General features: G+C 67.3%; 55 protein-coding genes (1 of these 55 only partly in view). 23 read left to right on the top strand and 32 right to left on the bottom strand.

What is annotated here, in order from left to right; genetic code table 11:
- Positions 1-105 precede the first annotated feature (105 nt).
- The 3 genes from NMD1_RS04470 to NMD1_RS04480 all read right to left on the bottom strand — a co-directional run bounded on the left by NMD1_RS04470 (position 106) and on the right by NMD1_RS04480 (position 1886).
- Positions 106-354: an accessory factor UbiK family protein gene (locus NMD1_RS04470; RefSeq protein ID WP_124810049.1), complete on the bottom strand. Its 249-nt coding sequence runs from the start codon at positions 352-354 to the stop codon at positions 106-108.
- 67 nt (positions 355-421) lie between these two features.
- Positions 422-982 carry a TspO/MBR family protein gene (locus NMD1_RS04475; protein ID WP_125953878.1) on the bottom strand — a complete coding sequence of 187 codons (561 nt, stop codon included), beginning with the start codon at positions 980-982 and terminating at the stop codon, positions 422-424.
- 112 nt (positions 983-1094) lie between these two features.
- Entirely contained in the window at positions 1095-1886 is a 792-nt protein-coding gene (locus NMD1_RS04480; RefSeq protein WP_125953879.1) for a TlyA family RNA methyltransferase, read from the bottom strand.
- A gap of 25 nt (positions 1887-1911) precedes the next feature.
- Between NMD1_RS04480 and NMD1_RS04485 the strand changes: the two genes are divergently transcribed.
- Together NMD1_RS04485 and NMD1_RS04490 are read left to right on the top strand one after the other, a co-directional pair.
- Positions 1912-2508, top strand: coding sequence for a hypothetical protein (locus NMD1_RS04485; protein WP_125953880.1), 597 nt, complete (start codon positions 1912-1914; stop codon positions 2506-2508).
- A 435-nt stretch (positions 2509-2943) separates the two neighbouring features.
- Positions 2944-4044 carry a branched-chain amino acid aminotransferase gene (locus NMD1_RS04490; RefSeq protein ID WP_125953881.1) on the top strand — a complete coding sequence of 367 codons (1101 nt, stop codon included), beginning with the start codon at positions 2944-2946 and terminating at the stop codon, positions 4042-4044.
- A gap of 154 nt (positions 4045-4198) precedes the next feature.
- Here NMD1_RS04490 and NMD1_RS04495 read toward each other — a convergent pair whose 3' ends face one another.
- The gene (locus NMD1_RS04495) at positions 4199-5656 is read right to left on the bottom strand and encodes a porin (protein ID WP_125953882.1); all 1458 of its coding nucleotides are present in this window, start codon (positions 5654-5656) and stop codon (positions 4199-4201) included.
- A gap of 294 nt (positions 5657-5950) precedes the next feature.
- On the opposite strand from NMD1_RS04495, the gene NMD1_RS04500 reads away from it, so the two are divergent.
- Positions 5951-6859: an SDR family NAD(P)-dependent oxidoreductase gene (locus NMD1_RS04500; RefSeq protein WP_124810043.1), complete on the top strand. Its 909-nt coding sequence runs from the start codon at positions 5951-5953 to the stop codon at positions 6857-6859.
- A 107-nt stretch (positions 6860-6966) separates the two neighbouring features.
- On the top strand, positions 6967-7578 hold the full coding sequence (locus tag NMD1_RS04505; RefSeq protein ID WP_125953883.1) for a DUF4328 domain-containing protein: 612 nt from the start codon (positions 6967-6969) through the stop codon (positions 7576-7578).
- Here the strand turns inward: NMD1_RS04505 and NMD1_RS04510 are convergent.
- The 5 genes from NMD1_RS04510 to NMD1_RS04530 form a co-directional block, all read right to left on the bottom strand.
- A complete protein-coding gene (locus NMD1_RS04510) occupies positions 7532-7975 on the bottom strand; it encodes a hypothetical protein (RefSeq protein ID WP_125953884.1) in 444 nt (147 codons plus the stop codon). The genes NMD1_RS04505 and NMD1_RS04510 overlap by 47 nt on opposite strands.
- Positions 7932-8228, bottom strand: a complete 297-nt coding sequence (locus NMD1_RS04515; RefSeq protein WP_124810067.1) for a DUF2794 domain-containing protein — start codon at positions 8226-8228, stop codon at positions 7932-7934. Before NMD1_RS04515 ends, NMD1_RS04510 begins: the two co-directional genes overlap by 44 nt.
- An 83-nt stretch (positions 8229-8311) precedes the next feature.
- Positions 8312-9034 (bottom strand): serine O-acetyltransferase EpsC, encoded by a 723-nt coding sequence (epsC, locus tag NMD1_RS04520; protein WP_124810040.1) that lies wholly within the window; start codon positions 9032-9034, stop codon positions 8312-8314.
- 26 nt (positions 9035-9060) lie between these two features.
- A complete protein-coding gene (locus NMD1_RS04525) occupies positions 9061-9693 on the bottom strand; it encodes an ATPase (RefSeq protein WP_124810039.1) in 633 nt (210 codons plus the stop codon).
- 54 nt (positions 9694-9747) lie between these two features.
- Positions 9748-11007: a heavy-metal-associated domain-containing protein gene (locus NMD1_RS04530; RefSeq protein WP_233497356.1), complete on the bottom strand. Its 1260-nt coding sequence runs from the start codon at positions 11005-11007 to the stop codon at positions 9748-9750.
- A 136-nt stretch (positions 11008-11143) separates the two neighbouring features.
- Here NMD1_RS04530 and purM point away from each other — a divergent pair, with 136 nt between their 5' ends.
- The 3 genes from purM (at position 11144) to cls (ending at position 14705) form a co-directional block, all read left to right on the top strand.
- Complete coding sequence (gene purM, locus NMD1_RS04535) at positions 11144-12253, top strand: phosphoribosylformylglycinamidine cyclo-ligase (RefSeq protein WP_125953885.1); 1110 nt, start codon at positions 11144-11146, stop codon at positions 12251-12253.
- On the top strand, positions 12246-13187 hold the full coding sequence (gene purN, locus NMD1_RS04540) for a phosphoribosylglycinamide formyltransferase (RefSeq protein WP_125953886.1): 942 nt from the start codon (positions 12246-12248) through the stop codon (positions 13185-13187). Before purM ends, purN begins: the two co-directional genes overlap by 8 nt.
- Before the next feature lie 69 nt (positions 13188-13256).
- A complete protein-coding gene (gene cls, locus NMD1_RS04545) occupies positions 13257-14705 on the top strand; it encodes a cardiolipin synthase (RefSeq protein ID WP_125953887.1) in 1449 nt (482 codons plus the stop codon).
- A 3-nt stretch (positions 14706-14708) separates the two neighbouring features.
- Here the strand turns inward: cls and NMD1_RS04550 are convergent, their stop codons facing one another.
- The 4 genes from NMD1_RS04550 to NMD1_RS04565 form a co-directional block, all read right to left on the bottom strand.
- Positions 14709-14948, bottom strand: a complete 240-nt coding sequence (locus NMD1_RS04550; protein ID WP_124810035.1) for a hypothetical protein — start codon at positions 14946-14948, stop codon at positions 14709-14711.
- Between the two features lie 104 nt (positions 14949-15052).
- On the bottom strand, positions 15053-15475 hold the full coding sequence (gene ndk / locus NMD1_RS04555; protein ID WP_124810034.1) for a nucleoside-diphosphate kinase: 423 nt from the start codon (positions 15473-15475) through the stop codon (positions 15053-15055).
- A gap of 101 nt (positions 15476-15576) precedes the next feature.
- Positions 15577-16023, bottom strand: coding sequence for a DNA polymerase III subunit chi (locus NMD1_RS04560; RefSeq protein ID WP_125953888.1), 447 nt, complete (start codon positions 16021-16023; stop codon positions 15577-15579).
- A gap of 39 nt (positions 16024-16062) precedes the next feature.
- A complete protein-coding gene (locus NMD1_RS04565; RefSeq protein WP_125953889.1) occupies positions 16063-17520 on the bottom strand; it encodes a leucyl aminopeptidase in 1458 nt (485 codons plus the stop codon).
- A gap of 159 nt (positions 17521-17679) precedes the next feature.
- Between NMD1_RS04565 and NMD1_RS04570 the strand changes: the two genes are divergently transcribed.
- The 4 genes from NMD1_RS04570 (at position 17680) to rsmA (ending at position 23431) form a co-directional block, all read left to right on the top strand.
- Positions 17680-19956: an LPS-assembly protein LptD gene (locus tag NMD1_RS04570; RefSeq protein ID WP_233497357.1), complete on the top strand. Its 2277-nt coding sequence runs from the start codon at positions 17680-17682 to the stop codon at positions 19954-19956.
- 181 nt (positions 19957-20137) lie between these two features.
- Entirely contained in the window at positions 20138-21526 is a 1389-nt protein-coding gene (locus NMD1_RS04575) for a peptidylprolyl isomerase (RefSeq protein ID WP_124810030.1), read from the top strand.
- Between the two features lie 67 nt (positions 21527-21593).
- Entirely contained in the window at positions 21594-22601 is a 1008-nt protein-coding gene (gene pdxA, locus NMD1_RS04580) for a 4-hydroxythreonine-4-phosphate dehydrogenase PdxA (protein WP_125953891.1), read from the top strand.
- The gene (gene rsmA / locus NMD1_RS04585; protein ID WP_125953892.1) at positions 22598-23431 is read left to right on the top strand and encodes a 16S rRNA (adenine(1518)-N(6)/adenine(1519)-N(6))-dimethyltransferase RsmA; all 834 of its coding nucleotides are present in this window, start codon (positions 22598-22600) and stop codon (positions 23429-23431) included. The genes pdxA and rsmA overlap by 4 nt, the downstream gene beginning before the upstream one ends.
- 8 nt (positions 23432-23439) lie before the next feature.
- Here rsmA and NMD1_RS04590 read toward each other — a convergent pair whose 3' ends face one another.
- Positions 23440-23652, bottom strand: a complete 213-nt coding sequence (locus NMD1_RS04590; protein WP_125953893.1) for a DUF4287 domain-containing protein — start codon at positions 23650-23652, stop codon at positions 23440-23442.
- 56 nt (positions 23653-23708) lie between these two features.
- Positions 23709-25811: a malate synthase G gene (locus NMD1_RS04595; RefSeq protein ID WP_125953894.1), complete on the bottom strand. Its 2103-nt coding sequence runs from the start codon at positions 25809-25811 to the stop codon at positions 23709-23711.
- A gap of 104 nt (positions 25812-25915) precedes the next feature.
- Here NMD1_RS04595 and NMD1_RS04600 point away from each other — a divergent pair, with 104 nt between their 5' ends.
- Entirely contained in the window at positions 25916-26812 is an 897-nt protein-coding gene (locus tag NMD1_RS04600) for a LysR family transcriptional regulator (RefSeq protein ID WP_125953895.1), read from the top strand.
- Between the two features lie 13 nt (positions 26813-26825).
- On the opposite strand, the gene NMD1_RS04605 is transcribed toward NMD1_RS04600, so the two are convergent.
- Positions 26826-28361 (bottom strand): acetyl-CoA hydrolase/transferase family protein, encoded by a 1536-nt coding sequence (locus NMD1_RS04605; protein ID WP_125953896.1) that lies wholly within the window; start codon positions 28359-28361, stop codon positions 26826-26828.
- A gap of 213 nt (positions 28362-28574) precedes the next feature.
- Positions 28575-29030 carry a peptidylprolyl isomerase gene (locus NMD1_RS04610; protein ID WP_124810023.1) on the bottom strand — a complete coding sequence of 152 codons (456 nt, stop codon included), beginning with the start codon at positions 29028-29030 and terminating at the stop codon, positions 28575-28577.
- A 113-nt stretch (positions 29031-29143) separates the two neighbouring features.
- Here NMD1_RS04610 and mgtE point away from each other — a divergent pair, with 113 nt between their 5' ends.
- Together mgtE and NMD1_RS04620 are read left to right on the top strand one after the other, a co-directional pair.
- Positions 29144-30604, top strand: a complete 1461-nt coding sequence (gene mgtE, locus NMD1_RS04615; RefSeq protein ID WP_125953897.1) for a magnesium transporter — start codon at positions 29144-29146, stop codon at positions 30602-30604.
- Positions 30605-30620: 16 nt separating this feature from the next.
- A complete protein-coding gene (locus tag NMD1_RS04620) occupies positions 30621-31046 on the top strand; it encodes a DUF1489 family protein (protein WP_223806692.1) in 426 nt (141 codons plus the stop codon).
- A 45-nt stretch (positions 31047-31091) separates the two neighbouring features.
- Here the strand turns inward: NMD1_RS04620 and dnaA are convergent, their stop codons facing one another.
- From dnaA to NMD1_RS04645, 5 genes are all read right to left on the bottom strand, one after another.
- Positions 31092-32489, bottom strand: a complete 1398-nt coding sequence (gene dnaA, locus NMD1_RS04625) for a chromosomal replication initiator protein DnaA (protein WP_124810064.1) — start codon at positions 32487-32489, stop codon at positions 31092-31094.
- Between the two features lie 563 nt (positions 32490-33052).
- On the bottom strand, positions 33053-33313 hold the full coding sequence (rpsT, locus tag NMD1_RS04630) for a 30S ribosomal protein S20 (protein ID WP_124810021.1): 261 nt from the start codon (positions 33311-33313) through the stop codon (positions 33053-33055).
- Between the two features lie 182 nt (positions 33314-33495).
- The gene (gene hemH / locus NMD1_RS04635) at positions 33496-34548 is read right to left on the bottom strand and encodes a ferrochelatase (RefSeq protein WP_125953898.1); all 1053 of its coding nucleotides are present in this window, start codon (positions 34546-34548) and stop codon (positions 33496-33498) included.
- A 5-nt stretch (positions 34549-34553) separates the two neighbouring features.
- Positions 34554-36881 carry a molybdopterin cofactor-binding domain-containing protein gene (locus tag NMD1_RS04640; protein ID WP_233497358.1) on the bottom strand — a complete coding sequence of 776 codons (2328 nt, stop codon included), beginning with the start codon at positions 36879-36881 and terminating at the stop codon, positions 34554-34556.
- A 4-nt stretch (positions 36882-36885) separates the two neighbouring features.
- Entirely contained in the window at positions 36886-37653 is a 768-nt protein-coding gene (locus tag NMD1_RS04645; protein WP_233497363.1) for an Mrp/NBP35 family ATP-binding protein, read from the bottom strand.
- Between the two features lie 303 nt (positions 37654-37956).
- On the opposite strand from NMD1_RS04645, the gene hflK reads away from it, so the two are divergent.
- The 3 genes from hflK to NMD1_RS04660 all read left to right on the top strand — a co-directional run bounded on the left by hflK (position 37957) and on the right by NMD1_RS04660 (position 41653).
- Complete coding sequence (gene hflK, locus NMD1_RS04650; protein ID WP_233497359.1) at positions 37957-39147, top strand: protease modulator HflK; 1191 nt, start codon at positions 37957-37959, stop codon at positions 39145-39147.
- 1 nt (position 39148) lies between these two features.
- Positions 39149-40003, top strand: a complete 855-nt coding sequence (gene hflC / locus NMD1_RS04655) for a protease modulator HflC (protein WP_125953900.1) — start codon at positions 39149-39151, stop codon at positions 40001-40003.
- Between the two features lie 108 nt (positions 40004-40111).
- Complete coding sequence (locus tag NMD1_RS04660; RefSeq protein ID WP_190287280.1) at positions 40112-41653, top strand: Do family serine endopeptidase; 1542 nt, start codon at positions 40112-40114, stop codon at positions 41651-41653.
- A gap of 266 nt (positions 41654-41919) precedes the next feature.
- Here NMD1_RS04660 and NMD1_RS04665 read toward each other — a convergent pair whose 3' ends face one another.
- The 6 genes from NMD1_RS04665 to NMD1_RS04690 form a co-directional block, all read right to left on the bottom strand.
- Positions 41920-44145 (bottom strand): transglycosylase domain-containing protein, encoded by a 2226-nt coding sequence (locus NMD1_RS04665; RefSeq protein ID WP_125953901.1) that lies wholly within the window; start codon positions 44143-44145, stop codon positions 41920-41922.
- 161 nt (positions 44146-44306) lie between these two features.
- Complete coding sequence (gene msrB / locus NMD1_RS04670) at positions 44307-44705, bottom strand: peptide-methionine (R)-S-oxide reductase MsrB (RefSeq protein WP_125953902.1); 399 nt, start codon at positions 44703-44705, stop codon at positions 44307-44309.
- Between the two features lie 29 nt (positions 44706-44734).
- Positions 44735-45175: an NfeD family protein gene (locus tag NMD1_RS04675; RefSeq protein ID WP_125953903.1), complete on the bottom strand. Its 441-nt coding sequence runs from the start codon at positions 45173-45175 to the stop codon at positions 44735-44737.
- Positions 45168-46133: an SPFH domain-containing protein gene (locus NMD1_RS04680; protein WP_125953928.1), complete on the bottom strand. Its 966-nt coding sequence runs from the start codon at positions 46131-46133 to the stop codon at positions 45168-45170. Before NMD1_RS04680 ends, NMD1_RS04675 begins: the two co-directional genes overlap by 8 nt.
- Before the next feature lie 94 nt (positions 46134-46227).
- A complete protein-coding gene (locus tag NMD1_RS04685) occupies positions 46228-46947 on the bottom strand; it encodes a hypothetical protein (protein WP_125953904.1) in 720 nt (239 codons plus the stop codon).
- A gap of 166 nt (positions 46948-47113) precedes the next feature.
- The gene (locus tag NMD1_RS04690; protein ID WP_233497360.1) at positions 47114-47458 is read right to left on the bottom strand and encodes a hypothetical protein; all 345 of its coding nucleotides are present in this window, start codon (positions 47456-47458) and stop codon (positions 47114-47116) included.
- Positions 47459-47604: 146 nt separating this feature from the next.
- Here NMD1_RS04690 and NMD1_RS04695 point away from each other — a divergent pair, with 146 nt between their 5' ends.
- The gene (locus NMD1_RS04695; protein WP_124810013.1) at positions 47605-48117 is read left to right on the top strand and encodes a helix-turn-helix domain-containing protein; all 513 of its coding nucleotides are present in this window, start codon (positions 47605-47607) and stop codon (positions 48115-48117) included.
- A 69-nt stretch (positions 48118-48186) separates the two neighbouring features.
- Here the strand turns inward: NMD1_RS04695 and NMD1_RS21195 are convergent, their stop codons facing one another.
- Positions 48187-48489 carry a UrcA family protein gene (locus tag NMD1_RS21195; protein ID WP_158453910.1) on the bottom strand — a complete coding sequence of 101 codons (303 nt, stop codon included), beginning with the start codon at positions 48487-48489 and terminating at the stop codon, positions 48187-48189.
- 267 nt (positions 48490-48756) lie between these two features.
- On the opposite strand from NMD1_RS21195, the gene NMD1_RS04705 reads away from it, so the two are divergent.
- The 4 genes from NMD1_RS04705 to gltX are packed head-to-tail and all read left to right on the top strand — an operon-like array spanning position 48757 to position 52160.
- On the top strand, positions 48757-49023 hold the full coding sequence (locus tag NMD1_RS04705; protein ID WP_125953906.1) for a hypothetical protein: 267 nt from the start codon (positions 48757-48759) through the stop codon (positions 49021-49023).
- Between the two features lie 43 nt (positions 49024-49066).
- Positions 49067-49921: a diacylglycerol kinase family protein gene (locus tag NMD1_RS04710; protein WP_125953907.1), complete on the top strand. Its 855-nt coding sequence runs from the start codon at positions 49067-49069 to the stop codon at positions 49919-49921.
- A complete protein-coding gene (locus NMD1_RS04715; protein ID WP_125953908.1) occupies positions 49914-50777 on the top strand; it encodes a metallophosphoesterase in 864 nt (287 codons plus the stop codon). Before NMD1_RS04710 ends, NMD1_RS04715 begins: the two co-directional genes overlap by 8 nt.
- A 30-nt stretch (positions 50778-50807) precedes the next feature.
- Positions 50808-52160 carry a glutamate--tRNA ligase gene (gltX, locus tag NMD1_RS04720; protein ID WP_125953909.1) on the top strand — a complete coding sequence of 451 codons (1353 nt, stop codon included), beginning with the start codon at positions 50808-50810 and terminating at the stop codon, positions 52158-52160.
- Between the two features lie 12 nt (positions 52161-52172).
- Here the strand turns inward: gltX and NMD1_RS04725 are convergent, their stop codons facing one another.
- On the bottom strand, positions 52173-52733 hold the full coding sequence (locus NMD1_RS04725) for a YqgE/AlgH family protein (protein ID WP_124810007.1): 561 nt from the start codon (positions 52731-52733) through the stop codon (positions 52173-52175).
- A 207-nt stretch (positions 52734-52940) separates the two neighbouring features.
- On the opposite strand from NMD1_RS04725, the gene NMD1_RS04730 reads away from it, so the two are divergent.
- Positions 52941-53129 (top strand): hypothetical protein, encoded by a 189-nt coding sequence (locus tag NMD1_RS04730; protein ID WP_124810006.1) that lies wholly within the window; start codon positions 52941-52943, stop codon positions 53127-53129.
- A 17-nt stretch (positions 53130-53146) separates the two neighbouring features.
- On the opposite strand, the gene NMD1_RS04735 is transcribed toward NMD1_RS04730, so the two are convergent.
- Both NMD1_RS04735 and NMD1_RS04740 read right to left on the bottom strand, forming a co-directional pair.
- Entirely contained in the window at positions 53147-55891 is a 2745-nt protein-coding gene (locus NMD1_RS04735; protein WP_124810005.1) for a [protein-PII] uridylyltransferase, read from the bottom strand.
- An 87-nt stretch (positions 55892-55978) separates the two neighbouring features.
- Positions 55979-56304, bottom strand: the 3' end of a protein-coding gene (locus NMD1_RS04740; RefSeq protein WP_125953910.1) for a class I adenylate-forming enzyme family protein. It continues 1384 nt past the right edge of the window; only the last 326 of its 1710 coding nucleotides appear in the window; its start codon lies off the right edge, out of view; it ends in the stop codon at positions 55979-55981.

The following is a 56304-nucleotide window of genomic DNA, read 5'->3' on the forward strand; positions in this document are numbered from 1 at the left end:
GCTGGACTATGCGCAGGAAGGCTTGCTGTGGCGGCTGGACTGCGACGCGGACGTCGCCCGCAATCTCGCTTCAACCTGATCGCGCGCGCCGGCCGACCTGCCCGATCAATCCGTTTTCGCGCCTTCCAGCGCGGCGAGCCGTGCCTTGAGCGTTTCCACTTCCTCGCGCGCGGCGGCGGCCATGTCCTTCACCGCGTCGAATTCCTCACGGCTGACGAAATCGAGGCCACCGAACACCTCGCGCACCTTCTCGCGCGCGGTCTCGCCCGCTTCGCGGCCCACGCCGGCAAGCGTTCCGGCAGCGCTGTTCATCAGCTTGACGAAATCGGCGATCAGCGGGTTTTCGCTTTGCATGGCAATCTGTCCTGAAACTGGTGATGCCGCCTAGATGGGGCCGATTACCGCCGGCCGCAAGGTGCGATCAGTGCCCGAGTTGCACCCGCACCGTCGCCCCCGCAGGTGCAGCCCCGTCGGCATGCGGATTGAGCGTCAGCAGCTGCCAGTTGAGCAGCGATGCAAAGCAGACCCACGCGAGATAAGGGAGCAGCAGCCCCGCCGCCAGCGGACGCACGCGCCAGAACAGCGCGATGGTAACCGCCAGCGCCAGCGCCAGCGCCCCGATGATCCCCAGCGCGAGCGCGATCCGGTGCAGGCCGAAGAACACGGGGCTCCACGCCAGGTTGAGCGCGAGTTGCACGACGAACGCGGCCACCGCCAGCCCCCGCCCCCGCGCGCCCCGCGCCGAAAGCACCATGGCCAGCGCAACGCCCATCAGCACGTAAAGCACCGTCCACACGATCCCGAACGTGGCGGGCGGCGGATAGAGGCCGGGCTTGGTCAGCGTCGCGAACCAGGGGTTGTCAGGCCCGCTACCCGCGCTTCTTCCCGAAAGGAAGCCCAGCGCGAGGACGAGCGGAACCGTGAAAAGCGACCAGCGCAACAGGCTGGCCCGAAGCTGTGCGGGCGAAGCGAGGTATCTCATGGCACCTTACTGCGGGCAGAGTCCGGAGAAGCCGGCGCCCTTCGTGATTCGCCCGGGATATTGGCGGGCCGATGCCGGCCGCGCAATGTCACAAACGCGCACAATGCGCGGTTCAGGCGCGAAAAGCCGCGATCAGGAATTCCACATTGCCCTCCGGGCCGGTGATCGGGCTTTCCACGATCCCATCCACCTCCCAGCCCTCGCCCTCAAGCCAGACCCGGACCTCGGCACAGACGCGCGCGTGCAGCGCCGGATCGCGCACCACGCCGCCCTTGCCCACTTCCGCCCGGCCGACCTCGAACTGCGGCTTGATCAGGGCGACCAGCCGCGTCGGCCGCGCGGCCAGCGCCAGCGGCACCTCCAGCACCTTGCGCAGCGCGATGAAGCTGGCGTCGCACACCACCCAGTTCGCCGACCTGTCGATGTGCGCAGGCGTGAGCACGCGGGCGCTGGTCTGTTCCAGCACGGTGACGCGAGGGTCCTGCCGCAGCTTCCACGCCAGCTGGTTGGTGCCCGAATCGACCGCGAAAACGTGATCGGCCCCATTCTGGAGCAGAACGTCGGTGAAACCGCCGGTGGAACTGCCGATGTCCATCGCGGTCACGCCGCGCGGGTCCAGCGCGAAATGCGCGATCGCGTGGGCCAGCTTGATTCCGCCGCGCGAAACCCACGGGTGGTCGCGCCCGCGCACGTCGAGCGCGACGTCCGCGGGCACCGTTTGCCCGGCCTTGGCGATCTTCGCCTCGCCGGCATAGACCAGCCCCGCCAGGATCAGCGCCTGCGCCCGCGCGCGGCTTTCGACCAGCCCGCGTTCGACCAGCAACTGGTCCACGCGGACCTTCGCGGCCGGCTTGGCAGGTCGGGTGGGCTTCACCGAAGCGGAAGGAGGCGGGGTTGAGGTCACCTCCCGTTCCTTTCATACAACGGGCATGAAGATCAACCACAGCGCGCGACACCGTCGCCCCCGCGTCGCGATTTCCGCCCCGGCCAATTCCGCCCTGGCCGTGCTGGCGGCTACGCTGGCGCTTGCCGGCTGCGTCGCCGCACCGGCGCCGCCCCCGGCGCCACAGCCCACCCCACGGGTGGCGCCGGCACCCCCAGCTACGCAGACAACAGCGCCGCCGCCCGCCTTTCGCGACTGGCGCGATGCCCCGCAGACGGTGGGATCGTGGTTCTATCACGCAACGCCAAACGGCGGCGTCGCGCAGTTTTCCAATCCGCCGAGCGCCACAGCACTGCTCAGCCTGCGCTGCGACCGCGCGGCCCGCACGGTGACGATCGCGCGGGCCGGCGCGGCGCCGGGGCCGCTGCCGATGTCGATCACCACCAGTACGCAGACACGCCCGCTCAGCGCAGCCCCTTCGCGCGCGCAGACACTTGAGGTCGTTCTGCCTGCGGGAGACCGTCTGCTGGACGCCATGGCGTTCAGCCGGGGCCGCTTCGCGGTGGAGGTGAACGGCCTTCCCACGCTCTATCTGCCGGCGTGGTCGGAAGTGGGCCGCGTGATCGAGGATTGCCGGGGCTAGCGGGCCTTGCGACCGGGCTTTCCGACGCGCCATTTTGCACACGCGAAGTCTCGATACTGACGCCAAAAAAGTTGAATGCAAGTCTTGTTGTTCGCGCCCGAATGACTCACATTCTGGTCAAGGCCGGAGGGCCTCAGACGCTCCCGGTCCAGCCGCTCGCAAGGCGGCGATCTTTGGCTCAACAGCGCGAAAGGAGGTGATCCGATGTCTCATGGTTCAGCAGAGAGGTCGGTACAGTCCCGCGCGAGGCATTATCGCTGAGTTTCGATTAAGCGATAAAGGCTTCGTGGGCGGCACTTCCGGCCGCTGACCATGCGAAGGGCTGCTTCCGGGTTACCGGGGCGGCCCTTCACATTTATTACAAACTGCTTGCGTTTCGCGTAATAATAGTTCACGGCGCTTTCCTTGCCGATTCCTGCGGAAGGACTGACTGCCATGGCGACGCTCGCCGAATCCGAAATGACCTTCGCCCACCTGCCCCACCCCGCCCCGCTGGCGGCGGATGCGCGCGCGGCGGTGCTGGCCGATCCGGGCTTCGGCAAGGTCTTTTCCGATCACATGGTATCGATCGACTGGGACGAGGAACGCGGCTGGCATAACGCCTCCGTCATTCCCTATGGCCCGATCCCGATCGACCCGGCCGCTGCGGTGCTGCACTATGCCCAGGAAATCTTCGAGGGGCTGAAGGCCTATCGCCTCGCCGATGGCGGCATCGCCCTGTTCCGCCCGGAAGCCAACGCGGCGCGCTTCAACGCTTCCGCCCGCCGGCTGGCGATGCCCGAACTGCCCGAAGCGCTGTTCGTGCAGGCGGTGAAGGAAATGGTGCTGGCCGACCGGGACTGGTTCCCGACCGTGGAGGGCGGGTCGCTGTACCTGCGCCCGTTCATGTTCGCATCGGAAGCCTTCCTCGGCGTGCGCCCGTCGAAGCAGTACAAGTTCCTGGTGATCGCCTCGCCAGCCGGCAACTACTTCAAGTCGGGCGCGCCGGCTGTGTCGATCTGGGTGAGCGACTTTACGCGCGCCGCACCGGGCGGCACCGGCGCGGCCAAGTGCGGTGGCAACTACGCCGCCAGCCTCGTCCCCACCGCCGAAGCCTTCGAACGCGGCCATGACCAGGTGCTGTTCCTCGATGCGGTCGAGCGCAAGTGGGTGGAGGAACTGGGCGGCATGAACCTGTTCTTCGTGTTCGATGACGGTTCGATCCTCACGCCCGAACTGACCGGCACGATCCTGCCCGGCATCACCCGCGAAAGCCTGATCCGGCTGGCGCAGGAAGAAGGCCTCACCGTGCGCGAAGGACGCTACAGCCTGGACCAGTGGAAGGCCGACGCCGCTTCGGGCAGGCTCGTCGAAACCTTCGCCTGCGGCACGGCGGCGGTGGTTACCCCGGTCGGCCGCGTTTCCAGCCACGATGGCGCATTCACGATCGGATCGGGCGGCCCGGGCCAGCTCACGCAGAAGCTGCGCCAGAAGCTGGTGGCGATCCAGCGCGGCGACGCGCCGGACACGCACGGCTGGGTCAAGCGGATCGCCTGACCGGCACCGGAGGGCGATCTGGAGCCGGATGTCCATCGTCCCGCATCGTCATTGCGAGGGGCGTAGCCCCGCGGCAATCCAGAGTTACATGGCGCGGCTCTGGATTGCTTCGCTACGCTCGCAATGACGAAGCGGGTCAAAGGCAAGTCATACTCTAGTAGTTCCACTGCAACTGGCTACGGATGACGCTGCCCTCGGCCCGGCCGAGGCGGCGTTCATCGGCTTCGTTGCGCTTCATCCGAGCATAGGCCAGCGTCAGCTCGATCGCCTTGATCGGCTGCCATTCCACGCCCAGTTCCACCTCGTCGGTTTCCAGGCGCGGCGCGTTGATCGCCGCCTTGTAGCCGCCGCGATACCGCTGCCAGCGCGCATAGGGCATGAACGGTCCGATCGGGGATTCCTCGACCCGGTACATCGTCTGCACATAGCCGCCGTCCAGCTTCTTCGCGCGGATGGCCTGCGCCGCGACATCGAATTCCGGCCCGCGCCCCCAGTTCCATTCAGCCTGAATCCCGAACGGCTGGGGATAGAGGATGGCGTGCAGGCCCACGCGGTTGTCATCGAACGCCACCGGGCTCACCCCGCCGGTGCGGATATCGGGCTGCACCTTGTTGCGCATCAGCGACGCGCCCAGTTCCAGCACCTGCCCTTCGAACGCATCGCCCAGTCCGTCGAGCCGGAACGGCCATGTGCCTATGGCGGTGAGCATCAGCGTCTTGTTCTGTTCGGACCGGGCAATCCCCTGCCCGTTGAACGCACCCAGCGAAAACGCACCATAGCTGCCGAACAGCTTCTGCCCCTTCCTGCCCAGATCGTCCCAGATCCGCTGCACGCGCGCCGGCGTATAGAACGCGATCACGCCCAGATCGCGCTCGCCCGGAACCGCGCTGTTGATGGCATCGGAACGGTCGAGCGGGAGCCGGTTGGACGACGATTGCAGGTTTTCCCAGCCATAGGGCACTTTCGATTGCCCGAAGCGCAGCTTGAAGCGCTTGGCCCGGTCCAGCGCGACATCGACATAGGCATCGCGCAATTGTCCGAACGTCTCGCGCCGTTCGCCGACCGACTGGTTGGCGACGGCGGTGGCGAAATCGTGCTGGAGATAGAACGAGATCCGGTCGGTCAGGTCGCCCTGGAAGACGAGCCGCACCCGCCGGAGCGAAAAATTGCCGGCATCGTTCAGCCCGCTGTCCGAAACGGAGCGCAGGCGCGAACGGTTTCCCGGGGCGGTGGCATCGCCGGAGATGATGCTGTTGAAGCGCAACTGGGTATAGCCGCGCATCTGGATGCGTTCGTACCACGCTTTCGCACGCGGGGGAGTGCCGGACGAAGCGACCGGCAAGGGCGTGGCAGGTGCTGGCGCCGCCGATGCAAGCGCCACGGGCGCCGGTGCGGGTGTGGGTTCTGGTGCTGCGGAAGCCGCCACCTGTCCGCTCGCCGCGCCCGCCGGTGCCGCCTTCGTCGCGGCGAGCGCCGCCGTCAGCGTTTGCACGGCCGCTTTCAGTTCATCGATCTGGCGCTGCAGTTCCTGCACGCTCTGCGCCCGCGCGGCTGCCGGAGGCAGCGCAACCATGGCCGCTATGATCAGCGCTGACGCGCCGCGTCCCTTCATCAGTCGCCCCTTCCGCCGAAACCCTGTGCCGTTGCGGCACGCGAATCCGGCTGCGGGGCACGCCCCGCGATTGTCCCCGAAGCAGGCGATGCGAAATGCGGTGCCCCTTCCCTGGCAGGGGCATTATGACGCTTGTGTTACACTTTTTTGACGTTCAATTGACCAAACTTCGGTCATACGCGCGCGCCCGGAAAAAGCGCGGTGTTGCACCCCGGCCCCGGCCATGGCATCCCGCGCCATCGCTTAACCGCGCGATTAGGGCGCGCGGCTGAAACGCAGCTGGAGAGAACAGGCATGTCGATTTCGTTCAAGGACCGGGTCGCTATCGTTACCGGCGCCGGCGGTGGGCTGGGCCGCGCCTATGCGCTCGAACTGGGACGGCGCGGCGCCAAAGTCGTGGTCAACGATCTGGGTGGATCGCGCGACGGCACCGGGGCTTCGGACGCGGCGCAGAAGGTCGTCGAGGAAATTCTTGCCGGCGGCGGCGAAGCCATCGCCAACGGCGGGTCGGTGACCGAATACGAGCAGATGGCCGAGATGGTCGCACGCGCCAAGGAAAAGTGGGGCGGCGTCCACGTCCTGATCAACAACGCCGGCATCCTGCGCGACAAGAGCTTCACCAAGATGGAGCCCGCCGATTTCGAACTGGTGGTGAAGGTCCACCTGATCGGCTCCGCCTTCGCCACCAAGGCGTGCTGGGATCTGATGCGCGAACAGAACTACGGCCGCATCCTGATGACCGCTTCGTCCACCGGGCTGTTCGGCAACTTCGGGCAGGCGAACTATGGCGCGGCCAAGCTCGGCCTCGCCGGACTTACCAAGACGCTGTACCTCGAAGGCGCGAAATACAACGTGAAGGTCAACACGCTTGCCCCCGTCGCGGCAACGCGCATGACCGAGGACATCCTGCCCGAGGAAGCCTTCAAGCTGTTCGGCCCGGAGAACGTCGTCCCGGCAGCGCTGTTCCTCGTTTCGGAAGACGCCCCCAGCAACGCCATCGTCGGCGCGGGCGCGGGCGCCTACCATTCGGCATGGGTCACGATGAACAAGGGCGTGGTCCTGCCGCCCGCGGAACGCACCGTGGAAGGCTTCGCCGCGGCGTGGGACCGCATTTCCGACCGCACCGGCGATTTCGTGCCGGCATCGGGATCGGAACAGAGCCAGGTCATCATCGGCCAATTGCAGGCCGCGATGAAAGGCTGATCGGCAGGAAGAATGGCCAGCCGCAATCATGACACCACAATAGCGATGATTGCGGCTGACTTTCCCGACCGGCGCGCTAGGATTCCGCAGCGAACCGGGAGAGCGCGATGACAATCGAGGATGGCAGGCGGATACTGGCCGGCCGCGCCAAGGCCCTTTCCATCGTGCTGCTGCTGTTCGTGGTGGCCGATCTGGCGCTCTCCGTCATCACCGCCCTGGGCCTGCTCGATCAGGCCGCCACCGACCCGATGGCCGCCCGCATCGCGATCGCGGCGGGTCTGGCCCAGTTCGGGTGCCTTGTCGCCAGTGCGGTCACCACATCGATGTGGCTCTATCGCGCCAACGACAACCTGCGCCAGACGGGCGCCACGCTGACCTATGGCCCCAGCGGCGCCTGGGCGTGGTATCTGGTGCCGGTGGCCAATCTGTTCAAACCGTTCCAGGCCATGCAGGAAATCTGGGACGCCAGCCTTGGGGCGTCATCGGAAGCGGCAAGCAATGGCCAGGCGTTGCTACGCCTGTGGTGGGGATGCTGGATCGGCGGCAATATCCTCGCCACCCTGGCCCAGCGCCTGGAAGACGTGAACCATGCCGTCGCCACCGTGCTCGGCTTCGGCGCAACCGCCAGCCTCGCCGGGTCCGCGTGGTTCCTCTATCGCATCGTGGGCGAGATCACCGAAGCGCAGCAGGCGCGGGAGACAGCGGCGGTGTTTGCCTGACCGGCCCCCGGACCGGCGCGGGCGCAGGCGCGCAATCGCCCCGCTCGGCCCCGATCATTTGCATGGACCGGACCCGCGCCAGTGCCTCCGCCCGGCCGACAGGGTGCGCAACGCCGCTGGTGGCATCGATCACCAGCGGCTCCAGGCAATCGGGTGCCAGCCGCGCTTGCGGCGTGTCTTTCGCGCGGTAGGGCACCAGCAGCAGCCAGTGGTCGGAACGGAACAGCACGCGGATCAGCGGACCGTTCTGCGCTTCGGCGCGGTTCTGGCGCTTGCGTGCGGGCGCCGCGTCGGAACAGGCGGAAAGCAGCAGGAGCGACAGCAGCAGGCCGGCGCGTGCGCAGCCGTTTCTCCTAATCGTCCACCACCTTGAGCAGCTTGCGTTCGAGCGGGACAAGAACGCCGGCCAATTCATGCCCGCGCTTGAGCACTTGTCCCGCCTCGCCATAAAGCGCCCACATACCCTGCCGGGTCCGCAAGGCCGGGCATTTCTCGATCCGGGCGCTGGGCCGCTCGGCAGTGCGCCGAAAGGCCGAGAAGCTGGCTGCATCGCGCCCGAAATCCATCGCATAGTCCCGCCAGATGCCAGCCGCGACCATGCGCCCGTAGAGATCGAGAATCCGCATGAGTTCGTCACGCGCGAACGCCACCTGCGGCACGGCGCGTGCATGGGGAAAGGGAATGACCGTGCCGGCGGGAGCCCCGCCCGACGCGTCCGCTCCGCCCGGCCCGCTCAGGTCCGCGACCTCCGCCGCGTGGGCGACGGCGCGGTTCCGTCACCATCGGCGGTTTCGAGCTGAGCCGCCACGAGCGCGGCCACCTGCGCCTTGAGCGCGGCGACTTCCGCCTCCAGTTCATCGACCCGGGTGCCACCCGCCGGCTCGCACGGCTCCTTGCAGGGCGTGCCATAGGGGATGAAGTCCTTGAGCCAGGTTTCGACCGGGACCAGCGTGGAGCGGGCCTTGAGGCCGATCATCGTGGCGCCTTCGGGCACATCCTCGGTCACCACCGCGTTGGCCCCCACGCGGGCGCGCTGGCCCACCGTGATCGGGCCGAGAATCTGCGCGCCCGATCCGATGATCGCGTTGTCCTGCAACGTGGGGTGGCGCTTGCCGGGCACGCCGTTGGCGGGGTTGGTGCCGCCCAGCGTCACGCACTGGTAGATCGTGACGTTGTCGCCGATCTCGGCCGTTTCCCCAATCACGGTAAAGCCGTGGTCGATAAACAGGTGCCGGCCGATCTTCGCGCCGGGATGGATGTCGATTCCGGTCATGAAGCGGGAAAAGTGATTCACCGCGCGGGCCAGGAAATAGAGCTTCCCCTGGAACAGCCAGTGCGCCACGCGGTGCAGCGCCACCGCCCACAGTCCGGGATAGAGCAGGATTTCCCAACGCGAACGCGGCGCGGGATCGCGCGCCTGGATCGAATCCAGATAGTCGATCAGTTTCGCGAACATGGGCCGATTCTCCCTCTTTTCACGGCTCAAGGCAAGCGCGGCGGTTGCCGGCCCGTGCGCTCGCCGCCCTCGCCCCCTGAAACGGCGAGCGCATCGCGCAGCAGCGATATGGTGACGGATGCCTTGCGCTCAAGGCTCAGCCTGTCGATTGTTTCGACAAGCCGTTCCGCCGCCGCATGGGTCCGCTCGATGCGTGGCAGCAGATAGGCCAGCGCGCCATCGCCCAGCACCAGCCCGCGCCGCGCCGCGTGCGCTTCGATCAAGGCCTCCAGCAGGGCATCATCCGGCGCGCCGATTTCCAGCGGCAGCGCCGCGCCCAGCCGGGAAGCGAGATCGGGCAGGGTCACCTTCCATTCGCCCGGGGCGGCGTTGCTGACGATCAGCAGCGGCCGGCCTTCCGCCTGGGCGCGGTTCCAGCGGTGGAACAGCTCGTCCTGCGGCAGGCTGTCGGCATCGTCCACCACGTCCCCCACCCCGCTTTCGGCAAACCAGCGCGCCAGCAGGCTCTTGCCCGAACGCGGCGGCCCGGACAGGATCGCGGTACGGAACGGCCAGTCCGGCGCGGCGCGCAAGCCATCGATCACCGGCTGCAGCGACGGCCCGATGGCAATCGTCTCCGCCCCCACGGCGGTCACCAGCGGCAAGGCGATCTGCGACATGCGATTCATCGACCGGAACGCGCGCGCGCCCGCCGGTCATATACGGATCGCCGGTTACTTGCGGATAGAAAGCGCATTGGCGCCCTGCGTGACTTTCCAGCCCTGCGCGCGCAAAGCCGCCGCCAGCGCTTCAAGATCGCCGGCAAACGTCACGCGCATCACCGAAGTGCCGCCGATCGCGATGCTGGTCGTCGCCACGCCCTGCACCCCCACTGCCGCGCGAACGCCGGCCAGCCCCGAATCCACCGCCGCGCCATCGGGCGTGGCGAATTGCACGATGAAGGTCGTGGCGGGCGCCGCTGTGGTCGATGCTGCGGCCGCGGGGATGCCATCGGGTCCTGCGGCCGGACCGGCGGCGGGCGCCGGACCGAGCTGGCCCAGCGCCTGCTCGATCAGCTTGGGATCGATCTTGGTGGCCATGTTGATCGTGGGGTCAGGGGTCAACTGGCCGTTGGCCAGCGCGCCCGCATAGATGCCATCGATCCGGCGCACCGCATCCGCCAGCATCGCCGGCAGCTTGTCCTCGCTCTCGGCGGTCAGCTGAAAGCTGCCCAGGAAGCGGTTATCCGGGCCATAGCGCGCGGTAAAGGTGCCGCGAATCGGCCCGCCCGGCCATTGCCGTTCCAGCCGCGCGATCGGTACGACCACATCCGCCGCGCCAAATTCATCGAGGATCAGCCGCCACCAGTTGCGGCTGCGGCGCGAAACCTGCCCGGCCGTGAGCAGCAGCGAATCGGCGCCGCCACCGTTGGGGCGCACATAGTCGATCACGCTTTCGCCGGTGCGGAAATCGGCCCAGGCCTTCTGCCAGGGCGTGCGCGTTTCGAACACCGAACCCGCACCGCCCTGATAGAGTACGGGAATCACCAGCATCGGCGCGGACTTGGCGTGCGCGCCCTGCAAGCCAAGATATTGCGACGTCCGGGCGCGATCGAAGATCAGGCCCAGCCGCGCGATATAGCGGTGCGGGCCGATTTCCTCCTTTTCGACCACCACCGCCGACACCAGCGAATCGATCGTGCCGTCATCCAGCGCCGGTGCGCCGCCGCTGCCCAGATGGTTGTGTTCCCACAACTTTTCCCAGCCCTTGCGCTGCGCTTCGCGCCAGCCCTTCATGCGCGCGTCCTCGGCATTGTCGCCCGAGACGTTCACCTCGATGCCGCCAACCTCGAAATCGCCGTTGCTGGCGATCGGCGCGATGCCGCGATCGCCCTCGATCTGCGCAAGCAGCGCGGGGCCGGCAAAAACCAGCGCAAGCGCCGACGCACCGCCGATTCCCGCGGCGATCCAGGCCTTCCGGCTCAACTTCGGCATCTGCATTGCGCGCGGAACGGCCAAGGGAACTCCCGTAGAATGGCCGCCGGACCCTGTTGTTCGCGACCTCTTCGCGGGCGCTTTTGCCGAAAGGCAAGTGGAAATCCAAGCAGGAAAGCGCTAGGCGGCGGCGATCATGGCAACCGACAACACTCCTTCGCCCCAAAGCTACAGCTACGAACAGGCTGGCGTTTCCATCGCCGCAGGCAATGCGCTGGTCAAGGCGATAGGCCCTTTGGCCCGTGCCACCGCCCGCCCCGGAGCGGACGCGGAACTCGGCGGATTCGGTGGCTTTTTCGACCTGCGCGCCGCCGGCTACAAGGACCCGCTGCTGGTGGCCGGGAACGATGGCGTGGGCACCAAGGTCAAGCTGGCCATCGACCACGACCGACACGAACACATCGGTATCGATCTTGTCGCGATGTGCGTGAACGACCTGATCGTACAGGGCGCGGAGCCGCTGTTCTTCCTCGACTACTTCGCCACCGGCAAGCTGGATAACGGCGTGGCGGAGCGGGTCGTCGCCGGCATCGCAGAAGGCTGCAAGATCGCCGGCTGCGCGCTGATCGGTGGCGAAACGGCGGAAATGCCGGGCATGTACGGCCCCGGCGACTACGACCTTGCCGGCTTCTGCGTGGGCGCGGTGGAACGTGGCGAACAACTGACCGGCGATCGCGTGGCGGAAGGCGACGTGCTGCTGGGGCTGGCTTCGTCGGGCGTCCATTCCAACGGCTATTCGCTGGTGCGCCGCCTCGCCGCCGACAAGGGCTGGAAACTCGAACGCCCGGCCCTGTTCGACAACGAACGCCTGCTGATCGATTACCTGATCGAACCGACGCGGATCTACGTGAAAAGCCTGCTGCCCGTGGTTCGTTCGGGCCGGGTCCATGCGCTGGCGCATATCACGGGGGGCGGCCTGCTTGAGAACGTGCCGCGCGTGCTGCCCGCCGGGCTTCATGCGCGGATCGATGCCGACGCGTGGGAACAGCCGCGCCTGATGGCGTTCCTGCAGGCGCAGGGCAACATCGAGCCGCAGGAAATGGCGCGCACCTTCAACTGCGGCGTGGGCATGGTGCTGGCCGTCGCGCCGGCGGACGTCGCGTCGGTGACCGCCGAGCTTGAAACGGCGGGCGAAACCGTGTTCCGCGTCGGCGAAATCGTGCAGGGCGAGAAGGGCTGCACCGTGACCGGCAGCGCCGAAATCTGGTCCGCGCGCGCCGCATGGGAAGCGACGCACCTTGGCTGACCGCGCGCCCGTCGCCGTCTTCATCTCGGGCAGCGGCACCAACATGGCCGCGCTGCTCTATGCCAGCCGGGCGGAAAACTGCCCGTACCGCATCGTCCTCGTGCTTTCGAACAATCCGGACGCATCGGGGCTGAAGCTGGCCGAAGCCGAAGGTGTGGCGACGTTCTGCCTGCCGCACAAGGGCATCGCGCGCGCCGACCATGACGCGGCCATGGAAGCGGAAGTCGTCCGCGCCGGCGCGCGCTTCATCGCGCTGGCGGGATACATGCGCATCCTTTCCCCCGCATTCGTCGGCCGCTGGGAAGGCCGGATGCTGAACATCCACCCCTCGCTGCTGCCGAAATACAAGGGCCTGCACACGCACGATCGCGCGATTGAGGCGGGCGACAGCCACGGCGGCTGCTCGGTCCATCTCGTCACCGCCGAACTCGACGACGGCCCGATCCTGGGCCAGACGCCGGTGGCGATCCTGCCAGGCGATACCGGCGACACCCTGGCCGCGCGCGTGCTGATCGCGGAACACCAGCTCTATTCGCGCGTGCTGGCCGACTTCGTGACGCGCGAAACCGCGCCGGACTACCTTGTCGCGCAAGTGCGCGAACGCGCCATGGCTCTGCCCGAGGCGGACGAAGTCACCAGCCACGGCATGCCTTGCTTCGGCGTAACGAAGGGCAAGAAGTTCGCCTATGTCTCGATCGACCACCACGGCGACGGCCGGACGGCGCTGCTGGTCAAGATCAGCGGGCTGGACGAACAGGAACAGCTGATCGAAAGCGATCCGGCGCGCTATTACCGGCCGGCCTATTTCGGCGATGGCTGGATCGCGATCCGGCTCGACCTGGGCGATACCGACTGGGACGGCATCGCTGACTGGCTGCGCCGAAGCTGGGCCGCCATCGCCCCCAAGCGCCTGGCCGCAATGATGGACTTCTGACGGGCGCTTTCCGCGTTCCTCGCTGCCTGACCCTTTACAGGCGCCCGCGCGCGTGGGACGCAGAGGGCGATGACGCTTTACCAGCTTGAAGTTACCGGCGCGCTCCTTCTCGTCGCGGCGGAAATATGGGCGCTGTTGCGCGCCATGCTGCGGCCGCACCGCGAACCCGAATCGCGCGTCGCCTGGCTGGTGGTCATCCTCATGTTCCCGGTCGTCGGCGTGCTGGGCTACCTGCTGCTGGGTGAAACGCTGCTCAGCCGCGACCGGCGGCGGCGCGGCGCGGAGATCGATGCCGCGCTGCCCCGCCCGCCCGGCGACATGGCCGCGCATTGCCAGGTGAGCCAGAGCCCCTATGCCGCGCCGTTCGCGCTGGCGAGCACGGTGAACGCGCTGGAGCCGGGCGGTGGCAACGCCGCCCGCCTGTTCACCGACAGCAATGCCGCGATCGACGGCATGATCGCGGACATCGAGGCGGCACGGGACACGGTCCACCTGTGCTTCTACATCTGGTTGCCCGACAACAACGGCACGCGGCTGGCCGAAACCATGGCCCGCGCCGCCCGGCGCGGGGTGCGCGTGCGCGTGCTGGCCGATGCGCTGGGATCGCGCCTGATGACATCGTCGCCGCTGTGGCGGATGATGCGTGAGGCGGGCGTGGAAGCCCTGCCCGCGCTGCCGGTGGGCAATGTACTGTGGACGATGCTGCGCGGCCGCGTGGACCTGCGCAACCACCGCAAGGTGCTGGTGATAGACAACCGCATCGCCTGGTGCGGCAGCCAGAACGCCGCCGACCCCGAATTCCGCATCAAGCCCCGCTTCGCGCCGTGGGTGGACATCATGACCCGCTGGGAAGGACCGGTAACGCGGCAATGCCAGTTCCTGTTCGCGTCCGACTGGATGGCCGAAGGCGGGGACGACGTATCACCGTTGCTGATCGACGCTTGCGAGGAGACGGACGAACGGCCGGGCGACATAATCGCGCAGGTCATCGGCACCGGCCCCACGCTGACGTATGCGGCGATGACCGCCTGCTTCGCCGAACTCATCCATTCCGCGCGGCGCGAACTGGTGATCAGCACGCCCTATTTCGTGCCAGACGAACAACTGCTCTACGCGCTGCTGTCCACTGCGCGGCGAGGCGTGGACACGGTGCTGATCGTGCCCGCGCGCAACGACAGCCGCTTCGTCGCGGCCGCCTGCCGCAGCTATTACCATGCGCTGCTGGAAGCCGGGGTAAAGATCCACGAATACCGGCCCGGCCTGCTCCACGCCAAGACCATGGCCGTCGACGGGCAGGTGACGATGATCGGTTCGGCCAATCTCGACCGCCGCAGCTTCGAGCTGAACTACGAGAACAACATCCTGTTTCTCGATCCGGCGCTGACGAGCGCGATCCGGGCCACGCAGGACCACTGGATCGCGCAGTCCGTGCCCATCACCGCCGCAATCGTGGCCGGATACAGCCTGCCCCGCCGCCTGTGGCAGAACCTTGCCGCGATGATGAGCCCGCTGCTCTGAGAGTCAGATTTCGGCGTAATCGACCTGCGGCCGGCTTTCGCGCGTGCCGCGATAGCGGCAGGAGGGATCGTTGGCGTCGCCCGCGATCACCACGTGATCGTCATGCACTTCCAGCAGGGTGCCCACGAAAGGCATGCCTTCGAAACTGCCGTTGACGCGGTAGCTGACGGTATCGCCGACCTTGAACGTCGCGGCGTCGAAATTGAACTCGAAAGGGCAATCGCCCGAACCCATGCCATGCATCGCCTGTCTCCCGCGCCAGACATAGCTGGTCGGCAGCGGCAGGCAAAGCAAAAGGGCCGGAGCGCTTGCCCCGGCCCTTCATGCTTTCCGTTCGGTGCGAACGATTAGCCGACGATTTCTTCCGGCTTGAAGAAGAACGCGATCTCGATCGCGGCGTTCTCTTCGGAATCCGAACCGTGGACCGAGTTGGCTTCGATCGATTCGGCAAAGAGCTTGCGGATCGTGCCTTCGGCGGCGTCCTTGGGGTTGGTGGCGCCCATGATGTCGCGGTTGCGCTTCACGGCGTCTTCGCCTTCGAGCACCTGCACCACGACCGGACCGGAGATCATGAATTCAACGAGTTCGCCGAAGAAGGGGCGTTCCTTGTGCACTGCGTAGAAGCCTTCGGCCTGTTCGCGGCTCATGTGGATGCGCTTGGAGGCAACGACGCGCAGGCCCGCTTCCTCGAGCTTCGCCGTGACGGCGCCCGTCAGGTTGCGACGGGTGGCGTCGGGCTTGATGATCGAAAACGTGCGGGTAACCGCCATGGAATGTTCCTTCGCGAAATTGGGGATTTGTTGCGCGCGCCCCTAGCCGGGATTGTGCTGCGCCGCAAGACGCGCAAAAATCGGGGAGCGCGGTCGGGCTGCTACGGCCCTTCGCGCCACTTGCCGCCTTCCTGCCGCCAATAGCGCCGATCCACGCCTTCGCGCTGGCCCAGCATTCGCCAGCAATCGCGCGCGCTATGGATGCGATCGGGCGGGAACAGCAGGAACACGCGCTCGAAATCCTCCGCGCCTTCCGCCGCATCGCGCCACAGGCCATCCGCCAGCGCCAGGAAGCGCGCGCCGTTGGCGGGGTTCACCGTGTCGGACAGAAGAATGGGCTGGCGGCTGTCGTGCGCGCCGCCCGCCCGTCCGTGCGCAAGAAAGCTGTCAGGCAGGCGCGTCCACAGCGCCTCGCCGATGCGGCCGAGCTGCGCCTCGTCCTGTGACACCACCAGCAGCCGGGCGCCCGCCCCCAGCGTGTTGCGCGCGATCAGCGGCAGCACGCCTTCGGCGGGATCGCGACTCAACTGGTAGAAGTCGACGCGCACGGAAATCCTTTTCAGCTTGGCCGAGGCGGTGCCGGCCCGCTACGCTTCCAGCACGTCGCGCACGTAGCGGTCGAGCAGGCGCACGCCGAAACCGGTCGCGCCCTTGTCCCAGGTCGCGCCGGGCTTGTCCGCCCAGACCGTGCCGGCGATGTCGAGATGCGCCCAGGCCACGCCCTTGTCGACGAAGCGCTGGATGAACTGCGCGGCGGTGATCGACCCGCCATAGCGCGGCCCCACGTTCTTCATGTCGGCGATGGGACTGTCGATCAGCTTGTCGTAAGCCGGGCCGATCGGGAAGCGCCACAGCTTGTCGCCGCTGGCCTTGCCCGCCGCATCGAGCTGGCTGGCGAGCAGATCGTCGTTGGCGAAGAGGCCGGCGTGTTCATGGCCGAGCGAGATGATCATCGCGCCGGTCAGCGTGGCAAGGTCAACGATCGTGGCGGGGGCATATTCCTTCTGCACCCAGGTCAGCGCATCGCACAGCACGAGGCGGCCTTCGGCATCGGTGTTGATCACCTCGATCGTCTGCCCCGACATCGAGGTGACGACATCACCGGGGCGCTGCGCGTTGCCGTCCGGCATGTTCTCGACCAGACCGCACACGCCGATCACGTCGGCTTCGGCCTTGCGCTTTGCCAGGGCGAGCATGGTGCCGGCAACGGCAGCGGCCCCACCCATGTCCCACTTCATGTCTTCCATGCCGGCGGCCGGCTTGATCGAGATGCCGCCGGTGTCGAACGTCACGCCCTTGCCCACGAACGCGGTCGGCTTGGTTCCGGCCTTGCCCTTCCAGCGCATCGCCAGGATGCGCGGTTCGCGGACCGAACCCTGCGCCACGCCGAGCAGCGCGCCCATGCCCAGTTCGGTCATCTCCGCCTTGTCGAGCACGCGGATTTCCACGCCGAGGCCGGCCAGCCGCTCCTGCGCGCGGGCGACGAAGCTTTCGGGATAGATCACGTTCGCCGGCTCGGTCACCAGTTCGCGGGTGAAGGCCACGCCTTCGGCCAGCGCGGCTTCCGCCTGCCACGCGGCTTCGGTGCCATCAGGCGCGCCGATCGCGACGATTTCGGCCAGCGAGGGCTTCTGTTCGTCGGTCAGCCTGGTGCGATAGACATCGAGGCGCCAGCCGCGCAGCAGCGCGCCGAACAGCACCGCCACCGCTTCCGCGGCGGACAGCCCGCTGCCGGTGAAATCGATGCCCAGCGCGGTTTCGCCCGAGGTCAGGTATTTCGCGGTCAGAGCCGCGCCGGCGCGTTCCAGCGCCGAAAGGCGATCCGCCGCACTCCCATCGCCGATTCCGGCGAAAGCGAGACGCTGGAGACCGTCCGGCCCTTGCGCGAAGGCTTCGAACACCTGCCCGGTCTTGCCGGTGAAGCGCGCGGCAGCGGCGCCATCGCGCACGACGGCATCGGCCTGCGCCGGGAAGGCACCCTGCGGCACCAGCGTGGCCACCAGACGGGGACGGGCTTGGGCGGCCGGGCGGAAAACAACGTTCATCGGGTGCTCCTGTCGGAAAGCGGCCACAGCCCGGCGCAGTCGTGTCCGGGCTGAAATTGTGGATTTGCAGTTAGGGCGCGCTGGTGCGATAGGCAAGCCATGCAACCCGCCAAGCGGCCGCAGCCGCAAGCCCTTTACCGACGCTTGCGTCCGCGCCGCATGACCGCAGGCGTGGCGCTGATCCCGTTTTCGCGCGAGCTGGCGCGCAGTCTGGCGCTGGGCCTGATGCTCGGCACGGCCTGGCCCGCGCTGGCGCAGACGGCCATTCCGGCCTCTCCGCCCGCCCCTGCGCCATCCGCCACGCCCGCCGCCGCCGATTCGGATGATGACACCCCCGTCCAGTTCGCGGCGGACAAGGTCGAATACGCGAACGACTCCGATGTCGTCACCGCCCGGGGCAATGTCGTGCTGCGGCGCGAGGAACAGTCGGTCCGCGCCGATACGATCACCTGGAACCGCAAGACCGGCGCGATCCAGGCGCAAGGCAACGTCCGCATGGTCGATGACGTGGGCAACATCGTCTATACCGACAAGGCCGACCTGACCGAGGAACTGAAGGCCGGCGCGATGGACGACCTGCTGGTCGTGATGCGCGAAGGCGGGCGGCTAGCGGCGAAAAGCGGCGAGCGCGAGGACAATGGCGACATCATCCTGCACGATGCCGCCTATTCGGGTTGCGCGATCGAGGACATCGAAGGCTGCGCCAAGAAGCCGAGCTGGGAAATCACCGCCGTCCGCGTCCACTACGACGACAAGCAGAAGCGGGTGCGCTACAAGGGCGCGGTTCTGCACGTGTTCGGCGTGCCGCTGCTGCCGCTGCCCGGCCTTGCCCACACATCGGACTTCCGCGCCGTCAGCGGGTTGCTGATCCCGGACTTCCGGCTGGGCGCGTCGAACGGCGCCGAACTGGGCCTGACCTGGTACTGGCGCATCGCCCAGAACAAGGACCTGGCGGTAACCGGCAACTTCTACACCGGCTCGCTGCCGATGGTGAAGACCCGCTACCGCCAGTTGACCGAAAGCGGCGCCTTCCAGATCACGGGCTACCTCACGCGCAGCTCGGTGATCTCGGTCTCGGGCAATACGGGCGCGCAGAACCAGCAGTTCCGTGGCTATTTCGAAGGCAACGGCCGCTTCCAGCTTTCGGACAACTGGAGCATTTCGGGCTACGGCCGCATCGCCAGCGACCGCACCTTCCTGCGCCGCTATGACCTGGGCCGCGACGACCGGCTGCGCTCCTCGATCAATCTCGAACGCATCGACGACAACAGCTATTTCAGCCTGGCCGGCTGGGCGGTGCAGACGCTGCGCGTCGGCTACGCCCAGGGGCAGGTGCCGATCGCGATCCCGGCGATCGACTATCGCCGCCGGCTCGATATGCCGGGCGTGGGCGGCAAACTGGAACTGCAGGCCAACACGCTGGCGATCACGCGCACCGGCGGGCAGGATACGCAGCGCGCCTTCGCCCGCGCGCAGTGGGACCTGCGAACCGTGACCGGCATGGGCCAGGTGATCACGCTGACCGGGCTGCTGCGCGGCGACGTCTATCACAGCGACCAGAACGCCCTGACGCCAACCGTGCTCTATCGCGGCAATCCCGGCTGGCAGGCGCGCGGCATCGCCACCGCCGCGATCGACGTGCGCTGGCCCTTCGTGGGCGAATTCCTGGGCGGTACGCAGGTGCTGACCCCGCGCTTCCAGATCGTCGCCACGCCGCACGTGCGCAACCTGTCGATCCCCAACGAGGATTCGCGTTCGGTCGATCTCGACGATGCCAACCTGTTCTCGCTGAACCGGTTTCCCGGATACGACCGGATCGAGGACGGCGTCCGCTTCACCTACGGCCTCGACTGGAGCCTGACCCGGCCCGGCTGGCGCATTTCCAGCACGGTGGGGCAAAGCTACCGCCTGTCCAACGACATGACCCTGCTGCCCGACGGCACCGGCCTGACCACCCGCGCGTCCGACATCGTTGGCAGGACCGACCTGCGCTTTGGCGATATCGTCAAGTTCACGCACCGGTTCCGGCTGGATCACAACGATTTCGTGCTGCGCCGCAACGAATTCGACGCGACCATCGGCGGACACAAGTCCTACTTCGAAGTAGGCTACCTCCGCCTCAACCGCGATATCGCCTCCACCTTCGAGGACCTGCGCGACCGGCAGGAGCTGCGCTTCACCGGGCGCGTGGCCTTCGCGAAATACTGGTCGGTGTTCGGATCGGGCGTGGTCAACCTGACGCCGCGCGCCGAGGACCCGACGAACACCGCTTCCGACGGGTTCCAGATGCTGCGGCATCGGCTGGGCTTCGCCTATACCGACGATTGCCTCGACCTGTCCTTCACCTGGGTGCGCGACTACGTGACGACGGGCGACGCGAAGCAGGGTAACGGCTTCTCGTTCTCGCTGTCGCTGCGCAGCCTGGGCGGGCGTTGACCGGCGCTTGGGGATGTCCGGCACCCCGGCCGTTCGGGGTTTTCCCCGCTTTCGCTTCCCTCGCCGTTGCAATACGGCTATCGCCGCGCCACTCAGCTTGGGTTAAGCCCGGCGATACCATTTGCCGGGAAATGCGCAGAAGGATGCCGGTGCGCCGGTTCGACAGGATATTCAGATTGCCATGACGCGTACCGTCCGCCTTCCTTCCCCGATCCGTCGTCCCCTGATCGGCCAGAGCGCGCTGGTTCTGGGCCTTGCCGCCATGGTCGCCGGGCCGATCGCCTCGAGCGCGAGCGCGCAGGCCGTGCGGGAAAGCGCCGACGCCAACGGCGCCCTGAACATCCCGGCCAACCCCACCCTGTTCGGCAAGAGCGATCCCAACGTGCGCCGTGCCACGGCGATCGTGAACGGCGAGATCGTGACCGGCACCGACGTGGAACAGCGCCTGGCGCTGATCGTCAACGCCAACGGCAACAAGGTGGGGCCGGAGGAAATGGACCGCCTGCGCCTGCAGGTGCTGCGCAACCTGATCGACGAAACGCTGCAGATCCAGGAAGCCAAGGCCGCCGACATCCAGATCGGCGACGACGAGGTGAACCAGACGTTCGAGCGCGTGGCCACGCAGAACTTCGGCCAGTCGGTGCCGGCGCTGGAAAAGTACCTCGCCTCGATCGGCTCGTCGGCCGCCTCGCTCAAGCGCCAGATCAAGGGCGAGCTTTCGTGGCAGCGCCTGCTGCGCCGTAACGTCCAGCCGTTCATCAACATCTCGGACGGCGAAGTGCGCGAGATGATGGAGCGGCTTCAGGCGTCGAAGGGCACCGAGGAATACCGCATCGGCGAAATCTTCCTGTCGGCGACGGACGAAACCCAGCAGCAGGTCCGCGCCAACGCCGAAAAGATCGTCGAGCAGATCAAGCAGGGCGGCAGCTTCGTTGCCTATGCGCGCCAGTTCTCCGAAGCCTCGACGGCGGCGGTCGGCGGCGATCTCGGCTGGATCCGCCTCGGCCAGTTGCCCAACGAACTGGCCGCGGCCGCGACCGGCATGGCCCCGGGCCAGCTTGCCGGCCCGATCCCGATTCCCGGCGGCTTCTCGATTCTCTACCTGATCGACAAGCGCCAGGTGCTGACCGCCGACCCGCGCGATGCCGTGCTCAGCCTCAAGCAAATCTCGATCGCGTTCCCCAAGGGCACCACGGAAAAGCAGGCTGCCGACAAGGCCGCCGACTTCGCCAGCATGGTGAAGTCGATCCACGGCTGCGGCGAGGCGGAAAAGGCCGCTGCGACGATCGGCGCATCGGTGGTCGCCAACGACCAGATCAAGGCGCGCGACCTGCCGGGTGCGCTGCAGGAAACGCTGCTCAAGCTCTCGGTCGGCGAGGCGACCCCGCCGTTCGGATCGATCGAGGACGGCGTGCGCGTGCTGCTGCTGTGCGGGCGTGACGATCCCAAGGTGGATTCCGGCCCCAGTTTCGACGAGTTGCAGCAGCAGATGGAAGACGATCGCGTCAACAAGCGCGCGCAGACCTATCTGCGCGATCTGCGGCGCGATGCGGTGATCGAATACAACTGACGCTGACCCCGCCGCGTCTTTGCGAATCCGCAAGGACCGGCGGCCCGGCGCATGACAGGGAACCGCTATGACGCTTTCCCTTCCCCTCGCCGCCAGCATCGGCGATCCCGCCGGTGTCGGCCCCGAACTGTTCTGCGCAGCCTGGGCGCTGAGCGGCGCCGAAGCCCTGCCCCCGTTCTTCGTAGTAGGCAGCCGGGCGCTGCTCGAACAGGCGGCGCATCGGCGCGGTATCGAGGTTCCGGTGCGCGCCATCGCCGGGCCGGACGAAGCGCTGGAGGTCTATGATACCGCGCTACCGGTCATAGACCTGGGCGACCTCCCTTATACCCCCGGCCAGCCCGACGAAGCCGGCGCCGCGCTGGCGCTGCGCGCGCTGGAAACGGCAACCGGCCTTGCCCGGTCTGGCACGGCGGCGGGCATCGTCACCGGCCCCATCGCCAAGAGCCGCCTTGCCGCGATCGGCTTCCGCCAGCCGGGGCAGACCGAATTCGTCGCCGAAGCCTGCGGCGTCACCCCCCGGAACGCGGTGATGATGCTGGCGGGGCCAAGCCTGCGCGTGGTGCCCGTTACCGTCCACGTCCCGCTGCGCGCCGTACCCGAGCTGCTGACTGCCGAGCTTATCCGCACGCGCACCGCGATCACGGCGGCGGCGCTGGCGCGCGATTTCGGCGTCGCGCACCCCCGGCTGGCCATCGCCGGGCTGAACCCGCACGCGGGCGAGGACGGCCGCATGGGGCACGAGGATGCCGATGTGGTGGCGCCCGCCGTCGCCGCGCTGCGCGCCGCCGGAATCGACGCGCGCGGGCCTTTGCCGGCGGACACGATGTTCCACGCCGAAGCGCGCGAAACCTATGACGCGGCGATCTGCATGTACCACGATCAGGCTCTGATCCCGCTTAAGGCGCTGGATTTCGACGCTGGCGTCAACGTCACGCTGGGGTTGCCGATCGTGCGCACCTCGCCCGACCATGGCACGGCCTTCGCTATTGCCGGAACGGGCACGGCGCGCGCGGGCGCGACCGTCGCCGCAATCCGCATGGCCGGGGAATGCGCGGTGCGCAGGCTTTCCGCATGACCGACCTACCGCCCCAATTGCCGCCATTGCGCGAGGTGGTGAACCGCCACGGTCTGTTCGCCAGCAAGGCGCTGGGCCAGAACTTCCTGTTCGACGAACAGTTGCTGGACCGGATCGCCAAGGTGCCCGGCAGCCTGCGCGGGGCGAACGTGCTGGAAGTCGGCCCCGGTCCCGGCGGGCTGACCCGCGCGCTGCTGCGCGCCGGGGCGAACGTGACCGCGATAGAGATGGACAAGCGCTGCCTGCCGGCGCTTGCGGAACTGTCGGATGCCTTCCCCGGCCAGTTGACCGTGATCGAGGGCGACGCGACGCGGATCGATCCCGTCACGCTGTTCGACGGGCCGTGGCACGTGGCCGCCAACCTGCCCTACAACGTGGGCACGCTGCTGTTCACCGGCTGGCTTTCCGGCCAGGAATGGCCGCCGCGCTGGCAATCGCTGACGCTGATGTTCCAGCTGGAAGTGGCCGAGCGCATCGTCGCCCGGCCCGGCACCGATGCCTATGGCCGGCTCGCCGTGCTGGCGCAGTGGCGCGCCAGCCCCGTCATCGCGATGAAAGTGCACCGCAGCGCGTTCACCCCGCCGCCCAAGGTCATGTCGGCGATCGTGCATGTCGAGCCGGCGGCGATGCCCGCGGGCGTCTCCGCGCGGATGCTGGAACGGGTGACCGAGGCCGCCTTCGGCCAGCGCCGCAAGATGTTGCGCCAGTCGCTCAAGGGCCTGCCCGGCGCGCTGGAAGTGCTGGAGCCACTGGGCATCGACCCCCAGCGTCGTGCCGAAACATTGGATGTCGCGGAATTCGTCGCGATCGCGCGCGCCCTGACGCCGTAAACGCCGGGCTACCCGTCCGCCTCGGCCAGCGTGTGCGCCACGATGGCATTGGCGTGGCCATGGCCCATGCCGTGCTGATTCTTCAGCATCGCCACCAGCTCCATATGCTTCGCCGGAAGCGCGGCGCGGACCAGCGCCTTCCATTCGGCGATCGGCTTGCCGTACTTTTTCTCGATCGACGGGAAGTACGATGCGGGTCCGGTGGCTTTGGGCTCGGTCATGGCCGCGAAGCAACCATGCCGAGCCCTGCCCTGTCGATGCGCCCTGTCAATGCGGATCAGGCCGGCTCCGCCACCTTGGCGATCGCCGCCTTCTTCTTCTGCCGCCAGGCGTGCAGCAGCGGTTCGGTATAGCCGTTGGGCTGCTCCACGCCCTTGAACACCAGATCGCAGGCCGCGCGGAACGCGAAGCTGGTATCCCAGTTGCCCGCCATCGGCTCGTAGAGCGGATCGCCCGCGTTCTGCGCGTCCACCTTGGCGGCCATGCGGTGCAGCGAATCCAGGACCTGCTCCTTCGAGCAGACGCCGTGCAGCAGCCAGTTGGCGATGTGCTGGCTGGAAATGCGCAGCGTGGCGCGGTCTTCCATCAGGCCCACGTCGTTGAGGTCGGGCACCTTGGAGCAGCCGACGCCCTGATCGATCCAGCGCACGACATAGCCCAGCAGCCCTTGCGCGTTGTTGTCCAGTTCCGCGCGCACTTCGTCTTCCGACCAGTTCGCGCCCGCCGCCAGCGGCACGGCCAGCAGCGCGTCCAGCCCGGGCGTTTCCTCCTTCGCCACGTCCTTCTGGACGGCGAAGACATCGACCTGGTGATAGTGCGTGGCGTGCAGCGTCGCGGCCGTGGGCGAAGGCACCCAGGCGGTGTTGGCGCCGGTCTTCGGATGGCCGATCTTCTGGTCCATCATGTCGCGCATCATGTCCGGCGCGGCCCACATGCCCTTGCCGATCTGCGCCTTGCCGGAAAGGCCGTGGTGTAGGCCGATGCAGACGTTGCGCTTTTCGTAGGCGGCGATCCAGCCGGAGGCCTTCATCGCGCCCTTGCGGATCATCGCGCCGGCCTGCATCGAGGTGTGGATCTCGTCGCCCGTGCGATCGAGGAAGCCGGTGTTGATGAACACGATGCGGTCCTTCACCGCCGCGATGCAGGCGGCAAGATTGGCGCTGGTGCGGCGTTCCTCGTCCATCACGCCGACCTTGACGGTGTGGCGCGGCAGCCCGAGCAGGTCTTCCACCGCATCGAACAGGGTGTTGGTGAAAGCCACTTCCTCCGGCCCGTGCATCTTGGGCTTGACGATATAGATGCTGCCGGTGCGGCTGTTGCGGAAGCGACCCAGGCCCTTCACGTCGTGCGTGCTGATCGCCGAGGTGATGACCGCGTCCAGGATGCCTTCGGGAATTTCCGATCCATCGGCCAGCAGGATCGCCGGATTGGTCATCAGATGGCCGACATTGCGCACGAACAGCAGGCTGCGCCCCGGCAGGCTGAACGCCGATCCCGAAGGCGCGTGCCAGGTGCGGTCTTCCGCCAGCGTGCGGGTGATGGTCTGGCCACCCTTCTCGAACGTATCGGCCAGATCGCCCCGGATCACGCCCAGCCAGTTGGCGTAGGCCGCCAGCTTGTCCTCGGCATCGACCGCGGCGACCGAATCCTCCAGATCGACGATCGTGGTCAGCGCGGCTTCGAGCACGATGTCGGCAATGCCCAGCGGATCGCCCTTGCCCACCGGGTGATTGCGATCGATCACCAGCTCGATGTGTAATCCGTTGTGCTTGAACATCACCCCGCCATCGCGCGTGGCGTAAGGATGCGGGCATTCGCCGCCGGTCAGCGCAGCTTCCCAGCCGGGCAGCGCGCCATCGAGGAACAGCCGCCCGGCAGCGATCACCGCCGCGCCGCGCGCCTCGTCATACCCGCCGGGGCGCGCCGGCGGCGCATCGAGCGCGTCGGTGCCGTAGAACGCGTCATAGAGGCTGCCCCAGCGCGCGTTGGCGGCGTTGAGCAGGAAGCGCGCGTTGAGCACGGGAACGACAAGCTGCGGCCCGGCCATCGTGGCGATTTCCTCGTCCACGTTCTGCGTGCCGATGAGGAAGTCCTCCGGTTCGGGCACCAGATAGCCGATCTCGGTCAGGAACGCGCGATAGGCGTCGGCGTCGATCGGCTGGCCCTTGCGCGCGAGATGCCAGGCGTCGATCTGCGCCTGCAGCGCATCGCGCTTGGCCAGCAGCGCGCGGTTCTGCGGCACGAGGCGATCGCACAGCGCGGAAAAGCCCTGCCAGAAGGCGGCGGCCTCCTGCCCGATCGGCGCCAGCACGCGCTGTTCGAGGAAAACGGCAAGCTGGCCATCGACCTTCAGACCGCTGCGTTCAACCCGTTCACTCATCGCTTGCTCCCATGCGCATCCATTCCGATGCGCGCATTCTAGCCTTCGGCCTTCTCGTTCGGTAGAGTGATTAAAGTTACGACACTCATTCCTTAAGAGAACCAATGGACGGCGACCGGGACTATCGGCTTTTCGCGCAGATCGTGGCCAGCGGCAGCTTAGCCGGCGCGGCGCGCGCGCTGCGGCTTTCCCCGCCGATGGTGTCGAAGCGGCTGGCGCGGATGGAGGAGCGGCTGGGTGCCGAACTGATCCGGCGCACGACACGGCGGCTGGAACTGACCGAACAGGGCGCGCGCTTCCATGCCGATGTGCTGGCGATCCTGGCGAGCATCGACGATGCCGAGGCGCGCGTCGCCGGGCGCACGCTGGCGCCGAAGGGTCCGCTGCGCATCGCCGCCCCCACCTCGTTCGGGCGCATGTTCATCGCCCCGCTGCTGCCCTCGTTCCTCGAACGCTTCCCCGAGGTGCGGATCGAGATCGAGCTGAGCGACGGCTTCACCGATCTGCTGGCGGAGCGCATCGACCTGGCCGTCCGCATCACCGCGCAGGTCGAACGTGGGCTGGAGGCGGTGCGGCTCGCGCCAAGCCGCCGCATCCTCTGCGCGTCTCCCGCCTATCTCGCCACGCACGGCACGCCGGCATCGATTCGCGACCTGGCCGGGCACCGTCTGCTCGCCGCGCGTGGCCAGTTGCCATGGCGACTCAGCGCCAACGGCCGGCCGGTGACGATCGACGCGGAGAGTGTGGTCGCCACCAATTCGAGCGAGGTCGTGCGCGAACTGACGCTGGGGGGCGTGGGCATCGCGCTGCGTTCGCTGTGGGACATCCGGCCGGACCTGGCCGAAGGGCGCGTGGTGCGCGTGCTGCCCGATCACCAGGGCAGCGACGACGTGGCGATCTATGCAATCCGGCCGGCGGGCCAGCACATGGCGGCCAGCGTCGGCGCGTTCACCGAACACCTGCGCCGCCATTTCAGCCCGGTGCCGCCGTGGGAGCGATAAGCCGCCCGCCCCGTCAGCCGGCTGGCGCCAACATCGAACCGGTATCGATATAGCGCTGGTGCCATGCCAGCGCCTCGGTCAGCAGCGTCGGCGAATGCTTGCCCCAGGAATCGCGCAAGGCACGCGCATAATAATCGGCCAGCATATCCCGGTATGCGGGATGCACGCAGTTGCCGATCACCAGTTCGGCGCGGCTGCGCGGCGGCAGCCCGCGCAGATCCGCCAGGCCCTGTTCGGTCACGATGATCTGCACGTCTTGGTCGATGTGATCGACGTGGCTGACCTGCGGCACGATCGTCGAAATCTGGCCGCCCTTCGCGGTCGATGGGGCCATGAAGATCGAGATATAGGCGTTGCGCGCGAAATCGCCCGACCCGCCGATGCCGTTCTGGATGCGCGATCCCATCAGGTGCGTGGAATTGACGTTGCCGTAGATGTCGGCCTCGACCATCCCGTTCATCGCGAGGCAGCCGAGCCGGCGGATCAGTTCGGGATGGTTGCTGATCTCCTGCGGGCGCAGCACCAGCCGGTCGCGATAGCGCGCCATATCGGCGTTGATCGTCTCGGCCGCTTCGGGGCTGAGCGAGAAGGCCGTGGCCGACGCCATGCGCAGCTTGCCGGTGGAGAGCAGGTCAAGCATCCCGTCCTGCAGCACTTCGGTATAGGCGGTCAGGTTCTCGAACGGGCTGTCCATCAGCCCCGACAGCACGGCGTTGGCGATGTTGCCCACGCCCGACTGGATCGGCAGCAGCGAGGACGGCAGGCGCCCCATCTTCACTTCGTGCGCGAAGAATTCCATCAGGTGCCCGGCGATGGCGCGGGCGTTGGCGTCCGGCGCCTTGAACGGCTGGTTGCGATCGGGCGAATCCGTTTCGACCACGGCGATCACCTTGGCGGGATCGCACCGGAAGGTCGTCTGGCCGATGCGGTCTTCGGGGCGGATCAGAGGGATCGGCACCCGGTGCGGGGGCAGAGCGGTGCCGTAATAGACGTCGTGCATCCCGTGCAGCGCCTCGCTTTGCCAGCGGTTCACTTCGAGGATCACCTTGTCGGCGCGATCGAGCCAGGTCTTGTTGTTGCCGATCGACGAGGACGGCACCAGCGATCCGTCGGGCAGGATCGCGGTCACTTCGATCAGCGCGATGTCGAGCGGGCCAAGGAAGCCCTGCCACGCCATCGGCGCGACTTGCGACAAGTGCATGTCGAAGTAGTTCATCTCGCCGCGGTTGATCTGTTCGCGCGCGATCGGGTCCGAATTATAAGGCAGGCGGAAATCGATGCCCTTCGCCTTGGCCAGCGCGCCATCGAGTTCCGGGCCGGTCGAGGCCCCGGTCCAGACCTTGATGCGGAACGGATCGCCCGCCGCATGGGCCGCCTCGATCCGCTTGGCCAACGCCAGCGGCACCGCCTTGGGATAGCCCGCACCGGTAAAGCCGCTCATGCCGACGGTGGAGCCGGGGGGTATCAGCGCGGCGGCGCTATCGGCATCGGTCACGCGCGCCTGAAGGGCCGGATGGGCGATGCGCTGCGAAAGGGAGGACTGAGACATGGGACTCTCCGCTGTTTGGCCGCGCGTAGACCCGTGGCGAGTGGTTGATAACCACTACTTCCGTCGTAGCAATTCCTTATATTCCCACGCAAAAGTGTAATTGCGCATAATGCAATCACCGGAATTTGGCGATTTATAGCGCATTTGCCCGGACATGAAAAAAGGGAACCGACGGGGTCGGTTCCCTTTTTGCAATCGAGCCGTGCCGGTCGATCAGGCCGAGACGATGCTCGCCTTGCGGATCACGCCGGGGTTTGCCGGCGGCTCGCCCTTGGGCAGCGCATCGACGTGTTCCATGCCGCTCTCGACCTGGCCCCAGACGGTGTACTGCTTGTCGAGGAAGCGCGCATCGTCGAAGCAGATGAAGAACTGGCTGTTCGCCGAATGCGGATAGCTCGTCCGCGCCATCGAGCAGACGCCGCGCACGTGCGGTTCGCTGTTGAATTCCGCCTGCAGGTCGGGCTTGTCCGAGCCACCCATGCCGGTGCCCTGCGGGCAGCCGCCCTGCGCCATGAAGCCCGGAATCACGCGGTGGAACTTCACGCCGTCGTAGAAGCCTTCGCCGACCAGTTCCTTGATCCGCGCCACATGATTGGGTGCAAGATCGGGGCGCAGCTTGATCACGACATCGCCGGAATCGAGCGAGAAGACGAGTTTCTCTTCAGCCATCTGTCACAAAATCCTTCCTTGTCTGCCGCCGATATAGGGTCTTCCCCGACAAAGTCACGCCATGCTCTTTTCGGGCGTTGCTTTTGGCTTGCGACCGCCTATCCCGGCCCTTGATGGAGCGCGAAGACGACCGGATCGACCTGGCCATCGACTTGGCCCTTGCCGACGGCGGCGATGCATCGCCGGCCGAGGAAAGCGCGCGCCATGCGGAGAGTCTGGACGAAGAACACAACACGCTGAAGCCGGCGTTCATCCGCAAGGTCTGCGATGCGCTGGACGAAGGCGACCGCGACGCCGTCTATGACCTTGTCGAACCGCTGCACCCCGCTGACATCGCCGACCTGTTCGAGCTGATCGACCCCGAGGAACGCCCCCGGCTGGCCCGCGCCATCAACGACCTGATGGGCGGCGAAGTGCTCGCCGAGCTCAACGACCACGTCCGCGAATCGCTGATCGAGCAGCTCGACCCCGACGAGGTGGCCGAGCTGGCCGAGCAGATGGAGACCGACGACGCGGTCGCCCTGATCGAGGACCTCGACGAGGAGGACAAGGAAGCCGTCCTCGCCGAGCTCGATCCGGAAGACCGCGCCGCGATCGAAAGCGCGCTGTCCTATCCGGAAGAGACCGCCGGCCGCCTTATGAGCCGCGATCTGATCGCGGTGCCCGAACATCTCACCGTCGGCAATCTCATCGACTATCTGCGCGAAAACCAGGACCTCGCCACCGAGTTCTGGGAAGTGTTCATCGTCGATCACAAGCACCGCCCGATCGGCACCTGCGTGCTTTCGTGGATTCTGCGCACGCCGCGCGACGTGGCACTGGCGGACGTGATGAAGCGCGACCAGACGCTGATTCCGGTCACGATGGATCAGGAGGAAGTGGCGCTCCGCTTCCAGAAGTATGCGCTGATCTCCGCCGCGGTGGTCGACGAGGACGGGCGGCTGGTCGGCCAGATCACCGTCGATGACGTGGTCCACATCATCCAGGAAGAAGCGGGCGAGGACGCGCTGCTGCTGTCCGGTGCCGGCGATGGCGACATCAACGAACCGCTGCACCTCACCGTGCGCACGCGCCTGCTGTGGCTGCTGGTCAATCTGCCGACGGCCATGCTGGCCGCCAGCGTGGTCAGCCTGTTCGATGCCGAGATCGCGCGCTACGCGGTGCTGGCGACGCTGATGGGCATCGTCACCGGGATGGGCGGAAACGCCGGCACGCAGACGCTGGCGGTGATCGTCCGCGCCATCGCCACCAACCAGCTGACCAGCAGCAACACCCTGCGCGTGCTGAGCCGCGAGTTCCGCATCGCGGCCACCAACGGGGTTTCGCTCGGGACGCTGATCGGGATCGGCTCGTTCTTCATCTGGCACAGCGTGCCGCTCGCGCTGGTCTTCGCCGCCGCGATCTTCATCAACAACATGGTCGCCGGGCTGGCCGGGGTGTTCGTGCCCGTCACGCTCGATCGCATGAACATCGATCCGGCCACCTCGTCCGCGGTGTTCGTGACGATGTGCACCGATTGCATGGGCTTCCTGAGCTTCCTGGGGCTGGCGACACTGGCGGGAATCGGCGCCTGACGATGGACGATGTCTGATGGACGATGAAGGCCTGATGGACGATGAAGCCCCGCGTCTGCACATGACCAAGGTCGCCTATGGCGCGCAGTCGCTGGCCGAGGTCCACGCCTGGTTCGCGCAGCGCGGACCGGAAGCGCGGCTGACCACGCGCTACCTGCCCAAGCGCCACGCCGAAATGGTCGGCGGATCGCTGTTCTGGGTGTTGAAGCACCAGCTCGTCGCCCGCTCGCCGATCCTGGGCTTCGAGGAAGCCGAGGGCGGCAAGACGCACATCGTCATCTCCACCCAGTTGATCGACGTCCACCCCGTGCCGCGCCGGGCGCACCAGGGATGGCGCTATCTGGAAGACAAGGACGCGCCGCGCGATCTGGCCATGGGGGAAGCGGGCGAAGCCTTGCCCGCCGGGCTGGCCGGCGAGCTGGCAAAGCTGGGTCTGGTCTGAAGCAATCGACAGGCGCGGGGCGTGTCAGGCCCGCCCCGTTTCCCGTCAGTCTTCGAGCTGGCGCAGCAGCGTGCGCACGTCACCGTCCATGTCGGCATCGCGCGTGCGCAGTTCCTCGATCAGCCGCACCGCGTGAATCACGGTGGAGTGATCGCGCCCGCCGAACTTGCGGCCGATTTCCGGATAGCTGCGCGGCGTCAGCACCTTGGCGAGATACATCGCCACCTGGCGCGGGCGGACCACCGCGCGGGCGCGGCGCTTGGACGCCATTTCCGTGCGGTCCACGCGGTAGAACTGGCAGACCGTGCGCTGGATCTCGTCGATCGTGATGCGCCGGCGGTTGGCCGAGAGAATGTCGGTGAGCTGTTCCTCGGCCAGTTGCAACGAGACCGGCTGGCCTGTGAGCTGGGCGAAGGCGATCAGCTTGTTGAGGCCGCCGACCAGTTCCCGGATATTGCGGTTGATCGTGCGCGCGAGGAATTCGATCACGTCGGACGGAACCTGCGTGCTGGTGAAGCGCGACAGGCGGTGTTCGAGGATCTTGCGGCGCAGTTCGATGTCGGCCGGCTGAATATCGGCCACCAGCCCCATCGACAGGCGCGACAGCAGCCGCTGTTCGACCCCATCGAGCGCCTGCGGCGCACGATCCGCCGCGACGACCAGCCGCTTGCCGGCGGCCAGCAGCGCGTCGATCGTGTGCAGGAATTCCTCCTGCGTGCTCGCCTTGCCGATGATGAACTGGATATCGTCGACCAGCAGCAGATCGAACCCGCGCAGGCGCGCCTTGAACTCGATCATCTCGTTCTGGCGCATGGCCTGGACGAATTCGATCATGAAGCGCTCGGCCGAGCAGTAGAAGATGCGCGCGCCGGGCCGGTTCGCGGCATAGGCGTGGCCGATCGCGTGCAGCAGGTGGGTCTTGCCCTGCCCGGTCGAGGCCTTGAGATAGAGCGGCGAGAACTGGGGCGTCTCCAGCGCGGCCATGCGCTGCGCCGCGTTGACCGCCAGAACGTTGGCCGAACCGCTCACGAATTCGGCGAAGATCAGCGAGGGATCGAGGCCCGAAACCAGCGAATCCGACATGCCGATCGAAGCCGGGGTACGCACGGTGGCCGACGCCGCCGGCACCGGTGCATCGCCGCCGATGCGCAGTTCGGGCATGGCGCGGCGGCGCGGATGCACCGTGATGCGCACCTGACGCACTTCCGACCGCGCGATCTTCCACGCCAGCGACAGGCGATCGGCGAAGCGATCCGCCACCCAGTTCGCGGAGAACTCGGTCGGCAGGAACAGGTCCAGCGTGCCGGTTTCCTTGCAGAAGCTGCCAAGCTGGATCGGCTTGATCCACTGCCCGTGCAGCTGCGATCCCAGATCCTTTTTCAGACCCTGGCTGATGTCGGCCCAGTCCGCTGCCAGATCCAGCGCTTCCTGGTCCTCGATCATCCCGTCCCGTCCCTTCCTGCCTGAAACGGCTTCCGAGCCGCCCCCACGCGCAGCCGGTGCGCGGTAGCCGCCCGCGCTGCCAAATTCATCCATCTTCACGCGGCGCTGTCCCGACCTGATCAAGGCCTGCGACGACATCCCCCCGCCGCAGACATGACGAACCCCCGACCGCCGGCGGGGATTCCGCCAGCGGACTCGAACCATGCGATTTCCGTGACACCGTCACGCTGATCCCAGTGCTTGTTACGGCTCCGTGAGATCAACGATGCCGGTTCAGCCTGTCTATTGGTGACGGGGGGCGGAGCGCAAGCGTGGCGACGCAAAAAAACTGAAATAAATCGCCTTGACTCGCCAGACGCCGCGGAAATCTCGTAAGTATTTGAAAAATATACGTTTCGCTGCAGAGGCAAAGCGAATCGCGGAAAATCCATGACTTGCTGCGACCGCAAATAGTCACGGAACCGAAAAACGAAAAAGCCGGCGATGAAACCGCCGGCCTTTTCCTCTGTCAGATATCCGTATCGACCCTGAGCATCATCCCCGATGGGGGATGGGCGGTCGAATCAGAGAGCCGCGACTCGCTTGGTCAGGCGCGACATCTTGCGCGCCACGGTGTTCTTGTGAAGCACGCCGCGCGCCACGCCACGCGCCAGTTCCGGCTGCGCCGCCTTGAGCGCTTCAGCCGCCGCCGACTTGTCGCCACCGGCGATCGCCGATTCGACCTTCTTCACGAAGGTGCGGATACGGGAAAGGCGGTTGCCGTTGATTTCGGCGCGACGTTCGTTGCGACGGATGCGCTTGCGGGCTTGCGGCGTATTGGCCATGTCTGTCCTGTTTCTGTCCTCTGGCGGGCCGTCCGGAGACGGACCGGGAAAATCCTGGTTGCTTGCACGTACAAGGCGGGCAAGCCCGCCGGAAAGCGGCGCCCATACCCACAGACGGGCGAATCGTCAACAGATTCGACCGGTTTCCGGCGCCTCGTCCTTCGAAGATGCCGATAAGCGCTTTATAGCCACCCCGCAAGCTCGCGCCGCACCAGCGCTTCAAGCAGGCGGATGCCCTCGTCCCCCGCGTTGAGGCAGGAAAGCGTGGCAAAGTCGGTTCCGCCCGCCGCCAGGAAATCATCGCGGCCCCGAATCGCCAGTTCCTCCAGCGTTTCGAGGCAATCGGCGGAAAAGCCCGGCGCGGCCACGGCGATCCGCCGCGTGCCTTGGGCCGCTTCAGCCTTCAGCACGGCGTCGGTGGCCGGCTCCAGCCAGCGGGCACGCCCGAACCGCGATTGAAAGGTCGTTTCGATCCGCAGGCCGGCATGCGTATCCGCAAAAGCCTCCTGCAGCAGCCGGGACGTCTTGCGGCAATGGCAGTGATAGGGATCGCCCAGATGCAGCGTGCGCTCGGGCATTCCGTGGTAGCTCAGCAGAAGCAGTTCGGGCACGAAGTCCAGCACCGCCATCTGGCGGGAAAGATCGCGATGGAGCGCGGCGATGGCCAGCGGATCGTCGTGATAGGGCGGCAGCGTGCGCAGGGCCGGCAGGCGGCGGCGGCTGGCGATCCACGTGCCGAGCGCGTCGAGCGCGCTGGCCGTGGTGGCGGCGCAATACTGCGGATAGAGCGGCGCGAACAGGATGCGTTCGCACCCGGCCTCCACCAACGCATCGAGTTCGCGCGCGATCGCCGGGTTCTGATAGCGCATGGCATGGCGCACGATCACCGCATCGCCGGAATGCGCCTGCTCAAGCCGGGCCTGCAACGCTGCCGCCTGCGCGGCGGTGATCGCGGCCAGCGGCGATCCGTCCCTGCCCCAGACCTGGCCATAGGCATGGGCCGACTTCGCCGGCCGCGTGTTGAGAATGATGCCGCGCAGGATCGGCTGCCAGAGCAGCGCGGGAATCTCGACCACGCGCCGGTCGGACAGGAATTCCTTGAGATAGCGCTTCACGGCGCCGCGCTCGGGCGCGTCCGGCGTGCCAAGATTGACCAGCAGCACGCCGATCCGGCCGGTGGCGACCGGCGGGTGGTCGGCGGGCCGGTGATTGGCGGAGGATACGTTCACAGTCATGCGCGTCACAGACCTTCGGATAGCAGCGGCAACCGGCGAAACCGCAACCCCGTGGCCGAAAACAGGGCGTTGGCAATGGCGGGCGCGACCGCGACCACGGCCAGTTCCCCCAGATCGAACGGTTCCTCGCTGCTTTCGGCGAATGCAACATCGACTTTCGGGCAATCAGCCAGCAAAGGCAGGCCGAGCTGCGCGAGGCGTCCCGACACCGGCAGCCCGCCGGCATAGGCCGTGCTGCCGCCGATGGCCTGCGCCAGCCCGAACACCAGGCCGCCCTCCACCTGCTGCCGGGCAATGTCCATGTTCACGATCCGGCCGATGTCGCAGAACACGGAAAGCCGGTCGACCCGGACCGCGCCTTCGTCCTGCCGGGCGGTGGCCACGACCGCGATGAAGCCGCTGCGCACCTGCCCGCTGCCCGTCGGCAGGTCCATGCGATGGCAGGCGATGCCCTGACCCGAAGCGTCCGCCCCGCCGCCCCACATCGCCATGCGCGCCACGCCGGAAAGGCAGGCGGCCAGGCGGGGCTGCCCGCCCAGCATGCCCATGCGGAACGCCAGCGGCTCCTGCCCTCCGGCATGGGCCAGTTCATCGACGAAGCTCTCGTTGCAGAACGCGGCATAGCCATGGGCATTGCCGCGATAGCGCGCGGTCGGCAGCGGCAGGCTGGCCGCGATGTGATCGACCGCCTTTTCCGGAATGCCATAGAACGGCAAAGCCCCTTCGCAGGCGAGCGGATCGGCCCTCCCCTCGCTCGCTTCCAGCGCGTCGGGCACGCCACGGTCATGCAGCAGCCGCAGGCCGGATTCGATCGTGGTCGGCGGCAGCGCCATGCGCGCGCGCCAGCCAAGGACATGCTGCTTATCGGGGCTGAGCGAACCGGCCAGCTCGGCCGAAACCGGCGTGCGCGGCAGGCCGGCCAGCGATTCCTGCCAGCGCGACCAGACGAGTTGCACCGGGCGGCCCACCTGCCGCGCGATCGATGCCGCCTCCGCCGCCACGCGGCTGTCGAGCCGCGCATCAAAGCTGCCGCCGGCGTGCATCGGATAAACGATCACGTCCGCGCGCGAGACGCCAGCCGCCAGCGCGCCGGCGCGGCGCACCCGTTCGGGCGCCTGCGTCGCCACCCACAATTCCAGCTTGCCATCGCGCAGCCGCGCCGTGGCCGTGGCCGTTTCCAGCGGCGCGTGCAGCGCCGGCTCGACATCGTAGCGAGCGGCAAGCCCCAGTTTCACCGGCCCGGCCTTTTCCAGCAGGGCATCGGGATCGCCATCCGCGGCAACGCGGACGGAACGGCCCTTTTGCAGCGCGGTATTGAGCGCCTGGTCGATCTCGGCGCTGTCCGCGATCGGGCCGGCCGCCCGGAAACGCGGCTCCATCGCCTTCACCGCCTTGTTCGCCGCGTGCCAGGTCGTCGCCACCGCCGCCAGCCAGCGCTTGGCATGGACCACGCCGACAAGGCCGCGCACGCCCGCCGCCGCGTCCTTGTCGTGGCTGGAGAGCACGCTGTTCCCCTGCGGCCCGTGCGCGATCGCGGCGAAGACCATACCCGGCAACCGAACATCCCCCGCGAACACGAAGCTGCCGTCCGCCTTGGCCGGCAGATCGAGCCGGGGATAGCGCGCCCGCGCGCCTTCGGGAAAATCGCGCGGCCTTTCCGCCGGCGCCCCGGCGCGCAGCACCGGCGGATCGGGCGGGTCGTAGGCCAGCGCCTTTTCCAGCAGCGCGGCGAAGGCCAGCCGCTTGTCGCCATGGATCAAGAAATGATCCCGCGCCTCGCACTCCTCCCAACCGACGTTCCATTCCGCCGCCGCCGCCTTGGCCAGCATCGCCCGCACGCCGGCGGCGGCCGCGCGCAGCGGCTGTTCGAAAGCGGCCAGCGCGGTGCCATCCGCGGTAATCATCATCGGCTCGCGTTCGGCCTTCAGCCGGGCGAGCATCCCATCCGGATTCTCCGCCAGCCCCGCGCCCAGCGGCATCCACAGCGGCGCCCAGTGCGCGGCCAGCACCGGATCGGCATAGACCGGGCTGACCGGCGCGGGTTCCACGCCCACACGCCGCCAGTCCGCGCCCAGTTCCCACGCGACGATCTGCGCGACGAGCGTGGTAATGCCCTGCCCCATCTCGCAGAACGGCACGGCGACGCTGACCGCGCCATCCGCCGCCATCCGGATGAAAGCGTCGAAAACATGCTCGCCATCGCCCGCGCGCAAAGGCGTGGCATAGTGGCGCGGCACCAGCGAGAACGCCAACAGCAGGCCGCCACCCGCCGCGACGGCACCGGCCGCACCGACCAGCAGCCCCCGCCGGGTCAGCCGCCCGCCCAGCGCCACGCGATCAGCCCTGCCCGTCCAGCCAGCGCAACACGCCGCGCGCGATCGTGGCGAAGGCTTCGGCCTGCGGCCCTTCGCCCGCCGCCGGCGGGTGGCCCGCATCGCTGTCGCGCCGGATCGCCAGGTCCAGCGGCACGCGGCCCAGGAACGGCAGGTTCATGGTCTTCGCCGCTGCCTCCGCGCCGCCGATGCCGAACGGGTCGCTCTCTTCCCCGCAATGGGGGCAGATATAGCCGGCCATGTTCTCGACAAGGCCGATCAGCGGCACCTGCCCCTGTTCGAACAGCCCGATCGCGCGGGTCGCATCCATCAGCGCCAGATCCTGCGGCGTGGACACGATCACCGCGCCGGCGGGCTTGTGCTTCTGCAGCATGGTCAGCTGCACGTCGCCGGTGCCGGGCGGCAGATCGACCACGATGATCTCGGCATCCCCCCAGTGCGCGTCGATCAGCTGGCCCAGCGCGTTGCCCGCCATCGGCCCACGCCAGGCGATCGCCTGCCCGGGCTGGACAAGGTGCCCCATCGAGAGCATCGGCACGCCGAACGGACTAGGCACCGGGATCATCTTGTTGCCTTCGGCCTCCGGGCGGCGGCCCTCGGTCGCCAGCAGGCGCGGCTGCGAAGGGCCGTAGATATCGGCATCGACCAGCCCCACCTTGCGCCCCAGCCGCGCCATGGCGACCGCGAGATTGGCCGAGAGCGTCGACTTGCCCACGCCGCCCTTGCCCGAACCGACAGCGATGATGCGGCGCTGGCGCTTCTCCGCCGTCATCGCCAGCCGCACGTCCTGCGCACCCGCCTTGCGCGCGGCGTCGCGCACCGCCATTTCCAGCCGGTCCCGCTCCATGCGGTCCATCCCGCCGACGTCCAGCACGATCGTGGCGATGCCATCCGCGCCGCGCAGCGATTGCAGCCGCGCGCCAGCCAGTTCCTCAAGGGCGCTTCGCAGCGCGTCTTCGTTCAGACTCACGTGTTTTCCTGTTCTTCCGGGCCTTCCAACTCGCGCGCGTCCTAGCAGATGAATTTTGGGGAGGAGACACTGTTTTTCCGCGAAACCCGTTCCTATAACGACCTCATGAGCAGTTTTGGCGAGCGGATGACGCGCATCGGCCTGGCGATGGCCGGCAAGAAAAGCCCGTGGGGCGATCCTGACAGCGCCGACGGCAGCGAGCCGGGCGGCGCCGCGCCTTCGGCTACGGGTGGCGAGGACGCCGATGCGCCGGACGGACCGGCGGGCGAAAAGCCGCAGGAGCCGAAGCAACCGAACGGCCCCCGCAATCCCTGGCTGCCGCCTTCGTCGGGCGAAGGTCGGCGCTCCGCCAGCATCGAGGACATCTTCCGCGCGCGCACCGGGCGAGGCCGTCCTGGCGGAGGCGATGGCGGCGGCGGCAAGGGGCCGACGCTGCCGCGCCTGCCGCAGCGGCCGGACGGCAAGTCGTGGCTGCCGATCGGCATCGCGCTGGTCGTGGCGGTGTGGCTGGGCGCATCCATGGTCCATCGCATCTCGCCGCAGGAAAAGGGCGTGGTCACCACGTTCGGCAAGTATTCGCGGATGCTGGACCCCGGCATGGCGCTGACGCTGCCCTGGCCGATCCAGTCGGTCGCGACGCAGGACGTCACCTCGATCCGCCGGGAATCGATTCCGGAAGGCGATGGCGAGAAGCTGATGCTCACGGGCGATCAGAACCTTGTCGACCTGTCGTACCTCGTGCGCTGGAACATCAAGAACCTGAAGCTCTATTCGTTCCAGCTGGCCGATCCGGACCAGACGGTGCGCGAGGTGGCCGAAGCGGCGATGCGCCAGTCGATCGCCGAAGTCACGCTGAACGACGCCATGGGCGCAGGCCGCGCCTCGATCGAACAAAGCGCGCGCGACCGGATGCAGAAGGTGCTCGACGCCTACCGTTCGGGCATCCTGATCCAGGGCGTGGACATCAAGAAGGTGGACCCGCCCGCCAAGGTGGTGGACGCTTTCAAGGAAGTGCTGGCCGCACAGCAGGACGCGCAGAGCGACGTCAACCGCGCGCAGGCCTGGGCGCAGCAAACCACCGCGCGCGCGCAGGGCGATGCAACCGCGTTCGACAAGGTCTATGAACAATACAAGCTGGCCCCGGAAGTGACGCGGCGCCGGATGTACTATGAAACGATGGAACGCGTGCTGAGCCAGACCGACAAGGTGATCGTCGAAACGCCGGGCGTCACGCCCTATCTGCCGTTGCCGCAACTCATGCAGCAACCCAAGCCCGCACCGACGGAGGGCCGCTGACATGGGCGGCTTCTTCGAGAACCTGTGGCGCGAACAGAAGGTGCTGCTCGGCGTGCTGGCCGCGGCGCTGTTGCTTGCGATCAGTTCGCTGATCGTCGTCGATGAAAAGGAACAGGTGCTGATCGTCCGGCTGGGCGATCCCGTGCGCGTGATCAACCGTTTCCGGCCCAACACCGACTACGGCCAGACCGGCGCGGGCCTGAGCTGGCGGATTCCGTTCTTCGAGCAGGCGGTGCGCATCGACAAGCGCGTGCTGGACGTCGACCTGGAACGCCAGCAGGTGACCTCGGCCGACCAGCGCCGGCTGGAGGTGGACGCCTATGCCCGGTACCGCGTGATCGATCCGGTCAAGATGTACCAGACCGCCGGCACGGTGGACCGCGTTTCCGAACAGCTCCAGCCAATCCTCAATTCGGCGCTGCGCCAGGAACTGGGCAACCGCACCTTCGCCTCGCTGCTGACCGCCGAACGCGGGCAGGCCATGGCCAACATCCGCGCCGGGCTGGACAGCGAAGCGCGCGAATACGGCGCGCAAGTGATCGACGTGCGGATCAAGCGGGCGGATCTGCCCGACGGCACCCCGCTGGAAAGCGCCTTCACCCGGATGAGCACCGCGCGCCAGCAGGAGGCGGCGACGATCCGCGCGCAGGGCTCGAAGAACGCGCAGATCATCCGCGCCGAAGCGTCCGCTTCCGCCGCGAAGACCTATGCCGACAGCTTCGGCAAGGACCCGGCGTTCTACGACTTCTACCGCGCGATGCAGAGCTATGACGCGACCTTCGCGCAGAAGGGCAGCAGCACCTCGATCGTGCTGTCGCCGGACAACGAATATCTGAAGCAGTTCAGGGGAAAGTAGGAACCGCGTCATTCAAATCCCGTTCATGCAACAAAGCGTGAAAAACGGGGCGGGATCTCACGCGGCGGCACTCCGCCCCAATCGAACAGACAAGAAGGAAATGGCCACGTGCGATATGCTTATGGTGTGACTACGGCCCTGCTCCTCGCCGGCAGCGCTCTGACGCTGGTCACCGGATTTCCCGCCGGGGCGCAGGTCGCGCAGAACGACAGCGCGCAGATGCAGGCGGTCGTCCCCCGCGCCGGCGCGCCGGCCAGCTTCGCCGACCTGACCCAGCAGCTTCAGCCAGCAGTGGTCAACATCTCCACCCGCCAGCGGGTGAAGGTGCAGAACAACAACCCGTTCGCCGGCACGCCCTTCGGCGATCTGTTCGGCGGCGGCCAGGGCGGCGGCGGCACCACGACGCGCGAGGCGCAGTCGCTGGGATCGGGCTTCGTCATTTCCGCCGACGGCTATGTGGTGACCAACAACCACGTCATCACCGCCGACGGCCAGGGTGAGGTCGAATCGATCACCGTGACGATGACCGACGGCACCGATTATCCCGCCAAGCTGATCGGCCGCGATGCCGCTTCCGACCTCGCGGTGCTGAAGATCAGCAGTTCCAAGCCCTTCCCGTTCGTGAAGTTCGGGGATTCGCGCAAGGCGCGCGTGGGCGACTGGGTGATCGCGATCGGCAACCCGTTCGGCCTGGGCGGCACCGTCACGCAGGGCATCATCTCGGCGGTCTATCGCAACACCGGTTCGGGTTCGGCCTATGACCGCTATCTGCAGACCGACGCATCGATCAACCGGGGCAACTCGGGCGGCCCGATGTTCGACATGCAGGGCAACGTGATCGGCATCAACAACGCGATCTTTTCGCCCACCGGCGGCAGCGTGGGGATCGGGTTCGCCATTCCCGCCGAAACCGCCGCGCCGATCGTGGACAAGCTGATCAAGGGCCAGGCGATCGAACGCGGCTATCTGGGCGTGCGCATCCAGCCGCTGTCGGACGATCTGGCCGCTTCGCTGGGTCTGGCCAAGAAGCGCGGCGAATTCATCCAGTCGGTGGAGCCGGGCCATGGCGCGGCCAAGGCCGGCATCCAGGCGGGCGACGTGGTCGTCTCCGTGGCGGGCAAGGAAGTGACGCCGGAACAGACGCTGTCGTTCATCGTCGCCAACACCGCGCCCGGCACGCGCATCCCGATCGAACTGGTCCGCAACGGCCAGCGCCTGACCGTGAACGCGGTGGTGGACAAGCGCCCGACCGAAGAGGAACTGGCCAAGCAGAGCTTCGATCCCGACGCGCAGGATCAGGACGACAGCTTCGGCGGCAAGAGCCAGAGCCAGAAGCAGAACGGCACCGTGATCCAGCAGTCGCTGGGCTTGGCCGCCATTCCGCTGACCACCCAGATCGCCCGCCAGCTTGGCGCCAGCGACGATACGCGCGGCGTTGTGGTCACGGCGGTCGACGATTCGTCGGACGCCGGCTCCAAGGGGCTGCAGCGCGGCGACATCATCCTGTCGGCCAATTACCGCGCGCTGACCAGCATCGCCGATCTCGAAGCCGTGGTGCGCGCCGCCAAGGCGGAAAACCGCGAAGCCGTGCTGCTGCGCGTCCAGCGCCGCGGCCAGCCGGCGATCTACGTGCCGGTGCGCCTGCGCTGACCGCACGGGCGCGATAGCGGAACACGAAGAAGGAGGGCCTCAACGCCCTCCTTTTTTGTTGGCGGTTGGAAGGTGGGTGGCTGCCCACCCCCGGCCCCTCCCGCCAGCGGGAGGGGAGAAGAAGGGGCGGCCCCTCCCGCCAGCGGGAGGGGAGCGAGACTTGCGTCGCCGCAGGCGGCGCTAGTCAGTCGCAGCGGGGTGGGCTTTCCGCGCACCGCGTTCACACCCGAGAGGACCGGCCCTCCGGGGCAATTGCGAGCAAACGATCAGGGGTTGCCCTGCCCTCCGCCAACGGTGGCGCGGGTGCCGCCGGTCGGTCGGGCGCGCGGTGCGGCCTGGCCGTTGGCGTCGTTCCGGCCCCGCCCGATCGCGCGGTCGAGGAAATCGTCGTTCGCGGCCGCCGGGCCGCTGCCATCGGCGCCGTTGCCATCGCGGTAGGTCGGCTGGCGTTCGCGCTGCGCCCCCGAGGGCGTGTTGCTGCCGATACCCGGCGCGCCGCCTGCTGGACCGTTCCCCGGCCCACCCGGTGCGCCGCCTGCCGGGGCCTGCCCGCCCTGGTCGACCAGATTGCCGTTCTCATCCACGTAGAAGTAGTTGTCGGAATTGTTGAGCAGCGCCTCGTCGTCGGGCTCGAGCTGCCATTGCGGCAGCTTGAGTTCGGTATCGAACTTCTCCGCCGGGCGCTTGGCGGTGGCGACTTTCATGTAGGCCGCGAACGCGCGCGCCGGCGCGGTGCCGCCCTGCAATCCCGGCACCGCGTGGGCATCGTCGCGCCCCATCCATACGCCGGTGGTGATGCCGCTGGAAAAGCCGAGGAACCAGCCATCCTTGTTCGAGCTGGTCGTTCCGGTCTTGCCTGCCACCGGCCGGCCGATCTGCGCGGCGCGGCCCGTGCCGATGCTGACTGCCGTCTGCAGCAGATCGGTGATACCGGCCGCGACATACGTGGGCACAAGCTGCTGCGACGCATCAGGGCGGTGGCTATAGACCACCTCGCCGTCCGTGGTGGTGATCTTGCGAATGCCATAGGGCGTGACCGACGCGCCCTTGTTCTGCACCGCGGCGAAGGCGCGCACCATGTCGATCACGCGCACGTCGGAGGTGCCCAGCACCATCGAGGGCAACGTGTTGATCGGCGTGGTGATGCCGAAGCGGCGGGCCATGTTGGCCACCGCGCCGAAGCCTACCTCGTTGCCGAGCTGCGCGGCCACGGTGTTCTTGGAATAGGCGAAGGCGGTGCGCACGTCGATTTCGCCGGCGTAAGTGCCGCCCGAATTGCGCGGCGACCACCCGTCGATCGTGACCGGCGCATCGACCACGCGCGAATCCGGCGTGTAGCCAGCCTCGAGCGCGGCGAGATAGACGAACAGCTTCCATGCCGAGCCGGGCTGGCGCACGGCGTTGGTGGCGCGGTTGTAGTTGGACGTCACGTAATCCGTGCCGCCCACCATCGCCAGCACCGCGCCATCGCGATCCACGCTGACCATCGCGCCTTGCGCGCCCTTGGGCGCATAGCCCTGGATCGCGCTGGTCGCGGCGTGCTGCATGACGGGATCAAGCGTGGTCCAGACCTCGATCGGCTGGTCGTTGTCCGGCAGGATCAGGTCCAGTTGCGGCAGCACCCAGTCGGTGAAGTAACGCGCGGAGTTCTGGCCTTCCTCGCCCGCCAGCTTCACGTCCTTGAAATCGACCGCGGCGGCATCGGCGGGGGTGATCGTGCCGTTGCGCTGCATCACGTCGAGCACCACCTTGGCGCGCCCGACGGCGGCATCGGCATCGGCGGTCGGCGAATAGTGCGAAGGCGCCTTCACCAGCCCGGCGATGATCGATGCCTCGGCCAGCGAAAGGCGCTCGCCCGAATGGCCGAAGAACTTGCGCGCGGCGGAATCGACGCCATAGGCGCCGCCACCGAAATAGACCTTGTTGAGATAGAGTTCGAGGATCTGATCCTTGCTGAACTTCTGCTCCAGCGCCAGCGCCAGCACCGCCTCGCGCAGCTTGCGATCGAATGTGCGGCTGTTGTTAAGGAAGATGTTGCGGGCAAGCTGCTGCGTGATCGTGGAACCGCCCTGCCGCCAGCGCCCGCTTTCGACGCGGACCATCAGCGAACGGGCGATGCCCAGCGGGTCCACGCCCCAGTGTTCGCGATAGCGCCGGTCTTCCACCGAAACCATCGCATCGCGCATCACGCGCGGAATGCGGTCATAGGGAATCCACCGGCCATAGCTTGGCCCCAGGGTGACGATTTCCGAACCGTCGTTGGCGCGCACGACGATCATCTGGCCGGCCTGGCTGGACTTCAGCTTCTCGTAGCTCGGCAGCGAACGCGCGGTGACGAACACCGCCACCGCCACGCCGATCGCCGCGAGGAGCGCAAGGCCGCCGCCCCAGACGAAAATGCGCCGTATCCAACGGCGGAAGGCCGATGGCTTCTTCGGCGCGCGGGAAGAGCCGCCCGAATCCGGGCTGCGTGGAATATCCCGTCTGGCCATCAGTCTTCTACCGGACCTTTCCGTTTACTGCGAACCATGCTGGCGGGAGCAACACGGCATCCGGCATGGATGGCCCCCAACGCGAACCGCCCTTTGCATAGGCGATTTGTAACGCAGGGTTAATCGGAAGTTTTCCCGCAGGCGGAAAAGGCCGTTTCCCGTCAATCCTCTGGCGAAAAATCCAGCGAGGCGCTGTTGATGCAATAACGCAGGCCGGTGGGCGCGGGGCCATCGGGGAAGACATGGCCAAGGTGCCCGTCGCAGCGCGCGCAGCGCACTTCGGTGCGGACCATGCCGTGCGTAACGTCGCGGTGTTCGTCCACCGCTTCGGCCTCCATCGGCGCATAGAAGCTCGGCCAGCCGGAGCCGCTGTCATACTTGGTGGCGGAGGCGAACAGCGGCGCGCCGCAGCCGGCGCAGACATAGTCGCCCGCTGCCTTGTTCTTTTCATACTTGCCGGTGAAGGCGCGCTCGGTGCCCGCCTGCCGCAGGATCGCGTACTGCTCCGGCGTCAGCCTTTCGCGCCATTCGGCTTCGGTGAGGTTCAGCTTGTCGGCCATGGGGGATCTCCTTTGCCGCGCATATGGGGTCAGTCGGGAAACTCTACAATGAGCACCGCGCCATCGTGCCCGGCCACGCGCATCCGCGCGCCGACCGGCGCATCCGGGCCGCGCACCAGCCATTCGGTGTCGCCCTGGCGGACGCGTCCCCCGCCGCCCTCGATCGCCTGGACGACGGTGACGCTCTGGCCGATCAGCCGACCGCCACGATCGTTGAGCAGGGGATCGGCCGAGACCACCGGATTGCGCGCCAGCCAGCGCCGTCCGGCAAGCAGCACGCAGCCGGCCAGCACCGCGAACAGCACGACCTGCGCCGCGATCGCCAAAGGCAGCGCCGCAGCGACGAAGCCGGTTAGCAGGGCCGCCGCTGCCAGCCAGATCAGGAAATAGCCCGGCGCAACCAGCTCCGCGATGGCCAGCGCCACGCCCAGCGCCAGCCAGCCCCAGTGCGGCGCCAGCGCGTCAAGCACGGCCCATCCCCGATTTGTCCGCCCCCGCCTTGTCCGCCGGTGCGGGGTTGGCCCGGGGCTTCACCGCATCGCCGATCAGTTCCCCGATCCCGCCCAGCGAGCCAATCAGTTGCGTCGCCTCCACGGGGAAAAGGATGGTCTTGGCGTTGGGCGAAACCGCGAACTGCTGCACCGCCTCCACATATTTCTGCGCCACGAAATAGTTGAGCGCCTGCGTGCCCGAAGACGCGATCGCCTCGGACACGACCTGCGTGGCCCGTGCCTCCGCCTCGGCCGCGCGTTCGCGCGCCTCGGCATCGCGATAGGCCGCTTCGCGCCGCCCTTCGGCTTCGAGGATCTGCGCCTGCTTCTGCCCTTCGGCGCGCAGGATTTCCGCGCTTTTCAGCCCCTCGGCCTCGAGAATCTGCGCGCGCTTCTCGCGCTCGGCCTTCATCTGGCGCGCCATGGCGTTGGAAATGTCGGCCGGCGGACGGATGTCCTTGATCTCGACGCGGGTGATCTTGAGGCCCCAGGGCGAGGTGGCGTGATCGACCACGGCCAGCAGGCGGGCGTTGATCTCGTCCCGCTTGGACAGCGTCTCGTCCAGGTCCATCGAACCCATCACCGTGCGCAAGTTGGTGGTAGTGAGTTGCATGATCGCGACGAAGAGGTCCGATACCTCGTAGGCCGCCTTGCCCGCGTCCAGCACCTGGAAGAACACGATGGCGTCCACGCCGACCATGGCGTTGTCGCGGGTGATGATCTCCTGGCCGGGGATGTCGAGCACCTGCTCCATCATGTTGACCTTGCGCCCGACGCGATCGACGAACGGCATGATGAAATGCAGGCCGGGCGTGGCCGCCAGGGTGAACTTGCCCAGCCGCTCGATGGTATAGACATAGCCCTGGCGCACGACGCGGACGCCGGTGAAGAAATAGACGGCAACAAGCACCGCCAGCAGAACGAGAACGCCTTCCATCGCCACCCCCATCACTTCGATGCCGGAGTCTAGCGCACGGCGCATTCCAGCCAAGCACAAACCGCTCCGGCCACCGAAGCGCGATGGAAGCTGATCAATAGTGCGATTTCTGATCCGGCTTCGCGAGGTCGTAACAGTGGGCGATGTCGTACTTTTCGACACCCCCGCCCTCGTCGAACGCTTCCTTGAGCATGGCGTCGTGCGCCTCGGCGATCGCCTGGTCGGCCTGGTCGCCGCTCCTGCCCGCGGCGATCAGCGCTTCACGCTCGCGCGCGGTCAGCACCGAGGCCAGCGTCTTCATGTCCTGCGCCGCCGGGGTCATGCCCTCGCGCCCATGAATTTCCTCGAAGGCGAGCGAGAGGATCGCGGTGCATTGCAGAAGGTCAGGCGCGCGCAGTGGCGGAACGGTCTTGTCCAGCAGCGGAAGACAGGCGCGCATCTGCGCAGCCAACGCGGCATCCGCGGGATCGGCACTGGCGCCCTTCTGCAAGGTGCCGACATCGGCCACGATCAGATCGCGCACCTGTTCGCGCGTCAGGCCGGCTTCGGCGACGACCCGCGTGCTCACCTCGACGAAATAGCGCTTTCCCCGCACGGCCAGCGGCGGGAACGCGAGCGCGGCAGGCGCCCCGTTGGCCTGCTCGGACGCAACGATCGCGAAGACGGCGGCGCATTGCAGCGCGGCGCGGTGTTCCGGGGTCAGGCTGTCGGCTGTAACCGCATCGGCGGCCGCATCCGCCGCCACGGCCGGGGATGCCGGCAGTGCAGATGGAACAAGCAACGAAAGCGCGGCAAGCGCGGCGGGAATGCGCATGGTCAGGCTATAGGCGCGGCGTGCGCAAAAAAGAAGCCGCGAGCATGACGCTCGCGGCCCTGGCAGGTTTGGCGTGTCCGGCAGGGTAGCGGGAGGACACGCGCTGGAGAAAAGATCGGATCGGCCGGGCGCTTGTTAAGGCCCGGATCGATCCTTCAGGCCAGAATCAGGCCTTCCCGCCGTTGCAACGGGCAAGTTCCTCGGCGGAAAGCTCGCCGTCCGGCGTGGCGAAGCGGGCGATCGTGCCAACCTTCTGGGAAATGCGCGCGCAGACCATTGCGGGGCGCGAGGTGTCGCGCGCGCCCGAGCATTCCGATCCGGTGCACGACCAGGCAACGCCGTGTTCGATCAGGCGCTTGGGCGCATCGAGAGCGGTTGCCAGGGTAACGGAATAGTAGCCGCCCGCTGCGTGCGAAGGCGTGGCGGTTGCAGTGAAACCGGCGACCGTTCCGACCAGCGCGAGAACGGCAGGCGCAAGCTGGCGCAACGCGCCATGGCGAAGTGCAGTCATGATTCTTCCCCTTTTTCATGGCAAGGAAATCATGGGGTCCTTGGAGAGGGTCGATTTCCGTTGCGAATCGTTTCCTATATCGATAGGTTTTAAGTTGCAACTAAAAACTTAAATAGGCCGACGATATGGGGTACAAGCGCGACGACATGCACAAACTTCACGAACCCCTTGCCGAGATCGGACAGTGTGGCCTTCCCGTGGCGCTGGAAGCCATGGGCGAGCGCTGGTCGTTCATGATCCTGCGCGCCGCCCTGAACGGCGTCCGGCACTTCGAGGATTTCCTCGACGAGCTTGGGATCGCCCGGAACATCCTTTCGAACCGCCTGTCAAGGCTGGTCGAAGCAGGCATTCTCAAGCGCGAGCATTGCGCCGACGATCGCCGCCGCATCGAATACCGGTTGACGGAAAAGGGATTCGATCTGTTGCCGGCCATGTTGGCATTGCGCCAGTGGGGCGAGAAATGGCAACTCGGCGTCGCCGCCAATCCGGTGCTGTGCGACGCGCGCGACGGCAGGCCCATCGCGCCGATCACGATCCGCGCGCACGACGATCGCCAGTTGAAGCACAGCGACCTCACCTGGCGTGATCTGGCGGATGTGGAAGCGGAAGAAGCGGGCGGCGTTGCTGCCGGAACAGCTCCGGTCCGCATCGTCGGGTAGCAAGCCCCGCAGACTATCTGCAAAAAGAACCCGGGAGCGGGGGGCTGAGGTCCGCCCCCGGGGTGCAGATTACCGGCTGTGGACCGGTCCGCGCTTGATCGAGGCGAATTTCGCCCGCGCATTGTTCAGCGCGCTGTTATAGCAAGTCCGTTCGGACACCTGCTCGTTCAGAGAAGCGCGATCGGTGCCGATGCCGCAGACACCGCGGGCCGCGCTGCGCAGGCGGGCGTCGAACGCGGACTGTCCGTGCGGCGTGGAAAGGTCGAGATCGGCATAGTCCACCGCGCGGGTTTCCTGGGCAAAGGCGGGCTGCGCGGCGATGGTCAGGCCGAAAAGGGCAGTGGCGAAAGCGGTCTTGGTGAGAGCGGTCATGGTCTGGTCCTCAATCTGGTGTCCGGAACCGTTTGGCGGTCGATCCCGGAAGGGGGGCTGCGACGGCAGATCGGGGTATGGGGGGCAACGCCGTCGCTGAAGTTGTCCTACGCCGCCCCGCCCCGTCGCGCCCGCCGTCATCGACAAGGCAGGAAGTCCCGCCGACGAGAAGCGACCGCGTCCGACGAACGACCGTCCTGATCCGGTGAACCGCATGGGCCGCATGTTGCTGACAACCGGGAAGAAGAGTTCTATCGTTACGCGACAATGGCCATTCTCGTCACATTCCTGCTCGGCATCGGCAATTTCGCTCTGCACCGGGCAGTCCTGGACAGCGGCCATCCGCTGCTGGGCAAAATGCCTTGGTTCTATCACGGCCTCCACCGGCGCTTCAGCTTCGCGGTGGAATTCCTGATGCTGTTTGCCGGGCTGCTGCTGACCGCGCAGGGCATTGCGTGGGGGCCGGTCGCCTACCTCGGCTATACCGCGCTCAACGGCCTATCCGCGTGGCTGATCCTGAGCGACCGTATCTGAACCGGCCCGGGAACCACGCGCGCCCAGCCGCATTGCCCGAACGATGGACCGAACCCCGCCAATCTGGCTGGTCGCCAACGCGGCCAGCGGCAGCAACAGCGACGACGCGCTCGACGACCTGATGGCCAGACTGGCCGCCACCGGGAGAGAACCGGCGCGCGTCGTGCGCTTTCCTGACGATGCCCTGCCGGCGCGCGCCGATCTCGACCGCGAAGGCATCGGCATGCTTGCGGTGTTCACCGGGGACGGCACCGTCAACGCGCAGTGCACGCGGCTCTATGGCTGGCAAGGCGACGTGCTCGTCTTGCCGGGCGGCACGCAGAACCTCATGGCCAAGGCGCTGCATGGCGAAGACGTGTCTGTCGAAGGCGTGGTTGCGGCGCTGGAACAGGGCAGCCTCTCATCCACACGCCGCCGCCTGATCCGCTGCGCGCAAGGTGACGCCCTGTGCGAGATCGTGGCCGGCCCCGGCGCGGTATGGGCCGACGTGCGCGAGGAAATCCGCGACGGCGATCTGGGCGGCATCGCGACATCACTGGGCGAAGCGATTCGCCGCAGCGCCTCGGACCCCGGCGTGACGATCGTCGAGCCGGCAACGGGGCGCGAGGAAGGCTACCCCGCCCTACGCCTTCACCCCGGCGCTGCGGGCATGGCTGTCGATGCCTATGGCCCGCAGGACATCGCCGGCATCGCGCAGCAAGCGGGCGCGATCCTGCGGCGGGATTTCCGCACTGGCCCGCACGACAAGCTGGGCGAACACGATCGCGTGCGCTGCCGCTCCGACGAGCCGATCGAACTGATGATCGACGGCGAACGCCGCACCGGATCGCGCGAAGTGACGTTCGAAATCATGGACTGCGACGTGAATTTCCTGTCTAGCATCCGGCAGCATGAGTAACTCTGCCCCGATCCGGATCTTCCATCTCAGCGACATCCATTTCGGGCTGGAGGACCGGGAGGCGCTGGCCTGGGCGCGGGAAAGCATCGCGCGCGAACGGCCGGACGCGGTGGCCATCACCGGCGATCTGACGATGCGCGCGCGCCACCGCGAATTCGCCGCCGCCTGCGACTGGATTCTCTCGCTCGATGCGGCCGTGACGGTGGAGGTGGGCAATCACGACCTGCCCTATTTCAACCTCTTCGAACGCTTCACCGATCCCTATCGCCGTTTCCGCCGGATCGAGGCGCTGGTCGAGCGCGCGATTCCGGTCAACGGCATCGCGATCATCCCGCTCAAGACCACGGCACGGGCGCAGCCGCGCCTCAACTGGTCAAAAGGCTGTGTGACCCGGCACGCGCTGGCGCAGACGCTGGCGGCGATCGACGCGCTTCCCGTGGGCGTCCGCGCCATCGTTACCGCGCATCACCCGCTGGTGGAGGCCGGCACGCGCGGCAAGGCGCTGACGCGGGGAGGATCGCGCGCGCTGGCGGAACTGGCGAAGCGCGATGTGCTGGCCGTGCTTTCCGGCCACGTCCACGATCCGTTCGACCTGATCCACCCCACCCCAAACGGCCCGGTCCGCATGATCGGCGCGGGCACGCTTTCGCAGCGGATCCGCTCGACTCCGGTCAGCTTCAACGAACTGACGATCGCGGACGGCCGGATCGACGTGCGCGTGCGAAATATGGAGCGCGTGCCCACGCGCGCCATGCAGATCGACGACATCCCCGAAGACGCCCTGCCCCCGCGGGAGACCGGCGCGCCGGTGGCCCCGATCGGCGCCGTGCCCGACGTCGATCCGCCGGTGCATTGAGCGCGGCGCGACACGCGCTATAGGGCACCCATGTCCGCAAACCTTTCCACGCCCGTCGTCACGCGCTTCGCGCCATCGCCCACCGGGCGGCTCCATGTCGGCAATATTCGCACGGCGCTGCACAACTGGCTGCTCGCCAAGCGCCACGGCGGTCGCTTCCTGCTGCGCATCGACGATACCGATGCCGAGCGCAGCCGCGAGGAGCATGTCGAAGCGATCCGCGCCGATCTGGCGTGGCTGGGCCTCCATCCCGAAGGCGAGGAGCGCCAATCGGCGCGCTTTGCGATCTACGAGGCCGCGTTCGACCGGCTGGTCGCCGCCGGGCGGCTCTATCGCTGCTACGAGACCGCCCAGGAACTCGATCTCAAACGCAAGGTCCTGCTCGGGCGCGGTCTGCCGCCGATCTACGATCGCGCCGCGCTGCACCTGTCCGAAGCCGATCACGCGGCCAGGGCGGCGGCGGGCGAAAAGCCCCACTGGCGCTTCCTGCTGGACCACGACACGCCGATCGCATGGCACGACGGCATCCGCGGCCCGCAGTACTTCGACCCGCGCCAGATGTCCGATCCGGTGGTACGCCGCGCCGACGGATCGTGGCTCTACATGCTGCCCAGCGCGATCGACGATGCCGCCATGGGGATCAGCGACGTGTTGCGCGGCGAGGACCACGTTTCCAACACCGCCACGCAGATCCAGATGTTCGGCGCGCTGGGGGCGGAGCCGCCGCGCTTCGCCCACGCCGCGCTGCTGACCGGCACCGAAGGCAAGCTCTCCAAGCGGCTGGGCTCGCTGGGGGTCGCCGATCTGCGCGAGGCGGGGATTGAACCCGAAGCCCTGATCGCCATGCTGGCGCGCCTGGGAACGTCGGACCCGATCGATCCCGCGCTGGATGCGGATGCCCTGGCCGCCGCGTTCGACCTTTCCCGGTTCGGCCGCGCGCCGGCGCGGTTCGACGATGCCGAACTGCACCGCATCAACGCCGCCGTGGTCCATCGCCTGCCGTTCGCGCGCGTGGCCCATCTCCTGCCCGAAGGCATGACCGAGGTCGCCTGGGAAGCGATCCGCCCCAACCTGGCCCATATCGGCGAAGCGGCCGACTGGTGGCGCGTGGTGACTGGGCCGATCACTGCCCCCGAGGCCGACCCCGAGACGCGGGCCTTCCTCGATCAGGCCGCGACGGTCGCAGCCGGGATCGACTGGGCGTCCGACCCCTGGAGCGCATTGACGGCGACGCTCAAGGACGCGACCGGGCGCAAGGGCAAGGCCCTGTTTCTGCCGCTGCGGCAGGCACTCACGGGCATGGACCACGGGCCGGACATGAAGGCGCTGCTGCCGCTGATCGGCAAGGCCGAAGCAATCGGACGGCTCAGCCCCGCGCCCTGACGCCGAAGCGGGTCAGGCGCTGCCCGTTTCGCTCGCCAGCAAGGCGGGATCGATGCCGTGGATGCGCCAGGTCGCGGCCCAGCGCGCGCCGACCGGCGTATCGAACAGGATATCCGAACTGCCGTCCGCCGCGAACCATCCGTGCCGCCGCATCTCGCCTTCGAGCTGGCCAGGCGCCCAGCCGGCATAGCCCAGCGCGATCAGCCAGTGCCGTGGCCCGCGCCCCTCCGCGATGGCCCGAAGGATGTCGAGCGAAGCGGAAAGCCCGCACAGCGGATGCACGTCGATCGTGCCCGCCCCGCCCCAGTCCCGCGAATGGAGGACGAACCCGCGCGATGGTTCCACCGGACCGCCATGGAGCACCGGCCCATCGGGCGCGACACCGGGATCGATGCCCACGTCTTCCAGAAGGCCGTGCAGGGTCACGCCATCACGGGGCTGGCCGATGCCGATGCCCATTGCACCGTTTTCGTCGTGCACGCACATCGCGATCACCGCGTGGTCGAAACGCGGATCGCCCATGCCCGGCATGGCCAGCAGGATCCGGCCGGCGAGGTACTGCGCTTCAGGCATCTGGAACCGTATCCTTTCGAGCCTCCCGCACCCCATCATGACGCAGCTGGACGACCGGCACAACGGGACGAATCGTCGGGCATTTGATACCGGTCAACCCATATTAGGCAAAACTGATTAATCCGAGTCGCGATCCCTTTTGAACGCAATGGCCCGGTTCGGCGGAATGCCGGCCAAGGGGCCGTTCGGACCAGGAAGGAACGCGCCGTGCTGCGCCTGATGCTTGTGCTTCACGCTGTCATCGCCACCACCCTGATGGGGGCTGGAATCACCGCCGCGCTGGCGGCAGGTTATGTTGCCAAGGGGCCGATCCTGGCCGCCGCGCTGGGCGGCTTCGTTCTGGCGTTCCCGGCAAGCTGGCTGATCGCCCGCCAGATCGTGGCGCGCGCGGGCTGAAACCCGCCCGCATCCCGTCAGGCTGCGACCGCCTTCATCTCGTGTTCGCCGGCCGCTTCCAGCAGGCGTTTCTCCACCGTTTTCAGCCTGTTTTCGGCGGCCACCTTCTCACCCAGCACATCGGTGACGTAGAACGTATCGACCGCGCGCTCGCCATAGGTAGCGATATGCGCGGAATGGACGACCAGCCGCGCCTCGAACAGCGCGCGCGCCAGGCGGTTAAGCAGGGCGGGCCGATCGCGCGCGCCCACCTCGATCACGGTGAAGCGGTTGGACGCCTTGTTGTCGAAGATCACGATCGGCTGGACCTCGAACGCGTCGGCGCGCGGGCGGGCCAGCGGGCGCGCCGCCAGTTGCGGCACCAGCTTGACCCGGTTTGCCAGAGCATCGCCGATCATGGCCTTGAGCCGCCCGATCTGCGCCTCTTCGCTGAACGGACGCCCAAGCGGGTCCTGCACCAGGAAGTTGTCGACCGCCGTACCGTTGCGCGCCGTGTGGATGCGCGCGTCGATGATGTTGCCGCCGGCCAGATGGATGCCGCCCGCGATGCGATAGAACAGCCCCGGATGGTCCGCCGCCATCACCGTGACCAGCGTCGCCCCGCGCGCCGGGTAGTATTGCGCCTCGACCGATAGCGGCTGCCCGTGCGCGCGGTCGAGCTGCTGGAGGTTGAGCGCGATGATGTCCTCCGGCTCGGCGATCCAGTAGGCTTCGCCCAGCTGGCGGCCGGCGGTGCCGATCAGGTTGTCCCGCTCGCGCAGGATCTCGCCCACCGCCTTCTTCTTCGCCGCGATCCGTTCCGCGCGCCCATGCTGCTTGTGGCCCAGCCGCAGCATTTCCTCCGTCGCCAGGAACAAGTCGCCCAGTAGCTGCCGCTTCCAGCCGTTCCAGATGCCAGGGCCGACGGCGCGAATGTCCACGATCGTCAGGACCAGTAGCAGGCGCAGCCGCTCGACGCTTTGAACCGTGCCGGCGAAATCGGCGATGGTCTTGTAGTCCGCCAGATCGCGCTTGAACGCGGTGGCGCTCATCAGGAGATGCTGGCGAACCAGCCAGGCGACCAGTTCGGTTTCCGCCGCCGACAGCCCGAGCCGCGGGCACAGCTTCATCGCCACTTCCGCGCCAAGGATCGAATGGTCCCCGCGCCGCCCCTTGGCGATATCGTGGAGCAGCGTGGCGACATAAAGCACGCGGCGCGACGCGACCTTGGCGATCACGTCGCTGGCCAGCGGATGATCGTCGCGCGCCTCACCCTTCTCGATCCGCGCCAGCAGGCCGATCGCGCGGATCGTATGCTCGTCCACCGTGTAGTGGTGGTACATGTCGAACTGCATCTGCGCCACGACACGGCCGAAATCGGGCACGAAGCGGCCGAACACACCCGCCTCGTTCATCCAGCGCAACACGGTTTCGGGATCGTTGCGACTGGTCAGGATGTCGAGGAACAGCGCATTGGCGCGCGGGTCCTTGCGCACGCGGGCATCGATCAACCCGGCATCGCGCTGGGCCAGCCGCATCGCTTCCGGATGGATTTCCATCGCCTCGCGATCGGCGAGCGCGAACATCTCCAGCAGCCGCACGGGCTCCTTGCGGAAGAAATCGTCGCCAGTCACGGTGATGCGCCCGGCATCGATGGTGAACACGCCCACCTTTTTCTTCCGCCGCCGGAATGCCGCGAAGAACCCGCGCTTCTGGCGGGCAAACTGTTCGTCAAGCTGCGCCAGGAACACGCCAGTCAGCGATCCCACCTGCTTGGCCTGCAGGAAGAAGAACTGCATGAACCGTTCGACCGCGCTCTTGCCCGGCCGGTCTGCGAAGTTCATGTGCATGGCGACCTCGCGCTGGAGATCGAAGGTCAGCCGGTCCTCGGCCCGGTTCGTCAGCGCGTGGAGATGGCAGCGCACCGCCCAGAAAAAGTTCTCGGCGCGCCGGAACTGGCGGTATTCGTCGGCGGTCAGCAGACCCACGTCGACCAGTTCGCTGGGATCGCGCACCTTGTGGATGTATTTGCCGATCCAGTAGAGCGTGTGAAGATCGCGCAGCCCGCCCTTGCCTTCCTTCACGTTCGGCTCGACCACGTAGCGGCTGTCACCCAGCCGCTTGTGCCGCTCGTTGCGCTCGGCCAGCTTTTCGGAAACGAACTGCCGTTCGGTGCCAGTAACGACCTCGGCCCAGAAGCGGCGCGAACCTTCCTCGAACAGTTCGCGATCGCCCCACACGTAGCGCCCTTCGAGCAGCGCGGTGCGGATGGTCAGATCGCTGCGCGCCATGCGCACAAGTTCGTCCAGCGAACGGCTGGAATGGCCAACCTTCAGCCCCAGATCCCACAGGAAATAGAGCATCGCCTCGATCACCTGTTCGCACCACGCCGTCGGCTTGATCGGCGTGAGAAAGGCGATATCGACATCGGAATGCGGCGCCATTTCGCCCCGGCCGTATCCGCCCACCGCCAGCACGGCGATCCGTTCGCCCGTGCTGCGGTTGCTGGCGCGATAGACGTCGCCGACGACGTGATCGTAAATCACGCGGACCAACTGGTCGATCAGGAAGGCGTGCCCCTGCGCGCATTCGTAACCGGCGGACGGCTTTTCCGACAGCCGCCGCATCAGCTCCGACCGCCCGCGCGACAGCGCATCGCGCAGCAGTTCGACCACGACGGGCCGTGCCTTGTCGCGATGCTCGGCCACGGCGGCGGCCACCGCGTCGGTCAGGGTACGCCGATCAACGATCGCGCGCTGGTGCGGAAGGCGGGGAAGCGTCATGGCGGCTCTATAGAAGGAGCGGGGTTGACGGGAAACCACGAAGTCCTCCGTGGTTCCCGCAAAGCCGCGCTACGTTATTCCAGCCGGTCAACCAGCCTTGACCGTCCACAGCTTCGCATAAGTCTCGCGCAGCGACCGCTTGTCGACCTTTTCCGTGCCCAGGCGCGGAAGCGGCTCGTGAACCTGCCAGAAACGCACTGGAATCTTGAACGGCGCGATGTGTTCGGCCAGGAAAACGCGCAGTTCCTCCTCGCTGGCCGAGCAACCGTCCTTGGCCAGATAGACCGCCACCGGCACTTCGCCATAGAGTTCGTCGGGCAGGCCAAACACGCTGGCCTCGGCGACGCAGGGATGCGCGTAAATCGCCCCTTCCACCTCGATGCACGAGATGTTCTCGCCACCGCGAATGATGA

The sequence above is a fragment of the Novosphingobium sp. MD-1 genome, from assembly GCF_001014975.1.
Lineage (GTDB): Bacteria > Pseudomonadota > Alphaproteobacteria > Sphingomonadales > Sphingomonadaceae > Novosphingobium.

Coding starts and splice junctions, on each gene's coding strand:
- NMD1_RS04565 (WP_125953889.1), bottom strand. CDS start 17,520: ATGAACGTTGTTTTCCGCCCGGCCGCCCAAGCCCGTCCCCGTCTGGTG.
- NMD1_RS04705 (WP_125953906.1), top strand. CDS start 48,757: ATGGCCATTCTCGTCACATTCCTGCTCGGCATCGGCAATTTCGCTCTG.
- NMD1_RS04715 (WP_125953908.1), top strand. CDS start 49,914: ATGAGTAACTCTGCCCCGATCCGGATCTTCCATCTCAGCGACATCCAT.
- rpsT (WP_124810021.1), bottom strand. CDS start 33,313: ATGGCCAATACGCCGCAAGCCCGCAAGCGCATCCGTCGCAACGAACGT.
- NMD1_RS04470 (WP_124810049.1), bottom strand. CDS start 354: ATGCAAAGCGAAAACCCGCTGATCGCCGATTTCGTCAAGCTGATGAAC.
- NMD1_RS04575 (WP_124810030.1), top strand. CDS start 20,138: ATGACGCGTACCGTCCGCCTTCCTTCCCCGATCCGTCGTCCCCTGATC.
- mgtE (WP_125953897.1), top strand. CDS start 29,144: ATGGAGCGCGAAGACGACCGGATCGACCTGGCCATCGACTTGGCCCTT.
- NMD1_RS21195 (WP_158453910.1), bottom strand. CDS start 48,489: ATGACCGCTCTCACCAAGACCGCTTTCGCCACTGCCCTTTTCGGCCTG.
- NMD1_RS04550 (WP_124810035.1), bottom strand. CDS start 14,948: ATGCATGGCATGGGTTCGGGCGATTGCCCTTTCGAGTTCAATTTCGAC.
- NMD1_RS04495 (WP_125953882.1), bottom strand. CDS start 5,656: ATGAAGGGACGCGGCGCGTCAGCGCTGATCATAGCGGCCATGGTTGCG.
- NMD1_RS04570 (WP_233497357.1), top strand. CDS start 17,680: ATGACCGCAGGCGTGGCGCTGATCCCGTTTTCGCGCGAGCTGGCGCGC.
- gltX (WP_125953909.1), top strand. CDS start 50,808: ATGTCCGCAAACCTTTCCACGCCCGTCGTCACGCGCTTCGCGCCATCG.
- cls (WP_125953887.1), top strand. CDS start 13,257: ATGACGCTTTACCAGCTTGAAGTTACCGGCGCGCTCCTTCTCGTCGCG.
- dnaA (WP_124810064.1), bottom strand. CDS start 32,489: ATGATCGAGGACCAGGAAGCGCTGGATCTGGCAGCGGACTGGGCCGAC.
- NMD1_RS04500 (WP_124810043.1), top strand. CDS start 5,951: ATGTCGATTTCGTTCAAGGACCGGGTCGCTATCGTTACCGGCGCCGGC.
- NMD1_RS04595 (WP_125953894.1), bottom strand. CDS start 25,811: ATGAGTGAACGGGTTGAACGCAGCGGTCTGAAGGTCGATGGCCAGCTT.
- hflC (WP_125953900.1), top strand. CDS start 39,149: ATGGGCGGCTTCTTCGAGAACCTGTGGCGCGAACAGAAGGTGCTGCTC.
- NMD1_RS04695 (WP_124810013.1), top strand. CDS start 47,605: ATGCACAAACTTCACGAACCCCTTGCCGAGATCGGACAGTGTGGCCTT.
- NMD1_RS04620 (WP_223806692.1), top strand. CDS start 30,621: ATGGACGATGAAGGCCTGATGGACGATGAAGCCCCGCGTCTGCACATG.
- NMD1_RS04525 (WP_124810039.1), bottom strand. CDS start 9,693: ATGTCGCAGATCGCCTTGCCGCTGGTGACCGCCGTGGGGGCGGAGACG.
- hemH (WP_125953898.1), bottom strand. CDS start 34,548: ATGACTGTGAACGTATCCTCCGCCAATCACCGGCCCGCCGACCACCCG.
- NMD1_RS04690 (WP_233497360.1), bottom strand. CDS start 47,458: ATGACTGCACTTCGCCATGGCGCGTTGCGCCAGCTTGCGCCTGCCGTT.
- NMD1_RS04735 (WP_124810005.1), bottom strand. CDS start 55,891: ATGACGCTTCCCCGCCTTCCGCACCAGCGCGCGATCGTTGATCGGCGT.
- NMD1_RS04685 (WP_125953904.1), bottom strand. CDS start 46,947: ATGCGCATTCCCGCCGCGCTTGCCGCGCTTTCGTTGCTTGTTCCATCT.
- msrB (WP_125953902.1), bottom strand. CDS start 44,705: ATGGCCGACAAGCTGAACCTCACCGAAGCCGAATGGCGCGAAAGGCTG.
- NMD1_RS04485 (WP_125953880.1), top strand. CDS start 1,912: ATGAAGATCAACCACAGCGCGCGACACCGTCGCCCCCGCGTCGCGATT.
- NMD1_RS04665 (WP_125953901.1), bottom strand. CDS start 44,145: ATGGCCAGACGGGATATTCCACGCAGCCCGGATTCGGGCGGCTCTTCC.
- NMD1_RS04505 (WP_125953883.1), top strand. CDS start 6,967: ATGACAATCGAGGATGGCAGGCGGATACTGGCCGGCCGCGCCAAGGCC.
- hflK (WP_233497359.1), top strand. CDS start 37,957: ATGAGCAGTTTTGGCGAGCGGATGACGCGCATCGGCCTGGCGATGGCC.
- purM (WP_125953885.1), top strand. CDS start 11,144: ATGGCAACCGACAACACTCCTTCGCCCCAAAGCTACAGCTACGAACAG.
- NMD1_RS04600 (WP_125953895.1), top strand. CDS start 25,916: ATGGACGGCGACCGGGACTATCGGCTTTTCGCGCAGATCGTGGCCAGC.
- NMD1_RS04610 (WP_124810023.1), bottom strand. CDS start 29,030: ATGGCTGAAGAGAAACTCGTCTTCTCGCTCGATTCCGGCGATGTCGTG.
- NMD1_RS04725 (WP_124810007.1), bottom strand. CDS start 52,733: ATGCCTGAAGCGCAGTACCTCGCCGGCCGGATCCTGCTGGCCATGCCG.
- rsmA (WP_125953892.1), top strand. CDS start 22,598: ATGACCGACCTACCGCCCCAATTGCCGCCATTGCGCGAGGTGGTGAAC.
- NMD1_RS04680 (WP_125953928.1), bottom strand. CDS start 46,133: ATGGAAGGCGTTCTCGTTCTGCTGGCGGTGCTTGTTGCCGTCTATTTC.
- pdxA (WP_125953891.1), top strand. CDS start 21,594: ATGACGCTTTCCCTTCCCCTCGCCGCCAGCATCGGCGATCCCGCCGGT.
- epsC (WP_124810040.1), bottom strand. CDS start 9,034: ATGTTCGCGAAACTGATCGACTATCTGGATTCGATCCAGGCGCGCGAT.
- NMD1_RS04475 (WP_125953878.1), bottom strand. CDS start 982: ATGAGATACCTCGCTTCGCCCGCACAGCTTCGGGCCAGCCTGTTGCGC.
- NMD1_RS04490 (WP_125953881.1), top strand. CDS start 2,944: ATGGCGACGCTCGCCGAATCCGAAATGACCTTCGCCCACCTGCCCCAC.
- NMD1_RS04710 (WP_125953907.1), top strand. CDS start 49,067: ATGGACCGAACCCCGCCAATCTGGCTGGTCGCCAACGCGGCCAGCGGC.
- NMD1_RS04605 (WP_125953896.1), bottom strand. CDS start 28,361: ATGTCTCAGTCCTCCCTTTCGCAGCGCATCGCCCATCCGGCCCTTCAG.
- NMD1_RS04530 (WP_233497356.1), bottom strand. CDS start 11,007: ATGCCGAAGTTGAGCCGGAAGGCCTGGATCGCCGCGGGAATCGGCGGT.
- ndk (WP_124810034.1), bottom strand. CDS start 15,475: ATGGCGGTTACCCGCACGTTTTCGATCATCAAGCCCGACGCCACCCGT.
- NMD1_RS04645 (WP_233497363.1), bottom strand. CDS start 37,653: ATGACGGCGGAGAAGCGCCAGCGCCGCATCATCGCTGTCGGTTCGGGC.
- NMD1_RS04590 (WP_125953893.1), bottom strand. CDS start 23,652: ATGACCGAGCCCAAAGCCACCGGACCCGCATCGTACTTCCCGTCGATC.